The sequence below is a fragment of the Photorhabdus sp. RM322S genome, assembly GCF_042879395.1.
Lineage (GTDB): Bacteria > Pseudomonadota > Gammaproteobacteria > Enterobacterales > Enterobacteriaceae > Photorhabdus > Photorhabdus khanii.
Genome location: NZ_JBHFKW010000001.1, coordinates 1 through 56,486, shown reverse-complemented (window position 1 = coordinate 56,486; position 56,486 = coordinate 1). Strand labels below are relative to the sequence as shown.

The following is a 56,486-nucleotide window of genomic DNA, read 5'->3' as shown; positions in this document are numbered from 1 at the left end:
TCTTTGCTATGGTGATCAATATATTGATTGCCCGTTTTACCCCGTGGAAATTCATCTTCCTGACAGGGCATCATACGCTGTTTATGTCCATGATGGTCGCGGTCATTCTGGCAACTGCGGGGATAAACGGCACTATGCTGGTGGTTATTGGTTCGGTGGTTGTTGGGGTTGCTATGGTTTTCTTCCCGGCGATTGCCCATCCATATATGAAAAAAGTGACCGGTTCTGACGACGTTGCCATTGGGCATTTTTCCACGCTCTCCTATGTTTTGTCCGGTTTTATTGGCAGCAAATTGGGTAACAAAGAACACTCAACGGAAGAGATGAATGTACCGAAAAGCTTGCTGTTTCTGCGTGATACACCGGTTGCCATCTCTTTCACGATGGCAATTATTTTCATGATCACTTGTTTGTTTGCCGGTGGTGATTTCGTCAGAGGAGTCAGTGGTGGAAAAAATGGGTTTATGTTTTCGTTAATGCAATCCATTACCTTTGCCGCAGGTGTATATATCATACTGCAAGGTGTGAGAATGGTGATTGCAGAAATCGTCCCTGCGTTTAAAGGAATTTCTGACAAATTAGTTCCGAATGCTAAACCTGCTTTGGATTGTCCGGTTGTATTCCCTTACGCGCCTAATGCGGTATTAGTGGGTTTCCTGAGTAGTTTTATTGCCGGTATCATCGGTATGTTTATATTATATGCATTGGGTATGACGGTAATTATTCCCGGTGTCGTGCCACATTTCTTCGTTGGCGCTGCGGCTGGGGTATTCGGTAATGCGACAGGTGGTCGCAGAGGCGCTATTCTCGGTGCTTTTGCTCAGGGCTTGCTGATAACTTTTCTGCCTGTATTCCTGTTACCTGTTCTGGGGGATATTGGTATTGCTAACACGACATTCAGTGACGCTGACTTTGGTGCATTGGGCATTCTGTTAGGCATTATTGTTCGTTGATTGGAATATCTGGAGTTTGAAACAGGGTTATAAATACCCTGTCTCGATCTCTTTTACCAAAATATTAATGCAAACCATTCGACCATAATAAGCTTCAATCAGTGCTCATGCTGGTCTCGTGGTTTCTTAATTTTCTAAAAGTCTTTAACAAAAGAAACGAGTGAATAAATATTCAGAAAAATGATAATTTAGCCTCGTATTAAGCCCTTTATTTTTATTTATCAAATTGTTTTCCATATATCAGCTTAGGGGGGAGTTTAATCGAAAAGTAGATTAATTAAACAGGTCAGAGAGAAATACGTAATAATGAAATCGTGATTATTTATAGCAAAATGTGGCCTATAGACTGAAGGTATTTTGGGGGGATATAAAGATCATAACCATTCTCTTTGCAAAATGTTCTTAATTCAATAGCTGAGTTAACTGATAGTTTCTCATAGATACTTTCGAAATATTTTTCCACAGTGCGATATGAAATTTTCATTTCTTCAGAAATATATTTATTGCTGACGCCACGGCAGAATAAAAAAATTATTACCCATTCTTTCTCTTTTAAGATAGCATTTGGTGGCTGAAATATAATCGATATAGGAATATCATTCTCCATATAATGAGACACGGTAAAGTTATGTATTTCTCTGGCGTGAGCAATTACGCCAATACACTGATTATTTTCATCCATTAATGGGTATTTATTACAAAAATAGGATGTAAATTGTTCGTTTTTGTTTAGAGCATAAGAGGTAAGAGATGATATTCGCTGCATATACTGTAAGACCTTACGATCATGTTTCTCAAAAAGGTGAGTAAATTTATTAACTGGTGTTAGTAATTCTTTATCGGTATATCCAATAACATTAAAGTTTTCAGGTAACTTATTGACTTTAATAAACATTGCATTTGCATAAATAAAGCGGAATTCCTTATCTTTTACAAACCACGGTTCTGAGCTTTTATCCCACATATTAGTTAGCTGAGGAGTAATAAAAGGGACTTTTTTACATCCTGATTGACTCATATTTGACCTTTATAACATTATTACCTTATAAAAATTTGAGTAAATAGACGACATTTATAAGTAAGACAATAAAAATCTTTTTGGTGCATAGAGATCAAAGCTATTTAGTCGGCAATATTCCTCCAATTGTGAATCTGAACTAATGTTCAACTTATTGTAAATCTTTCTTATGTATACATCTATGGTTTTATCAGCAATATTAAGTAATTGGCTGATTTTTTTCCTGCTGTATTTTTGCAGAAAAAGGAAGACTACCTCCCATTCTCGCTCAGTAAGGAGGTGAGTCGGTGATTGAAATATAATAGAATTGGGTAGTTTGCTATGGAATAGCCGAGTGAGTGAGTTATCCTGAATTTTCCAGGCATGGAACAGGATGCCGATACATTTTTTTTCATCATCATAGAGTGGAAACTTTTCCTGGAAATAAGATGATAAAACTTTATCTCGTCCAAATACATGCGTTTCTAACGATAAAACACTCTCTTCATTTGCTATTACTTTTAAATCATGTTTAATAAAGTCTTCAGAAAATTCATTGCCTTTCCAGGGAATGTCGCTATCATATTTACCTTCATAATCATAAGTGGTATTGATATTTTGAAGTTTAATTAATGCATCATTACCATAGAGAAAACAGGAGGATTTATCTTTTACTCCCCACGGTTCGTTGCTGGTTTCCAGGGTGTTTATTATTTGTGACGAAATAGTCGAATTTTTTATAGTCATATTTATTGTTATATAATATCCTGATTTAGGAAAACATGATGCTCTCTTGTTGCAAAAATCTTTCTGGTACATAGAGATGAAAACCATTAAGTCGACAATATTCTTCCAGTTGTCGGTCGGAATTAACTCCAATTTTGCAATAAATCCTTGATATATGAATTTCAAGGGTATGATAGGATATATTCAGTATTTTCCCGATTTGTTTACGGGGGGATTTTTGTAGAATCAAGAAAATAATATCACACTCATGTTGAGTAAAAATTTCAGATGGCGCTTGGAACATAATGGATTCGGGTAATTTTCCATAAAACAGATGTGTTAGAGAAAAATCTTTTACTTTACCTGCATGAAATAGAGTTCCGATACAATTTCCTGAGTCATTATAGAAAGGGTATAATTCAAATAAGTATGAACAAAGAATTTGATTTTTACCAAAAGGATGGGTTTCCAGTGAATATGTTTTTTGCTCCAGTTCTTCTGCTTTACGATCATGTGATTGAAAGTCTGCTTCAAATTCTGCTGTTGGGGCAGGAAGCTCTCTATCATATTTTCCTTCAATATTATAATTATGAGGTAGATTAAGGAGATCACAATAGGCTTTATTGGCATATATAAAACATGATTTTTTATCTCTGATACCCCATGGATCGTTGCTTGTCTCCATCGTATTGATTATTTGTTGGGGAATAACTATTTTATTGATATTTTTCATTATTAAGTCCTATTTATATATTTAATAAATTTATAATTCTCTGCTTCCGAGAGATATAAATCTCTCAGGAACATAAAGATCAAATTTATTCTCTTTACAGAAGTTTTTTAATTCTATCTGTTGTGATAGATTAAATTTTTGGTAAATTGATTGAATGCAGTTAACAATATGTTCTGTACTCAGCATTAATTCTTCACTGATGCTTTCTTCATCCAATGAGCGAAGAACGAGAAAAAGAACTTCCCATTCAATTTGTGTCAATAAATCATTAGGTGGCGTGAATTCCAGTTCTGCCGGAGGGGTTTTTTCATAATAATAAGAAATAGAGAAATTTTGAGTTTTGTACATATGAAAAGTGATACCGATACAACGGCCATGATCATCACAAAGTGGATATTTGTCACAAATATAGGTTTGCTTAGTTTTATTTTCTCCAAATGGATGAGTTTCCATTGAAGTTACTTTTTGCATAGTTTGAATAACTTTTTGATCCTGACGGTAATATTCTTCTTCATATTCTGCAATAGGCGAGGGTAATTCATCTGTGGAAAGCCCGGTAATATCAAAATCTTCAGGCAAGTCGAGTAGTTGGTAAAAGGCAGGGTTGGCATAGATAAATTTTGACTGGCAATCTTTAGCCCCCCAAGGTTCATTACTTTTTTCCCACATGTAAATTAATTGCGGGGTGATATTGTTTGGTTTGTTTCTTATATTTGACATGGCAACTCCTTAATTATCATTTAAGTAATTGTCTGAAGAGTTTTTTAATGATTCTACTTAAAATAACCTGATCATATAATATATTGCAACAGTTAATTCGTCAAAAAATAATATTTTTTATTTTTACCTATATGTGTTAATTAAATAATTTATTATTTGATGTATAAATATCTCTATATGGGAAATATAACTTCTGGTACGATTTTGCATTGGAATTATTTAAATGTTTTTATGTGAATTTAATCTAATACTTAACATCCCTTGTCTATTTTCCTATTTTTCTTATTTGTCGAGATCATATTCCTTGTCATGAATATTATTTGAGACAGATTAAGCATAGCATCACAGGAAGATGAAATGATATCTATCCCATTGTTTTAAATAATAAATAATTGAAAAGGCAACATGTGACTTTTAAACGTATAAGTACCCTCGAAAATCATATTTTTGCGCAAATAATTAGCTGAAAAGGGTAATAATGAGTCATAATGTCTGGGTTTTTGAAGATACCACTAAGTAGTAAAGGGCATTATTATGGCGACATGGATAAAATTGGGCGGTGATTTTGAAAAATCGAACGTCGTATCTGGCTGTTGTACAGCATTGTTTTGTGCAAAGGAACCTATGCTAATGTTACCAGCCCAGCCAGTCATTTTGTTGCCTGCTGGATTTCTCCGGCAGAAGAATAGAGAGATGGAACGTTTATCGACAGCCGGCAAGTATTAGCACATCAACATCCTTCCTTGTGATTTGAACCAAAAATCAATCTGGCTGACAGGTCCTTTTGTTAAAATGGTTGTTGGGCCTATCACAGTGATTTTTGTTGATATTTTCAGTCAACATGACTCATTTGATGAGGGATGATTAATTGAATCACTATTTTTCTTTTTATTGTGTGATGGTAAGAATAGAGGAGGGTTACCGGAGAGCAGACATTGAAAACCTATCTATTACACAGCTTGAACATGGATCAGGCACAGCAAAAGCAATTTCGTTCAGTCATCTGCCGCTATTTTGGTGCAGATTTAGTTACTATGGGGGATTTAGGGTTGGTTCAGGGTCTTAATCAGTTACAGATAACGCAGTGTGTTCAATGCGTTAAAGCAAAGAATATTTGGGATAGACCATAATGGGTCAACGAAAACATCTGACGCAACACGAAGTGGAAAGTATGCTGGAAGTGGCAAAAGAGAGCTCTAATCGGGAGCGCGACTATTGCCTGGTATATATGAGTTTTGTTCATGGCTTACGTGTTAGCGAAGCTAGGCATCTACGATTATCCGATCTGGATTTGGACGATGGAAGTTTGTACATCCGGCGTTTAAAAGGCGGATTTTGTACCAATCATCCTCTCTTAGGTTATGAGATTCGGGCGATCAAGGCGTGGCTCAAAGTGCGTAAAACCTTTCAGGGTGCAGATAGTGATTGGTTATTTTTGTCACGTTACGGGAAGCCGTTGACCCGTCAGCGCATTTATCAAATTATTAGCCAGCTAGGGCAACGGGCTAATATTTCTATAGGTTCGCATCCGCACATGTTGCGGCATGCCTGCGGTTTTGCTCTAGCAGATAGGGGAGTGGATACCCGGTTGATACAAGATTATCTTGGACACAGCAACATTCGCCACACAGTGCGGTATACCGCCAGTAATGCAGAGCGTTTTCACGGTGTTTGGAGTGTAAAAAGGAACCGACATCGGGAATTACACTTCGATTATGTCCCAAGGGCTTCTGCTTGTTCAGTTGAATAAGCAATTCTGATGTATGCGCCTGTTAAGGCGCATACATAAAAACGATATTAATGAATATTGCCGACAATACAGGTAAGTATGTTTTCATATTTATCATGGTCAGTTTTCCTCAATTCCTACCGCGTTATCCGTATAGCGTAATAAGGCCAACGGACCTTGTTTATCCTGTTGAGTGCAAATTAGTGCTTGCTTCAACTGATGATCCATCTGTAAAAATAATGCATCGCGCTGCCGAATATCCGCCACAATATCGGTCCTTTCATTTAGTGTTTTTCAAATAATTGTTCTTGATCCCGGAAAAAATGGTATTTCTCCGGCGCAACCAGTTCGGCAAGCTGTTTTGGCTCCGGGTCCGGGAAATGATAGGGAGGTGGAAGATTGTTAGGATCATGCCAATGCTTAATCACCGGCAACCTATCGCTGATCTGCCCGATAGTTACATAGCGATATTGATGGCCTTCGGCTTCACCATCGACGCTGCTTCACCGCGTATTTCCCGCAACGGGCGCTGTTCCATTTCATCCGCCAACGATTGGGCGTGGATATACAAGGTCACCGGATAAGCTGACAGGTCTTCTTCCCTGAGCACCCCGAAACCATCGGTTACCCCCTGACGCACATAACCTGGGGTTCCGCGATTGATCAGGCGATAAGGCTGGTTGACCAGCGGCTTATCCTGTTCATCCACCAACTGAAATTCTACCCAGTGTCTCAAATACTTCTTACAATCTAAACCCAGAAGCGGATCTAATATACCCATGGGTTTAACCTCCTTCTTTTAACATTATATAGGCACGCAGACCAAACATCAGTCATTGAAAATCCCACAAGATTTCTCCTGTTTGATCGTCAATCACCTTCATCAAAAATAACATAATAAAAATCCCATTGCTGTCGACAAGAAAGAGTGCTTATGTCGGGTGTAATGGTTATTTGACGACAGGAATACAAAAATGCATTCCAAATCGATTAATCCCTTTGAATAAGGGGAACAGGGGCTGAGATTTCCATCATATTGCCAATATGATGGAATTTAAGTAATAATTATTAAACTTTCATCAGATAGCAAGCATTTTTTATAAATTTACAAAAATATAAATTTGTAAGAAATTGTTACAAACTGTAAGAAAGTATGACAAGTTCAGCACGGATTCAATTATTTTCAATCTAATAAACTATAAAACGGATAGTCATGATCATTACGACAGAATAATACTATCTGTTTGCTAATTCCTTCAATTGGAGATATTTAAAGAACGATATCGGAAAAAGTGTGCGTAATCTCAAAAAATCGCAATATTATACAGTGCAAATATTGAATAATAATTAATCATACTCCACACTGGTTGAAACGTTTCAGTTTTATCTCATTTTCCTTTGTGGTGGGTTTTAACGCTTTTTTTCTCAGCATAACTGAGACGATTCTATCTTCAGTAAGAGAGGAAAACCATGTTCCAGTTGGCTCTGCAAAATATCCACACTGGTGCAACTGCAACCAGTAAAGAGGATGCTATTCGCCAGGTGGCGGCCATGCTAGCCGCTAATGGTAACGTCAGTGATGACTATGTTGACGGCATGCTGCAACGTGAAAGGCAAATTTCTACTTACCTTGGCAACGGTATCGCTATTCCGCATGGCACGATCAATACCCGTGATTTGGTGCTGAAAACCGACGTACAGGTATTTCACTTCCCACAGGGTGTGGAATGGGATAAAGGCGCTATGTGTTATGTGGTCATTGGTATCGCTGCATGTTCCGATGAACATTTGTCACTATTGCGTCAGTTAGCACACCTGTTGAGCGACGATCGCATTGCCGGGCAGCTAAAAACTGTCGATTCAGCTCAGGCACTGCGTAGCTTGCTAATGGGAGAAGGCCAGCAAGCCGAGTTTAAATTCGATACCAGCCTGATTTCTCTGGATATTAATGCTGGCGATCTGATGACACTACAAGCGCTGAATGCCGGGCGGTTACAACAAGCGGGTGCGGTGGATACGACTTTTATCAGTAAAGTGATTAACAGTAAGCCGCTGGATCTCGGACAAGGTATTTGGTTGAGCGACAGCCCCGACGGTAACTTAGCTAGCGCGGTAGCCGTCAGCCGGTTATGCACGCAGGACAACGAGGTAGTGGTGATGCTGTTGACCGTTGCGGTTACCGACGACCAACCGCTGAATGTGTTGCATCACCTGAGCAATTTGCTATTAACACAAAAAGCGGAATGTTTGCTGAAGGCTGATGCGCCGACAGTGCTGGCATTGCTGACCCGTGGCGCACCAGAGCAAAGTGAAATATTCAGCGGGGAGTTCGTCGTGTGTAATGACCACGGTTTGCATGCCCGTCCAGGTGCGGTGTTGGTCAACGTTATCCGGCAATTTTCCAGTGAAATTACCATGCTCAACCTTGATGGTACCGGTCGACCGGTAAATGGCCGCAGCCTGATGAAAATCATGGCGCTGGGCGTTAAAAAAGGTCATCGGCTTCACGTCGTTGCCAACGGTGATGATGCACAGCAGGCGATAACTGCCATTGGTGAAGCGATTGCTTCCGGTTTGGGTGAGGGGGAGATGTAATGAAAACGTTGCTTATCATTGATCCTTTGTTAGGACTGGCCGGAAGTTATCTGGTGAAAACTGTCCTCAGTGCTGCTGCGGCGGAAAATGGTCTGATACTGACAGAAAATCCGGTTGAAGCCGATTTGGTGGTAGTGACTGGCGATACCATACCTGCCGATAACACCCTGAATGGCAAGCGAGTTTATCTTGGCAACACGGAACAGGCATTGCATGCGCCGGAAGATTTCTTTCGGCAAGCAAAAGCTGACGCACAGCCATATCAGATGCCGGCAACTGACCTGAGTTGTGACACAAAACGTATTGTTGCGGTTACCGCCTGTCCTACGGGGGTGGCGCATACCTTTATGGCAGCCGAAGCTATCGAAACCGAAGCCAAAAAACGTGGCTGGTGGGTGAAGGTGGAAACCCGCGGTTCAGTGGGGGCGGGTAATGTCATTACGCCGGAAGAGGTGGCAGAAGCGGATCTGGTGCTGGTAGTCGCGGATATTGACGTGGATCTGGCGAAATTTGCCGGAAAGCCCATGTACCGTACCTCAACCAGTCTGGCGTTGAAGAAAACGGCTCAGGAGTTTGATAAAGCATTGGTTGAAGCAAAGCCTTTCGAGCCGGAAAGGCAAGATGCTAAAACCGGGCAAGGGGAAGAGAGCACTGGCATCTATCGCCATCTGTTAACCGGTGTCTCTTATATGCTGCCGATGGTGGTGGCGGGTGGGCTGTGTATCGCGCTGTCATTTGCCTTTGGTATCACCGCATTTAAAGAACCGGGCACATTGGCGGCGGCGCTGATGCAGATCGGTGGTGGTTCGGCTTTCGCCTTGATGGTGCCCGTGCTGGCAGGTTATATCGCTTTCTCAATCGCTGATCGCCCCGGTCTGACGCCTGGACTGATTGGCGGCATGTTGGCCGCCAGCACTAACGCGGGCTTTATCGGCGGCATTATTGCCGGTTTCCTTGCCGGTTACACAGCGAAGCTGATCAGTGCCAAAGTGAAGTTGCCGCAGAGTATGTCAGCATTAAAACCGATCTTGATTATTCCGCTGTTCGCCAGCCTGATTACCGGTCTGATTATGATCTACGTTGTCGGTAAACCGGTCGCCGGTATTATGGCGGGTCTAACGCATTGGCTTTCAAATATGGGCACAACCAACGCGCTCCTGTTAGGTGCCATTTTGGGTGGGATGATGTGTGCCGATATGGGGGGAGCGGTAAACAAAGCCGCCTATGCGTTTGGTGTCGGTCTGCTCAGTTCACAAACCTACGCGCCAATGGCTGCCATTATGGCGGCGGGAATGGTTCCACCGTTGGCAATGGGCGTGGCGACACTGATTGCCCGGAAGAAATTCGATAGCGTTCAGCGGGAAAGCGGCAAAGCCGCATTGGTGTTGGGTTTATGCTTTATTTCCGAAGGGGCGATCCCTTTTGCTGTCCGTGATCCGATGCGTGTACTCCCATGTTGTATCGTCGGTGGTGCGGTGACCGGGGCTCTCTCTATGGCCGTGAGCGCACAACTGATGGCACCGCATGGTGGCTTGTTTGTACTGTTGATCCCAGGGGCTATCACACCAGTACTGGGTTATTTGATGTCGATTATTGTCGGTACACTGTTGGGAGGATTAACTTACGCAGTGCTGAAACGTCCGGAGCCAACCACAATCAAAGCGTAAAAATAGTTTAATGAAGAGACGAATTTTGCGGCAATTGCAAAAAAACACTCATTTAATCGTGACCTCATTCGCATTTTTACTATTTTCCGATTGTTATTTGTCTCCTTAAATCGGATATAAATACATTCAAAAAAATGAAGAATAATTATGAGTCATGGTCTGCTTAAAAAAGAGGGGGTCGCTCAGGCATGTTTGGCGCGTTATCTGCTAGGTGAGTGCAATGGTAACCGCTTGAAGACCATTGAAGAGCTGTCATCTGACTATGCGTTGTCGGTTGGGTTGGTACAGTTTGCATTAAAAAAACTGGAGAATTCCGGTGCAATTTGTGTGGATCGACGGGGGCGTAACGGTAGTTACCTGGTCAGTCTGGATCACAAGGCGCTGTTAGCACATGCCGATATCGGTAACGTGGTTTGTGTGATGCCGTTGCCTTATACCCGATTGTACGAAGGGCTGGCGAGTGGTCTGAAAGCGCAATTTGATGGTATTCCGTTTTACTTCGCTCATATGAGGGGTTCAGACGCCAGGGTGGAATGTCTGCGTAACGGCATTTATGACCTGGCAGTGGTCTCTCATCTGGCGGCGCAAACTTATCTGGAACAGCGTGATGTATGCTCTGTACTTGAATTAGGCCCACATACCTATGTTGGCGCACATCAACTGATTTATCGCAAGGGAGGTGAACATAACATCCGTCGTGTTGGGTTGGATAATCGTTCTGCTGACCAGAAGATCATGACTGAGGTGTACTTTGCCGGGCAGGATATCACGCTGGTGAATATCTCTTACCACGAGAGCCTGTACAAAGTGGCGAAAGGTGACATTGACGCAGTGATCTGGAACGTTAGCAGAGAGGATGAACTGAGTTCCCGGGAGCTTATTGCGGTACCGCTCCATGGAAATCCGTTCTTTATACAAGCTTCTGAGGCGGTGATTTTAACCAGAGTTGATGACATTCCGACTCAACAACTTTTACGTACTACAGTGAATAAAACAGAGTTGTTAGCTCATCAACAACGTGTACTGACAGGTCAACAGGATCCAAGTTATTAGTTTGAAATGGACGGAGTAAATGAAATGGAAAATCGACTGAATCTGCTCTGTCAGGGAAATGTCATCGATCAGGATATCTGTGATGGCATGCTGCAAGTTGTGACTCAGCTTGAGAATGATTGGGAAATCCCTGTCAGGAACGGGCTGGGAGAAATGGTAATAACACATATGGCAAATGCGTTGATGCGCTCGCGCCGGGGAGAACAAATCGGTTCAATGGATGCTGAACTGCTGATGGAAGTACGTCAATCTGATGCTTTTGCGCATTTGCAGGCGATTAACGCTTCGTTGCTGGCACAATTTGACGTGCAATTACATCCCTGTGAAGAGGGTTATCTGCTGGCGAACTTGTTTAGCCTTTGGGCGGCAAAAGATCAGGAGTAGCACGGCAACAGAGGTGAAGGAATTTTTTTTCCATCAAATATTCAAAAAAATAATTATTTAAACATTTATTTCTTGCTTTGGCATTGACCGCTGTCAGGCGTACAAGGAGGTACAGCATGTTTATTAACGCACTAAAAAAACAAAATCCTGCACTGATTGAGGCCGCCCATACATTATGGATGCAAGGAGCTTTACTGCCTGATACTTATGTCATTGACGTTGATCAGGTTTTGGAAAATGCCAAACGGTTGCTTGCGGTAGCGGAGTACCATGATATTGCGCTGTACCTGATGACTAAACAGGTTGGGCGCAACCCCTGGTTGGCACATAAGCTGATAATACTGGGTTATCAGGGTGTCACTGCGGTGGATTTTAAAGAAGCCAGGATATTAATGAGCAGGAAGATTCCGGTTATCCATGCCGGTCATCTGGTGCAGATCCCCCGTAACATGATGCTCTCTGTGATACAGCAACATCCGGAAGTTATCACGGTATTTTCTTTGGAAAAAGCGGAGGATATTTCCTGTCTGGCACAGCATGAGGGAAATGTGCAATGCATTATGCTGAAAATCTATGATGATCATGATCATTTATATCCTGGACAGGAAGCGGGTTTTCATTTGTCGGAATTGAACACCGTTGTTCAACGCATTATGGCAATGCCCGGCGTAAAACTGATGGGATTAACGCATTTTCCCTGTTTGTTGTGGCAGGAGGCTTTGCAACAGACACTGCCTGCATCAAACTTATTTACCTTATTAAAAGCAAAAGACATTTTACAGCGGGCAGGGGTTGAGGTAACACAGATAAATGCCCCGTCGGCGTCAAGCTGTACCACCTTGCCGTTACTGGCAAAATATGGTGTTACCCATACAGAACCCGGACACGCACTAACCGGAACAATCCTTGCCAATTTTCAGGGAGAGCAGCCCGAACGTATTGCCATGCTGTATCTGACAGAAGTATCCCATCGGTTTAATGGCAACAGCTATTGCTATGGAGGCGGTTATTATCGTCGTGGGCGAGCTCATAACGCGCTGATATTCATGCCAAACGGCCAGATCATATCCACTCACCTGTTACCGATGGATAACAGCAGTATTGATTACCACTTTTCCCTTAGCGGTGAATTTCCGGTCGGCTGTGCTGTCGTGTTGTGCTTTCGCACTCAGATATTTGCTACCCGCAGTGATGTGGCGTTGGTTAGCGGCATCCAATCAGGGCATCCGGTATTGGAAGGGCTTTACGACAGCCAGGGAAATCGTATCCCTGCTAATGGGGAATAAATTCATTTGCATCATCCTCACATTTGGGCAGCATTCTCATGACTCAGCAAGATAGATTTGATGCATCCGGCTATACCTATGCGCATGAGCATCTGCATATTGATTTATCGTCATTTAAAAACAACCTTGACTGCCGGCTGGATCAATACGAGCTGATTTGTGATGAGATGAAAACATTGGTCAGCCTGGGTGTACGCAATATTGTAGAAATGACCAATCGCTACATGGGGCGTAACCCACAGTTTATGCTGGATTTAATGCGGGATTCCGGCATTAACGTAATCGCCTCAACCGGTTATTACCAGTCTGCTTTTTTTCCTCAGCATGTGGCACACACCACAGCCCGACAACTGGCAGATGAAATGATCGCTGAGATTGAGCAGGGTATTGATGCTACAACGCTGAAAGCTGGGGTCATTGGGGAAATTGGTTCCAGCAAAGGGGTGATTACGCCAGATGAAGAGAAAATATTTCACGCTGCGGCTATCGCGCATTTGGAAACCGGGCGTCCTGTCTCTACCCATACGTCATTAGGCACGATGGGGCTTGAGCAATTAACGTTACTGAAAAAGCAGGGCGTAGATGCTGAACGGGTGGTGATTGGTCATTGTGATCTCAGAGACAATCTGGACAACATACTACGCATGATTGAACAGGGAGCTTACATACAGTTCGACACGATTGGCAAAAACGATTACTACCCGGATGAAAAACGGATCGCCATGTTACAGACATTGGCCCAACGCGGCCTGCTTAACCGCGTCATGTTATCGATGGATATTACCCGCCGTTCCCATTTGAAGGCCAATGGTGGCAATGGGTTTGAATATTTAATCAGCACCTTTGTGCCGATGTTAAGCCATGCCGGATTGACACAGATAGAAATTGATTTGATGTTACGTGATAACCCTGCTGTATTTTTCAAATAAAGGAAAAACATATGAGATTTGTTATTGGAGGACAAATTGAGAAGGAAAAAATTGCTGAAACCTTACGCCGCCTGGCCGGGGATAAAGTCTCATCCATTACTGTAATGGGCGACATTGATGCCGCTATGGCCCTCAAGAGCGGTAATGCGGATTACTACTTGGGGGCTTGTAATACCGGTGGAGGCGCTTTGGCAATGGCGATTGCTATCGTGGGTATTGATAAATGCGTCACGATTAGCATGCCGGGGAAAATCCTGCCTGATGAAGAAATTATTACCCATATTAACGCGGGGAAAACGGCATTTGGTTTTACCGGTCAGGATATAGAAGCCGTTATTCCGGTGGTCATCAGGGCTATTTTTTCTTCATGAGGACAGGAAGATGGAATATGAGTTTTTCACACGTTTAATGGAAATTGATCCGTTTAAAGCGGGTTTATTGGCCGTTATTGGTGGAATATCCACCATGATGGCTAACCGTGGCATCGCGGTGTTTCATGATGGTTTGCGCCCTTTAATCCCGGAACATCTTGAAGGGCGGATGAATCGTAAAACCCTGGCTGCGACCAGTTTTGCCTTAAGTTTTGGCTTGGTTATCGGTTTTGGTATCCCGTTTTCGCTGACGGCGCCAATTATTCTGGTGCATAGCCTGTTGCTGGGAACCGACGTCATTGGCACTTGGTGTGCAAACAGTAAAAAAGGTTTCATATTTTCCGGGATCCTGGGGGCACTGTATGCCGTCGCTTTGATGACGGGTTTACGATCGGTTGTCGATATCTTTGCCCATTTGCCGGTGAATTTCATGAACAACCTGAGCAAAGTTGGCGATCCCATTGTTGCCTGCTTCGCGTTGTTTCCTGCCATTGTTGTGGCCTATCAATACGGATATGGCAAAGGGATATGGGTACTGATTGCGACATTGGTGGGGTATGTCGCGACCAAAGCGATAGGCTCACTGAGTTTTGGCGGTTCCCTGGATAAACCGGTACAACTGGATCCTAACGGGATAGCGCTGCTGATTTCGATGATTGTGATGTTCTACTTTGCCATGAAAGAGCGTGCGCCCAAAGCAGGGGATGGGCCGGCCACGGCGAAAGGCGCGAATGAGATGCTGGTCGGCTTGTTTTCCACGCGGATCCAACGTATTCAAAACAACCTCTGGTTACTAGTGCTCAGTGGGGGTCTAACTGCGGTAGCGGCCTCGATGTCACTCAGTTTATTGGCGGAAGGTCCTGTATCACTGCAACTGATGGCTCAGGGTGAAGGGGCTAATGCCATGTTGGTTGCGCTTGCCAGGGCGATTAGTTTTGTTCCGTTAGTGGGGATGACGGCGATTGCCACCGGAGTTTATAGCCCGGTCGGCATGAAGTTCGTGTTTGTCGCTGGATTAGTCACGAATAACCCGTGGATCGCCTTCATTGCCGGCAGTGTGATTATGTTTATGGAAATCAAACTACTGGCAAGAATTGCTATCTGGCTGGATAAATATCCTGGCGTAAAAGCATGTGGCGACCATATTCGTACTGTCATTACCCGTATGTTAGAAGTTGCGCTATTGGTAGGGGGAATGATTGCTGCCAATGCTATCCTGCCGGGCATGGGATTTATGGTGGTAGCGGGCATTTACCTGCTCAACCGTACATCTAAGCGTCCTTTGGTTGAAATGGCTATTGGGCCTATTGCAACGATTATTGTTGGGGTTTTAGCCAACATTATCCATTTGATAGGCATCGGTTAATCGAATCAACTTCCCCCTTTATTTTACGATGAAAAAAATAAAGGGGGAGAGCAGGGGAGCAGATATTGAACACTTATCCATTACATAGTCTGAATATGGAGCAGGCACAGCAAAAACAGTTTCGTTTGGTTGATATTATCTGCCGTCATTTTCCCGGCGCAGACTTTCTTACCACGGGAGATTTAGGGTTGGTACCGGGGTTGAACCAGCCACAGATGACACAGCGAGTTGAGCGGATCATTGCTGATTTCTTTTCGGCTGAGGCTGCTGTGTTGGTGCAAGGGGCGGGAACTGGTGCAATACGTTGTGGTTTAGCGGCATTGCTCAAGGCAGGCGATACCTTGCTGATTCATGATGCGCCGTTATATCCCACGACAGCGATGATTGCTGAACAGATGGGATTACATCTTGTTCGGGCGGATTTTAATCAACCAGAACAAATACGGGTTGCGATTTTGCAACATTGGCCGATGGGGGGATTGGTACAGCATACGCGGCAGAAAATTGATGATTCTTATGAGCTGGCGGCTGTCATATCACTGCTGAATGCGGCGTCACTACCGGTTCTGGTTGACGATAATTATGCTGCTATGAAAGTGGAACATATTGGTTGTGAATGTGGTGCGGCGTTATCGACTTTTTCCAGCTTTAAACTGTTCGGTCCGCAAGGTGTCGGTGTTGTGGCAGGTCAACAAACGCTAATAGACCGCATCCGGCGTAATATGTATTCCGGCGGAAGCCAGATACAAGGATTTCAGGCATTAGAAGTATTGCGTGGACTGGTATTTGCGCCAGTGATGCATGCGATACAGGCTCAGGTTAATGAAACGCTGGTTATCTGGCTTAATCAGGGCGTTATACCGCAGGTAAAACAGGCGGTTGTCGCAAATGCACAATCGAAAGTATTGCTGGTGGAATTTTATGAAGAGATTGCAGAGCAGGTACTTTGTTTTGCCCATCAACTCGGTGCATTGCCTTATCCGGTGGGGGCCGAATCAAAATTTGAAATACCGCCGCTGTTTTACCGGGTGTCCGGTACATTCCGTCAGTCTGATCCCACATTAGAAAAACGAATGATAAGGATAAATCCCAATCGAAGTGGGGCGGAGACGATAATGAGGATTCTGAATCAAAGTTGTGCGCAGGCCGTCGCCTTGCTGTAAGTAAGAGGCTAAAGTAAACAGAAGATTATTCTGGACACGGTAACATCCGCCGCAATGGGCGGTATATAGTCAGTCATCCAAAACGTTTTCAATATATTATTTTGATTATAAAAAATTCAGCATAAAGCCTGATCATTTGAGGGAGTAGAAAAATTTGTGATGCCATTATTGTATTCCTGATTATTACTTCAATGATCAATAGTTTAGTAAGAAACGGCTAATAGTAAAATCGATTATTTATAATAAGAAATGACCTATGGACCGAGAATATCTTGGTGGGATATAGAGGTCATAGCCCTTTTCTTTGCAAAGTAACCTTAACTCCAAAACCGATCCGACGGAGAGTTTCTCATAAATATTTTCAAAATGTTTTTCCACAGTACGGCATGAGATATTCATTTCCGTGGCTATATCTTTATTGCTAATACCACAGCAAAATAAAAAAATAATTATCCACTCTTTATCTTTCAATAAATTATTGGGTGGCCTGGGGCAGATAGATATTGGCATGTTATTCTTAACATAATGAGTTATGGTAAAATAATCTATTTCTTTGGCATGAGAAATGATTCCTATGCATTGATTATTCTCACACATCAGTGGATATTTTTCGCAAAAATAGGATTTAGGTAGCTGACCACTACCTTGAGGATAAGTACCAATAGATGATATTCGTTGCATACACGCTAAGACTCTGCGCTCATGTTCTTTAAAATGGTGAGCGAAACCACTAACTGGTGTTGGTAATTCTTCATCAGTGTACCCTATAATATTAAAGTTTTCAGGTAACTTATTGGCTTTAATAAACATGCTATTTGCGTAAATAAAACGAGATTCTTTATCTTTTACAAACCAAGGGTCAGAACCTTTGTCCCACATATGTGTTAACTGAGGGGTAATAAAGGGGACTTTTTTAAATTCTGATTGACTCATATATATCCTTTAAGGCAATTATTGTTTTTTAAAATTATTGAACATAAATACTTATTAACAACAAGGAAAAAATCCCATAGAGCTGTCTATTTTATCAATAAATAATGAACAAAGGTAGTATATATAAACCGGGAAGTAATACGTAATCTAAGACAATAGGAATTTTTCTGGGATATAATGATTGAAATTATTGGCCAGACAGTATTCTTCCAGTTGCCGACTAGAGTTTATGCCTATTTTACGATATATTTTGGTCATATGTGTTTCAACCGTATGATAGGCGATATTCAGTATTTTCCCAATCTGTTTCCTTGAGTGCTTCTGTAAAAAGAGAAAGATGATATCCCATTCGCGTTGAGTAAAAAGATCCGTCGGTGGTTGGAGTATAATGGATGATGGTAGTTTTTCATAAAATTGACATAATTGGGTCAAAGAGTATTCTTTTGCTTTCCACATATGGTACATAATTCCCACACAATTACCATTGTCATGATAAAGCGGTAATTTTTCGCAAAAATAGGATGACAGAGTTTGCTCTTGTCCGAATACATGAGTTTCAATTGAACATACTCTTTGTCTTTTTATCATTGTATTTTTATCGTGAGTAATAAATTCTTTTGAAAAAACAGCACCGTCCCAGGGAAGTTCATGATCATAAAGCCCTTCATAATCAAATGATTCTTTAAAATTGTGAATAAATTTTTTTGTTGCTGAATTACCATAAATAAAATTTGAAGAACTATCTTTTATCCCCCATGGTTCATTACTCATTTCCATTGTATTAATAATTTGCGGTGATATTGTATAGTTCTTCTTCATGTTATTAAAAACTCCTTTTTAATCTAGAGGTTAAAGAAACATTTTACTTTCCGGATTCACAAATCTTTCTGGTACATAGAGATCGTAATCATTCAGTCGGCAATAATCTTCCAATTGATAACTGGAATTAACACCAATTCTTTTATATATCCGTGAAATATGAGTTTCAACAGTGCGATAGGAAATATTCAAAATCTTGCCCATTTGTTTACTGGTATATTTTTGTAAAAGAAGGAAAATAACATCCCATTCCCGCTGGGTGAATAAATCAGTCGGTGGTTGGAACATAATAGAGGCAGGGAGTTTTCCATGGTATAGACGGGTTAATGAGAAATCTTGAGCTTGCCAACCGTGATATATAACGCCTATGCAGCTTCCGTTTTCATGATAAAGAGGATATTTTTCAAAAAAATAAGATGACAATATTTTTTCTTTTCCAAAAATATGTGTTTCAAGTGAACATATTCTGTCTTCTTTTTCCATCACTTTTTTATCATGGAGCATGTATTCTTTGGAAAATTCAGCACCATCCCAGGGAAGCTCATCTTCATAAAGTCCTTCAAAATCGAATGAACTTGAAAAATTTTTAAGAGATTTTAATGCTAAATTACCATAAATAAAACATGAATTTTCATCTTTTATTCCCCAAGGGTCATCACTTTGCTCTAATGTATTAATTACTTGGGATGAAATGGTTAATTTACTATTCATATTATCATTCCTCTTTTTCTAGTCTTAAAATTTGACTATTAATATTTAAGTTTATAGTCAATTTAATTCTATACTACCAATAGTGACAAATCTTTCTGGAATATAAAGATCTAATTTGTTTTCTTTGCAGAAATCGTTTAATTCTGCATGCAGTGGCAAATCAAATTTTTTGTAAATTGACTGAGTATGGTTAATCACATCTTCCGTACTTATCATTAATTCTTCACTGATACTCTCTTCATCTAATGAACGAAGGATCAGAAAGAGAACTTCCCATTCAGTTTGCGTCAATACGTCATTAGGTGGTATGAATTGCAGTGCTGACGGAGATGTTTTTTCATAATAATAAGCAACAGAAAAATTTTCAGTTTTATACATATGAAAAGTAATACCAATACAATTACCCTCTTCATCACAAAGTGGATATTTATTACAAAAATAGATTTGCTTAATCTTATGTTCTTCAAATGGATGAGTTTCCAATGAAGTAACCCGTTGCATGGTTTGAATAACTTTTTGATCCTGACGGTAGAATTCCTTTTCATATTCCGCAATAGGAGAGGGTAATTCAGCTGTTGAAAGCCCGATAATATCGAAATCTTCTGGTAAATTGAGTAGTTGATAAAAAGCGGAATTGGCGTAGATAAACCTTGATTGGCGATCTTTAGCTCCCCAAGGCTCACTACTTCTTTCCCACGTATGAATTAATTGTGGGGTGATACTATTGGATTTGTTTTTTATATGTTGCATTTTGACTCCTGAATGATTATTTCAGCCGTTATCTACGAGGTCTGCCTGCGAGTTATACCTTATTTATACCTAAAATATCTTGGTCCCATAATAGAATATAATAACTCGCGCGTCAAAATACATATATTTATTAATTAAACCTTTTATTGTTTTATGTAGGGAATTTAATTGTGAGTAAATATAACAATTAATACTATTAAATATAAAAACATTTTAGAGTGATTACTAAGTAATTAAATTAATGAATTAGATTATTAAGTCATTGGCAATTAAGTGACATATGTCAAGAATTTTCTGTCATGAGCTGAAGATGGAGCGAGCTATTGCTGTGACAATGATTTGTAACAGGATGAAAGAAAAGGTGTTATCTCTGAGCCAGAATAATGCGAATAAAATAGTACTTAATTGAAATAATGTGCGATCAATTAAAGAATGCTTCTTAAATAGAGCAGGCGAGATATTGTAATTCGGTAATATATATTTTGGAAATGTAAGCATAATCAACTATATGAGCTTTTCAGCCAAAAATATGGGTTTAAATTTACCTACTGTTGGAATAGCTATTCTTAAATAAAATTAAGGTTAGTCAAGTTCTGCTTAATTTAGTTTTTGAAGAATAATGGGATAAAAAACTTACTTAAAATGGTATAGCTACGAGATATAAAGTTGTATTTTAAGTTCAACTTAGATATTTGTAACAATCCGGTGCTGGATAAGCCGTGGGATAAAAAATTGCCATGGTATAAACGGTGGAAGTGGCAGGATGACAGTTCAGGGGTATCATGTCGGCCGCGGAAAGCGGTCTGGGTAAAGTGCCGGTTTGCAAGATGAAACTGAATCGGACCATCGGTAATTATGCATTCTGGGAGTCGGGAGAAAAGGATTTCTGCGATTATATTCTGATCTTCCCCATTCTGAATATGCCGCCAGTGCATGTGTATTTAAGTAAACTGCCGGTGAAACCGCTAGCAGTGGGGGAATATCATGATCTGGCTGGACGCAGTTGTCATGATGAGATGAATAAGGGGGGATGAGTAATGCTAACAGTGATTAAAAATTTAGGGCTAACGGCCGATTTTTTAGTTGAAAAACAACTTATCCGAACCGGAAGGTTTGAATATATGTTTGAAGGGGATGAAGCGTTTTTTTGCAAACCTGAGTCAGGTCTGAGGTTGGTTTCGTTTTGGATGAAGAACTATCTTTTATTCCCCACGGCTCATTGCTCATTTCCATTGTGTTAATAATCTGTGGTGGTATTGTCTAGTTCTTCTTCATGTTAATAAAAACGTCTTTTTAATCTAGAGGCTAAAGAAACATTCTACTTTCCGGATGCACAAATCTTTCTGGTACATAGAGATCATAATCATTTATTCGGCAATAATCTTCCAATTGGTAACTGGAATTAACGCCAATTTTTTTATATATCCGTGAAATATGAGTTTCAACAGTGCGATAAGAGATATCCAACATTTTGCCCATTTGCTTACTGGTATACTTTTGTAAAAGAAGGAAAATAATATCCCATTCCCGCTGAGTAAATAAATCAGTTGGTGGCTGGAACAGAATAGATGCAGGGAGTTTCCCATGATATAGACGGGTTAATGAATAGTCCTGAGCTTGCCAACCATGATATAGAACGCCCATACAACTCCCATCTTCATGATAAAGAGGGTATTTTTCAAAAAAATAAGATGACAGAATTTGATCTTTCCCATGTACATGTGTTTCAAGTGAACATATTCTTTCTTCTCTTTCCATCACTTTTTTATCATGGAGCATGTATTCGTTGGCAAAATCGGCACCATCCCAGGGAAGTTCATGTTCATACAGCCCTTCGTAGTCAAAAGAACTTGGAATATTTTGAAGTTGTTTAACTGCTTGATTGACATAAATAAAACATGCGTTTTTATCCTTTATTCCCCAAGGCTCATTACTTTGCTCTAATGTATTAATTACTTGGGATGAAATGGTTAATTTACTATTCATATTATCATTCCTCTTTTTCTAGTCTTAAAATTTGATTATTGATATTTAAATGTATAGTCGATCTAAATCTATTCTACCAATAGTGACAAATCTTTCTATAATATAAAGATCAAATTTATTTTCTTTGCAGCAAATCGTTTAATTCTGCATGCAGTGGCAAATCAAATTTTCGGTAAATTGACTGAATATGATTAACCACATCGTCTGTACTTATCATTAATTCCTCACTGATACTCTCCAACAGGAGAGAGTAATTCAGCTGTTGAAAGCCCGATAATATCGAAATCTTCTGGTAAATTGAGTAGTTGATAAAAAGCGGAATTGGCGTAGATAAACCTTGATTGGCGATCTTTAGCTCCCCAAGGCTCACTACTTCTTTCCCACGTATGAATTAATTGTGGGGTGATACTATTGGATTTGTTTTTTATATGTTGCATTTTGACTCCTGAATGATTATTTCAGCCGTTATCTACGAGGTCTGCCTGCGAGTTATACCTTATTTATACCTAAAATATCTTGGTCACATAATAGAATATAATAACTCGCGCGTCAAAATACATATATTTATTAATTAAACCTTTTATTGTTTTATGTAGGGAATTTAATTGTGAGTAAATATAACAATTAATACTATTAAATATAAAAACATTTTAGAATGATTACTAAGTAATTAAATTAATGAATTAGATTATTAAGTCATTGGCAATTAAGTGACATATATCAAGAATTTTCTGTCATGAGCTAAAGATGGAGCGAGCTATTGTTATGACAATGATTTGTAACAGGATGAAAGAAAAGGTGTTATCTCTGAGTCAGAATAATGCGAATAAAATAGTACTTAATTGAAATAATGTGCGATCAATTAAAGAATGCTTTTTAAATAGAGCAGGCGAGATATTGTAATTCGGTAATATATATTTTGGAAATGTAAGCATAATCAACTATATGAGCTTTGCAGCCAAAAATATGGGTTTAAATTTGCCTGTTGTTGGAATAGCTATTCTTAAATAAAATTAAGGTTAGTCAAGTTCTGCTTAATTTAGTTTTTGAAGAATAATGGGATAAAAAACTTACTTAAAATGGTATAGCTACGAGATATAAAGTTGTATTTTAAGTTCAACTTAGATATTTGTAACAGTCCAGTGCCTTACTTCACTTCTGAAGATTCTGTATCAATGGATTATAGGTTTTATGAAAATAAATAAGAATTCGTTGGTATTTTGGTATTAATTATTTCAATAGATCCAGTGAATATTATTTCGGAAAATTTCATAAAGCAATAAAAGGAGGAACTTAATGAGATAAATATAAATGGTTTGGGTATATTTTCGGTTGAAAATTGTTAGGTTATTTATTTGTGCTGATTATATAAAAATAGTTACCCTTCTAAGTCATAAGAGTATTTCATTATTATTGCCTAGGGCTAGACTGTGATTGGCGTAAGTTTCCGGGGATTATTTTTACAATAATTCAATATGTTGATTATAAAATAGTATTATTTAATTTGAGGAAAGTATATGAGTCTCAAGAATGATTTTAAAGCTTTTTCTATGAGTAATAATGCTAATGTAGTGAGTCAAGAAAGATATGAAGAAAGCCCGTCTTTAAAAACGGGTTTTCCACCAGAAAATATTACCACTCTTTTGCTCAATAAGGTGTTACGTCAGTCGTCAACGATATCATCTGTACTGGCTAATTTTATTGCTACCCAGTGTGGCGATGATGTTCTGGATGATGGGGACGTAGCCAAGCTCATCACACAATTAAACCGAGCTTTAGAACAAAAAATCACAACAACAGTTCCAAATGCCTCATTAACCCAAAAAGGAATAGTTCAACTCACAGATAAAACAGGCGATAGTTATTCACTTGCAGCAACTCAGAAACTTGTTTCTGATATCAATAATAATGCTAATAATAGATTAGCAAAAAACCAAAATGGTGCAGATATTGCTGATAAAAATGCGTTTGTGAAAAATCTCGGTTTGTCAGAAACAGTCAATTTGGCTAAAGATGCAGTGCCGAACAGCAGGAAAATTAATGGGAAGTTGTTGAACGGAGATGTCGTTCTGAATGCCGGGGATATAAGAGCATTTAGGCTCGGATTGACAGGAAAATATTCTGTTGATAATCAAGTCCCTTGGAACGCAGATACAGGGTTATATGATTTGTTGAACCCTGGGGTAGATTCTGCACATGTTGCTCATTTCAATAATGGCGTTGGAAGCTGCCCAGCTTTTCAGCTGAAAGTGCAGTACAAAAATAGAGGGATTGCTTATCGTTCAGCCCGTGATGGTTATGGCTTTGAGGAGGGGTGGGTTGATATTTATACAACAAAAAATAAACCGACTGCGGCGGATATTGGTGTATATGCAAAATCTGAAGGATCTGAATTTATCCAGGCAAAGTATGTTACTCAAGCAAATATAAGTGATTTTACCGCCTGGATAAGATTATTGCCGCAGGGCGGTCATGCATTCAGATTTAGTGAAAATCATGGTGGTATTGGATATCCATGGTCAGGCGGCTATGTAACAAGAATGCATGATATATGGGCTGGATTTATCGCACATTATGACAATGCGGGTATCAGCTTTATCCACGGAAATGATGGGGGTGGAGATACAAAAGTTAGCCGACTTTGGACAGATAAAAATGCGCGTCCTGATGCTAATGGTAATCTTAGAGTATCCAGCCCGGTTGTAGATATTCATCCAGACGGAACTTATGAGCTAACTAGCGAAGCTGAAGGTGTTACTGTTAAACGCGTAGATACAGGAAAATATCGTATCAGTGGCTGCAATGGTTTTGCTAAAGATGGTGCGTGGGGAATTCGCCGAGGTACTATCGTTCCGGCAGACAGCAACGGGTTAAATCTTATTTGGGTTTATGAATCGGTGAACACATCCAGCGGTGATATAACAATTGAATGTTACCATCGTCAAAATGCAGAGGCTCCGAAATTTGCTCAAAATAAGCGTGTCAAAAGCGTAACGGCAATAGGGGAAGCAGTTTATTACAATGATGGTGACCCATGCGATATTCCAGACGGAAGAGTAATCAATGTTCGCGTGCAACTACCTGAAAAAGAATAATAAATAATGTAATCAGGGCTATGTAGCCCTGTATTACTACAACTCATTATGAATAATGGTAACTGATGTTAAAGTGCTAATTATAATAGCTTGTTTATCACAGGGAGTTTGATACTAAAATCTGCGAAAAAATATACATTTGGATATTTAAATGTTAACTATTACGATGAATCTAATATACGCTTAGTAAAACACGATGGTTTATACATTATGAATGATATTTGTTGATGTGAAATTATTTTAGAAAATTTACATTCATCTCCTTAGCTAATTAGATTAATTAAATAAAGCAGAGAAAGAAATACATAATGATAAAATCGATTGTTTATAATAAAAAGTGACTTGTAGGTTGAAAATATCTTGATGGAATATATATATCATAGCCATTTTCTTTGCAAAATAATCTTAATTCAATTGATGATCCGATTGATAGTTTATCATAGATACTTTCAAAATATTTTTCCACGGTATGGCATGAGATTCTCATTTCATCAGCAATACATTTATTGCTGATGCCGCGACAGAATAAAAATATTATTATCCATTCTTTCTGCGTTAATATATTGTTAGGTGGTCTAAATCTAATGGATATAGATGTATTATTCATTATGTAATGAGATACTGCGAAATGATCTATTTCTTTGGCGTGAGAAATGATGCCAATACATTGATTATTTTCATCCATTAATGGATATTTATTACAAAAATAGGATTTAGGCTGTTGACCATTGCCTTGAGGGTAAGTGCCTATAGATGATATTCGTTGCATACATTCTAAGACCTTGCGGTCATGTTCTTCAAAAAGGTCAGCAAAATGATTGAATGGTGTAGGTAATTCTTTATCAGTATATCCAATAATATTAAAGTTTTTAGGTAACTTATTGGCTTTAATAGAAGCTGTATTTGCATAAATAAAGTGGAATTCCTTATCTTTTACGAACCATGATTCTGTGCTTCTATCCCATGTATTTGTTAACTGGGTGGTAATGAAAGGAACTTTTTTACATCCAAATTTTTTCATAAATAACCTTTAAAAAATTATTGAATATAATTATGATATTTGCAAATAAAAATATATTTCAGAAAAATTGGCTATTTTTCCATTAATTATGGACAAGGGCAGCATATAGAAACCGGCAGTAAATACGTAATTTAAGATAATAAAAATCTTTCCGGTATATAGTGATTAAAGTTATTAACCTGACAATATTCTTCCAGTTGTTGACTGGAGTGAATACCTATTTTTTTATATATCCGGGTCATATAAGATTCAACAGTACGGTAGGCAATATTCAATATCCGTCCAATTTGTCTTCTGGTATTTCTTTGTAGAAAGAGGAAAATGATATCCCATTCACGTTGAGTAAAAAGATCAATTGGTGGTTGGAGCATAATGGAGGCGGGGAGTTTATTATGATATTGATGCAGATGAGTTAATGAATAACTTTGGGCTTCCCAACCATGATATATAACGCCTATGCAACTTTCATCTTCATGATAAAAAGGAAATTTTTCGAAAAAGTAAGAGGACAGAACTTTTTCTCTGCCAAACATATGTGTTTCAACTGAGCATATTCTTTGCTGTTTTTCTATCACTTTTTTATCATTTTTAATAAATTCTTCTGCAAATTTAGCACTATCCCAAGGAAGTTCATTCTCATAAAACCCCTCAAATTCAAATGAATTTGAAAAATTCTGAAGAGATTTTAATGCCGGATTGCCGTAAATAAAGCATGAATTTTTATCTTTGATTCCCCAAGGTTCATTACTTGCTGCGAGTGTGTTGATAATTTGAGGTGATATTGTGATGTGATGAGTCATATCATAATTCCTTTTTCCACAGTTTTCGGACATCAATCTTGGTATGTTTGAGTTGTGTTAGTCAGTTTAATACTTTATTACCAGCAAAGACAAATTTTTTGAGAAAATAATAATTATGGCTATCTTTGTTACGAGAATTGTTTAATTATATATGCCATTGTAGATTGGATTTATATTAAAATTAGTTTCTGAGTGATATTTTTTTGGTCTTTTTTTATATTCCATATAGTAAATCCTCGGTTATTACTTAAGTCATTATCTAAATGATTTGTTTAATACATAAACTTTAAATGAAAATCAATATAACTATCATCATCAACCCTTTACAACCGTTCACTGCCGCACAGGTAGTCATTTTACGTCCAATACATAGGATCGAGTCGGTACCCTCAGATAAACAGCGTAGGGAAACTAGCGAGCCGGAGATGTTTACCGAATTTACGTATATTGACAAATGTTACATAAGGCGCTTACATTGATTACATAAATATAACAATAGTTTCACAGGTTAACTAAAACGCTTACGTTTAAGTCAGATTATCCTGAGAAAGGTTAATCTCGTGGTTAACTGTTTTTCCATGCCATGCAGCATGGATGTTTATTTTGCACTGGTTTGTGGCGGAGCCAAATCGACTTGGCGTCTCAAGATGGATCCTGAAAAAGGAAATTTTTTCATAAACGGTTTCCAGGCTGGTTTTGTAAAGAAAAGATCAATGAAATTAAGCTCACAGAGGAAAGTAAGTAATGGACGTATCCGCGCGTAACAAGTTAGTGTCTGAATACCTGTGCAAACTTGCTGGTAAGCAGGATTTAGACGATTCAGTCAACATCTTCGAAACCGGCTTGGTTAACTCCCTGGCCGCTATTCAGTTAATCTCCTTTCTTGAAAAAAACTTCAAAATTAAGGTTGAAATCGATGACCTTGATAATGCCAATTTTTCCAGCATTCAGGCGGTCTGCAACTTCTTAGACAGAAAGGTGGCAGTAAATGCTTAATCGCTTTTTGTCACCTTCGCAAAATGCATGGTTACAGGCATTTGAGCAATTTTCAGTTACTGAAGTCGCTCCTTATGCCGATGAATGGGATTTGGAGGAAGCGACGCCAGTAACTGTTGTGCAAAAACTTGCGCATAACGGTTGGCTGGGTGGTTTAGCGAAAACTGAGAGCGGCGGTCTGGGGTTTGACGTCACGACTTTTGGATTGCTGAACATGGCCATCGGTGCTGGGAGTGGCTCGCTCACCGGTTTGCTGAATGTTCACTCAATGGTGCTGAAAACCATTGAGGATTGGGGTTCTCAAGATCAGAAACAGCGCTTTCTGGTGCCGCTGGTGAAGGGCGAAATCATTGGCGCATTTGCGCAAACTGAAGTTTCCGCTGGTGGAGACTCTAAAAATCTGTCGACAAAGTTTGAAGAAGACGGGAATTATCTGAGCGTTAATGGGCAAAAAACCTGGATTACTTTCGCCCAGATCGCGGATCTGTTTCTGGTATTCGGTAAATATCAGGGGTTGGATACCGCGGTGTTGGTCCCCAAAAATACCCCAGGATTAAAAGTGACCGCCAAGAAAAATATGCTGGGCTTCAAGAGCGCATATCTGGCTGTGTTGGATTTCACCGATTGCCGGGTTCCTAAGACGAATATCGTAGGAAAGCCTGGATTTGGACAAAACCTCATCTCTAACAACGCGTTGGACTATGGCCGCATCAGCGTGGCCTGGGCGGCACTGGGAATACAACAGGCGGCATTGGCAGCGTCCGCACGCAGGGCCAACTCCCGCGCCACCTTTGGTTCGTTACTTGCGGACCAAGGCATCATTCGCGGTTACCTGGCGGAAATGTCCGGTAGTCTGCTAGCCTCTCAACTCGTTTGTTTATCAGCGACAAAAGCGAAAGAAGCAAGGGAGGAAGAGGCTCTTGAGCAGATTCTTCAAGCCAAGCTTTTCGCCTCGCAGGAAGCCGGCGTTGCCGCAGCGAAAGCCGTGCAGATTCACGGTGGTCACGGTTGCGATGAGAGCAATGGCGTCAGCCGGCTCTATCGGGATGCGAAAATATTGCAAGTTGTCGAAGGTAGCAATGAGCTGCAAAAAATGTTGATCGGCAAGGAGGTATGTAATCGGTACAACTGCAACCTTGCACAGACTATCTCATAAACCGCGCCTTAAATTTATGCACCCTGAAAAGACAGACTACTTAGTCTGGCTGACGGGTTTCTATTTCCTGGCGTTCGTCTGTAACGCCGGATTGTAATGAAGTTTGGGAGCAACAAAGCCAGCAATCAGAGGACTTAGGCATCATGGAAACTGGTCAACTTATTACTGATTATTTCGAAAACACGGCGAGAGATAACCAGAACCCGGCGATACGGTGGGGAAAAGGCAACTCTTTATCCTGGAGTGAGTTATACGAAAGAGCGCAGCGGCTGGCGCATTATCTGGTTAATGATCGCGGCGTATGCCAGGGCGATTGCGTCGCCATTGGTCTTGAGCGTAGCCCGGAATTTCTGGTGGCGGCATATGCGGTACTGCTTGCTGGCGGCGTTTATTTTCCTGTTGATGTAAAAACCCCTGTTGCCCGGTTGGCATCCATGTTTGCGACGGCTCGATGTCGTATCGCTTTTTGCAATGTGGCGCAGGAGAGTCTGTTTATTGAGGCTAATTCCGAATTGGAGTTGATCAGGCGTGAACTTCTGACAGAAATATCCACTTTTCATCGTTTAGAAAGCGCGGGCAAAAAGTACCTCAACTACGGGCCACCGATCCCGCCTACTTAATCTTTACTTCCGGTACGACCGGCACGCCAAAAGGCGTTCTGGTAAATCATAGCGCTTTCATAAACCGGCTGGAGTGGCATCAGGCTCATAGTGAAATGACGGATTCGGACATTATCCTACAGAGAACTGCGCTGACTTTTGACGTCTCTTTATGGGAGCTATTTTTACCCGCCTTGAACGGTGCGAGCAATTATCTGCTGCAACCGGGATTGGAGTCATTTCCCAGAGGCATAGTGGCTGCGCTGGAAAACGAGAATGTTACCGTTGTCCACTTTGTTCCCAGTTTGTTGAAACCGGTTCTGCTAGAGCTTCAGGAAGGCAATGTGGATACCTTGCCGTTGCCGGCGCTGCGCAGGGTATATGTGAGCGGGGAGTCGCTGTCTGCCTCTCTGGTTGATCAATTTCAGAAAGTGTTTGCTTCGCGCTGCCTGTTGACTAATTTATACGGCCCCACGGAAGCGGCCATTGATGTCAGTTTTTATGATTGTGTGGAAACCTTGTCGGGCGTTATCCCCATTGGGCAGGCTCTCACCGGGTGTCAGTTGTACGTACTGAACCCGGATAATCTGGCGTTAAAAGCAGACTCAGAAGAAGGTGAGATAGCCATTGGCGGGATATGTCTGGCCGAAGGTTACTACAACCGGCAGGATTTAACTGATAAAGCATTTATCTTCCATCCGGAACTTCAACAACGGATATACCTGACCGGTGATCTTGGATGGTATGAGGAAGGAAGCGGCTTTTTCTGCGCAAGTGCCGGCCTACATGTTGCCCACCCGTTATTGGCAGACCCTAAGTTTGCCGAGGTCCAGCTCAGGGAAACTTGATAGAAAAGCGATTGCTAGGAATATACGGGATCTGTTTTTCACCAAAGTGGTAGCTTAAGCCATGAATCAGTCGACTTTTGAGCTATCCCGGTCACAACAGACCGTTTTTAAAATGGAAGCGTTTCATCTGTCCGGCCATCGGTTTTATCTGGGTGGCGTTGCACGCCTGAGTGGAGACATTTCTCTGGATCGGCTTGCGCGGGCGGCTGAAATTGTCCGGGATTCTCAGGATGTATTCCATATTGGATTTGTCACCGATCATTTAGAAACCGGACAGTTGGAAATACAGTGGCGTGGAGTCCGGCGCGATGCACCTCAGGTTGAAGTGGAGAAGGTGGATTTCAGCAGGCATCTGGAGCCTGGGCAGGCTTTCGAGAGCTGGGCAGAGCGTCAACTGTTGGTGGAGGAGGCGTTGTCACTCACGCCGATACGAATTTTCGCTGTGCGTTTCCGACAAGAACAGTCGGGATGGTTTGTGAAGGCGCATCATGCAGCGGCAGACAGTGCAGCGTTGGCGATACTGATGGAACATTTGGCGGAGGCGTTGGAGCAGGAAGCGCCGGCCATGGGAAAGGTGGCGTCCCCCTTGTTTTCTGTTATTGCCGAGGGAGAGCGGGACTACGATGGCTCCCGGCGTATGGAAAGGGACGCTGCGTATTGGCGGAGTGTCTTTGGCGACACGGAGTCAGCAAGTGCCACCAAAATATCCTGTCGCTATCCGATTGGCGACTATCGCGGATTGGAGCCTCGCTCTATGCGTGTACGGGTCACTTTGAGCGAAGTGCAAAACGACATGCTACGCAGATTCAAGAGCGGCGGCGGTTCTGTTTTCAGGCTGTTTTTCGCCGCTGTTGCGTACACGCAAATGGTGATTGAAGACGGCAATGGCGCTTTATTGCAGGCGCCTATGCTGAATCGCTGGAGCGAGGATGAAAAGCGATCAGTTGTTATGGCGGTGGCACCAGTCTTGGTTCCGGTGTTTCGTGAGGCGGGGGAGACGGTGGCGGATTGTTACCGCATCCTTAAAAACCGTCTGCAAAAAGCTATTGTGCATTCACGCTATGCCCCTGGTGCCCGTTGGGGGGATTTTGTATCGCAAGACTGGAAGCGGATTATTCCGGCCTTCGGCGTTTCCTATCAAACAGGGGTGTTTCAGCATACTGTCTCAGGCGCTGAAGTAGAGATTAATCACATTCAGGCGGTGGAGGCGCTGTTTGCCACTGTTCATATCCACGACCGCTTCGAGGGCGGCTGCTTCAAGCTTGAAGCGGACTTTCGCAAGGTGTGGTCATCCGACCAATGTCGTGCGTTCCTGCAAACTGTCATTGACTATGCAATGGAAGCGGCCGCTGAGGTTATGGGGCAAACAGAAGAAGTCAACGCTCGTTTAGATTGTTGCGCAGAACCGATAGGTGTTCATTTACGCGACGCTTTTGAACGCTATACCGACAATGTGTTGTTCAGACAAGGTACGGACGTAGCGCTGGGCGACCTGACTTACCGGCAGGGCTTGCAATGGGTTAGCAAGTTCAGCGTGCAGTTGCGGGGCCAGCATTTCGGGCGCAGTCCGGTGTTGATCTTGGGAAGACGCTCCCCTGAAACGATACTCGCCTATCTGACCTGTCTTATTGAGAATGTGACGGTGGTTCCTGTTTGTCCCACTACGCCTCTGGTCAGGTTATCGACTATTGTCCGTAACTCGGGGGCTTCTCTTTGCATTTACACAGTTGCTGATCAGGACCTGGCGGAGGCGTTGGATTTGCCACGGTTGCGCGTTTCGCTGGATAAGACGTTATGTGACGCAATGTCGCATCCAGAAGAACGACCGGGAGCAACGTGGTCAAAACAGGCAGACAGCAACCCTGCTTATATCCTGTATACCTCCGGGTCGACCGGAGAGCCTAAAGGCGTTGCGATTTCTTCCATTGCGCTGGCGAACTATGCGCTGGCGGCCAAAGAGGCTTACGCTGCCGGGGTGCCGTTTAATACGCCTTTGTTCACCTCCTTTGGATTCGATTTGACGCAGACTGCTATTTTGGTCCCTGTTTTATCGGGCGGTTTTATACAAGCTTACGAACAGGACATTCGTGATAATCCGGCACTGCTGCGGACTCTTCTCGCCGATGAGTCATTGACGGGCGTTAAATGTACGCCGTCCCATCTTTCATTACTGATTGAACATAGCCCCAAGAGACGCAATCCGTTGACTTTTGTCGTCGGTGGAGAAAATTTATCAGCCGGCGATTGCTCCCGTCACTTTGGCGCTGTCAATTTCTGGCGATAGCTTAGGGTTTATGGCGCAATGCTGCAAAGCTGAACGTTCGCAATTGATCGCGGCCGCTTTGATGGAGGTTATGCAGGATAACGGAATGCTGTCGGAGCGGCCCGCGGTGCTGTTTGAAAATCACGGACGCTTATTCTCCGAGGCGGAAATGCCCGCTGTCTGGAATGTGGCAATGGCGAACGCTGTGGGTTGGTTTACCGGCTTCAATCAACTGAATCTTCATGTTTCCTTAGGTCATCCGAGTAACTTTTTGCGTGTTTTAAAGTCGCGCCTGTATGAAAGCAGTCTGAACTGGCAAGACCAACTGGGGCTGAATGGCACGGGTGTGCGGCCACTAATCTGCGTCAACGACATTGGTTTAGGACTGGGTAGCCGCGGAACATGGGGTCATTTCAATCTGGTCTACTCCCTATCAGGCGGTTTTCGACATCCCGACGAAAAGAGCGTGGCCGATTTTGACATGCTTATTCGTGACTGTCGCGAGTCTGGTTCTGTTTTCGTTGAGTTGAGATTAGGTATTCCCGGCGCTGACGGCAATGATGCCCGGCGCTACCTGACGCAATTGAATGAAAGGTTATCGGCCTGGAACGATGTCTGGAACAAGGCATTTCATGACGGACAGTATGACGGACAGGCTGATCATCGTCCGGAACGGGCGTTGATCCCTTCGGATTTTCCTCTTTGTCAGCTCTCGCAATCGGAGCTCGATCTCATTATTAATGGAGCCTCAGCATGAGAACTGCTATCGACTCAGCGAAGACAGTATTTTTATTTCCCGGTGTGGGGGCGCAGAAACCGGACATGTTTGCCGAATTCAGAAAGTATCCCGAGTATCGGGCCTGTCTGGAAGAAGTGTCGGAGCTGTCTCAGGTCGATCTATACGATGTTATCCACGGCGACCAGCGCGATACCTTAAAACAAGTGCGTATCGCCCAACTGGCACTCACGGCGACGACGGTCGCCATTGCCGACATATTACGAAAGTATTGCGGACTGGTTCCCGAATTTGTGATGGGACACAGTCTGGGGCAGTATCCAGCACTGTGCTCCGCCGGCTATCTTGATCTGGCGACGCTGACCAAAGTGGTGAACATCCGTTCGGAAGTGGTGGAGACCTGCGCCCGCAATTACGATCAGGGCGAAATGTGTTGGGTATTGCACATCCCTGCCGAAGTTGTAGTTCAGGAAGTTGAGAAAGCCAGAAAAGACGACGGCGTGGAGGTGTACATATCCGCCATCGATGCGTTTGATCAGGCGACAGTTTCCGGTGTGATGGCTGACATTAGACGCTTTGCGCCTCGTATGGAGGCGTTGGGAGGGTTGCTTTATCCGTTGAAAATCGGTGGCCCGTTTCATTCGCCTTTAATGGCGGAGGCGAAAGCGGAATTAGAGGCGCTGCTTGACTTTTTGCCTGATACAGGCAAGCCAGATGCGCGTATTTCCAGACTTGTTTGCAACGTCAGTGGCGCTGAATTGTCTGCGGAGAACCTGAAATCATCAATTTTGCAGCACCTGACTTCCCCGGTGCAATGGCTGCAAAGTTTGCAGTATGTCGCGCAGAACGGCGTCACCCGCTATTTGGAAATTTCACCGAAAACTGTATTGAGTTATCTGTCTGAACGCGCCGGATTGCCTATGCTGCCTCTGTGTGAACCGGGTGAAATTTTCACTTTTGCCGAGAAATTAAGCTCCACGGAGAGTCGGTTAGAGCAGTTTTTCAGGTGTTGCTATTTCCATCTTTACAGCTCAAAACTGCCTGACATAGCGGATTTGGTGGCGATAGAACGACTGCGTCGAATCAGGGATGAGGTAAAACAAAGGGTAAAAGAAACATATCTGAACCCTGAGGAATGCGACTTTCTTCACCAGCGCACACAGCAGTGGCTGGGGATTATTGAACAGAGTGGAGATCTCCCTTTGTCTATGGAGAAGATGAAGTTGCAAAGCCTGTTTGATGCGGTGGGGCGTTGAGTATGATGCAGTCCAGCTATACCAACTATATTGAAGAATTGCTGCAAATGACGCCGCAAGCGAACGGGTTGCTGTTTCATGCATTAAAAGATGGAAATAGCGCCTATCACATCGGCGTGGCATTCAGCCTGAAAGCTGACGCCGGTGAAGAAGAGGTTCTCGATGTATGGCGTCAGATACAGCAGTCACAGCCTGCTCTGCGGTCGGTTTTTGTCTGGAAAGGAATTCGTGTTCCCCATCAGGTCATATACGCATTGCCGCGGATCTCGCTTGAATATGTCCGCGTGGATCCGGCTGACCCGCAGCCGTCGATAAAGCAACGCTGCCTCGATTGGCTGGCGCAGTCGAGAGCGACGCCGTTTGAGTTGGACACTGCGGTATTCCGGATCGTTTGTTTCCACGATGTTCATGCGGGAACCTTAAGCATCACCTTCTCCTTTCACCATATTCTGATGGATGGCTAGAGTAGTTCGCTGCTGATTTCCCTTTGGCTACAGGGATTGCGTAAACAAAAGATCGTCTCTCTAACCTCACGACTGTATGCGCAACAACTCTGGAAAGGGTTAAGTAAAGAAGATCTGGGGCTCAGTCGCGAACACTGGCGAAGCGTTTTCCAACGCCTGCCTGACGGAGAAGCCTCTGCGACGACAAAACTGCTGGTTGAGCCACTGTTCCGTTCCTCCGATCATTCCGCGACCAAGCGAAAAACAGGCGAAAAAGTGGTGGTGAACAGCATGTGGGACGAAGAGCGTAAAGCAGCGATAGAGTTGCTTTGTCGCCACGCTGGCGTTACTCCGGCAAGCTTCGTTTATTTGTGTTGGGCGTTGGTGCTGACCAAGTTTACCTTCCAAAAAACAGTCGCTTTCGGCTGCACATTTTCCGGAAGGGGAGCGGCTTTAACGCAAAACGCCGACTGCCAACCTCTGGGGCTGTTCATTAATACTGTGCCGCTGATTCTTACGCTCGACGGCAAATGGAACCTGGATACGGCGTTGCGTGCCGTTTTTCAGGCACTGCAACAGGCGCAGAAACATGAAAAAACACCGCCCCTGGCGATAAGAGAAGAGTCGGGGATACGTGACGAACTCTATGACTCTATCGTCGTCTTCGATAACTATCCCATCGATGCCACGTTGCAGGACGCCGGTTATGGTGCGTTTCTGACGGATTTACATAGCGAAGAGACGACGCATTTTGGCCTAACTCTGACGGTTTCCGGCGTGGATCGATGGCAAGTCGGGTTAAGCACGGGGGAGGCTTTTGAAGGTGATCCTGCCGCGATAAAAACGGCGTTTAACGCTTTTGAATCTTTGGCGGCGGATTTGGTTAAGCGTTCCTCGGATGTGTTGGTTGAAGATCTGGCTTTAAAACTCAGTCCGAACGGCGCAGAGGCGCGCGCTCTGGTGATGGGGGAGCAAAATGCGCAAACGCTGGATATCAATGCATTGCTGCTAGGTATTTATCAGCGCCTTAGTGAGTCTCCCCAAGAGATAAGTTTGATCGACGGACAGCATCGTATCAGCAATCGCGAGCTGTTGCGGGGCGTTTGTGCCTTGCAGGAACGGCTACGGGTGTCGGGTTTCGTCCCTGGCGACAGAGTGGCCGTCCACCTTGAAAAGGGGCTGTTATCCACCCAGGCGATACTGGCGATATTGTTCAGTGGCGGTAGTTACTTCTACGTAAATCCGAAAGATCCGCTGCAACGTAAAAAAAACATGTTAGCTTTGGCGAATTGCAGCATTGTCTTATGTGGCGCTTCTCTGAACAGGGAGATCGGTGCCGATATTGGGCATCACTTGTTGTTAGATGTTGAGTCGGAAATGACGTCGTCGCCGTCCTCTGACGAACCGACGCTATGGCGCAACCGGCGGCCTGAAGGCGAGTTTTACTTCATTTTCACCTCAGGAACCACCGGCACGCCTAAAGGCATCTCCATCCGTAATGAATCGGTGGCGAACTTGCTGGACTGGTTTGTCAGGGAAACCGGCCTTGCGCCTGCTGACCGGGTGCTCGGGCTAACCGATTTGAATTTTGACCCCAGCGTGGAAGATCTGTTTGCCAGCTTCGTCGTTGGCGCCACGCTGATATATCCATCGCCCAATGTATTGCTGGAGCGACAGATGTTCATCGATCTGCTGCGGGATGAATCAATCACGCTAATCAACTTTATTCCAGGGGCTATCGCGCAGTTCATTCACGGTGCGCCATTCTTCCCTGCCATGCGATTGTGGATATTCGGGGGCGAAGAGTTACCTAAACGGCTTAGGGATGACCTGTTGAAACAGGGCTACGCCGTCAGCAACCACTATGGTCCCAGTGAGACGACTGTGGATTGCCTCAGCGCCAAACAATCTCTTACCACGGAAATATCCTTAGGCTGGCCAATTCAAAACGTCACTGCCTACTGCGCGGACGTATTCGGCAAGCCGCTGCCCGCAGGTGTCCGCGGTGAGCTTTGGGTGGGAGGCACGGCGGTTGCTCACGGCTACGCTACCAATCCGCTTGAATCCGATAAATATTTCATCAAATACAATGAGCAATCTTTTTATCGCACTGGTGACGCGGTCACTTTTTCTCGTGAGTCAGGTTTTAAGTACTTGGGACGGATTGACGATCAGGTGAAAGTGAACGGCGTTCGCATTGAACCCCGTGAACTGGAGCGCACCGTTGAAGTGTTAGAGGCGGTTAAAGCCTGTTGTTTGCTGCCGGCGACGATACGGGAAGGGAAGCGACAATGGCATCTTTTCGTCGATAGCGGCGAACAGCCTGCGATGCTGGAATTCCGTGTGCGAGAACACATTCGCCAGCATTTTCCGGAGTCGTGGATACCCGCGCTCATTGTGGTTGCAGACGGTTTTGAACGCACCATTACCGGCAAGGTCGATCGTAAACGACTACAGGAGTACGCGGTTCAACGACTGCAAACGCAGGCCTCCGTGAATCATGTGCCGTTGACAGATGCGGTAGAAGCGAAAGTGCAGGCTATCTGGAGCGCGGTTCTGGAAAACCAGGTCGTTGCTGCAAACATTAATTTCTTCGATGCAGGCGGCGACTCGATAAAGATAATCGCGCTGCAATCTCAGATGCAGCAGGCGTTCAAGCAGGAAATCGGCGTTGCCGTCTTATTTGAATACCCGACCATTGCCTCCTTCGCAGACTGGATCAAGCAGAGCAATTTGTCTGCCGAAAATGCGGACGACGAAGTCGTTCGATCAGATTCCGGCAAGCAGCTATCCCAAGAATATACTCTCTCGTCGGCCCGGTCAGGTAAAAGCAGACTGGCGGACAGGCGGCGTAAAGTAAAAGGAAGTTTAGTATCATGAAGCGTGAATATACCGGTAATATTCAGGGACAGGCGGAGGTCATCTCGCAGGTATATCGGGTGGCGGACATGCCATTTTCGAGCCTGGGCATGATCGAGGCGCACGGTACCGCCACCGTACTTGGCGACCCTATCGAAATTCAGGCGCTGAATAAGGTCGCCCGGGAACTGCTCTCTCCAGACGAATTCAGTCAATTCCGCTGCGCGGTGGGCAGTGTCAAGTCCAACATGGGGCATTTGGATTCTGCCGCCGGTATCGCCGGACTGATAAAGGCGGCCTTGAGTGTCCGTTTTGGTAAAATTCCGCCTTCGTTGCACTTCAATAAACCGAATCCGCATTTGGCGCTGGACAAGACGCCGTTTTGGGTGCCGACTCAAGCCGCCGACTGGCCGGCGCAGCAGGCGATTCGGCGCGCTGGCGTCAGCTCATTCGGCATAGGTGGAACTAATGTTCATATGTTGCTTGAACAGCCGCCGGAAACAGCCGGTAAAGACAAAGTTCTTTACTCGGAAAGCAATACTGGCTCTGTAGAGAGTAAGGAACCCGCGCAAATACTGCCGCTCTCGGCCAAATCTCCTTGGGCGCTGGCGCGATTGGTGGAGGCTTATTCGACTCACCTTAGCGTAGTCAAAGAGGGATCTTCAAACCTTGAAGTCATTGCCCGGCAGTTGCAGGAAAACCGGACCGAATACCCAAGGCGTGCCGCCTTTGTCGCTAACAATAACGACGATTGGAAACGACAGCTTGATAACTGGGCTCTAATGGATGGTGCTTATAAAGCAATGGAAGGGCTCGTTTGGCTGTTTCCAGGGCAGGGTTCGCAATCGCCGGAAATGGGCTTGCGCCTTGCGGCAGAATATCCGGCGTTCGGCGAAATCTATCTGGAGCTGTTGGATAAAGCCGCGGCACTATTATCTGTTGATAAAGAAACCTTAATCGAATGCGTTAAGCGGCCTGAACAACTATCAACCTATTACCTCCAGCCCATTTTATATGCGGCTCAGGTGTCGTTGGGCGTTTGGTTGCAGAGGCTTGGCTGCAAGCCCACAGCTTTGTCCGGGTTTAGCCTGGGAGAATTCGCGGCGGCGGCTATTGCCGGCGTATTCAGCCCTGAAAAGGGGATGGAGTTGGTGGTTGCCCGGGCGGGGCTGATGGATTCCATGCCAAAAGGTGCCATCTTTGCCGTTAGCTGTAAGAAAGGTTTTGACGGCGATTTTCCGGCGACGCTTTGGCGCATATCGGAACTCAGCCCGGGAACTTGGACGTTGGCTACGGAAGAGAGAATGGCCGCAGACGCGGAGAATTGGTTAACGCAGCAAGGCATGACTTTTAAGAGGGTGGCGGTATCCCACGCCTTCCATACACCTTTGATTGAACCGGCGGCGAAAGCGTTTGGCGACTTGCTGAAAAACTATAATCTGCAACCGGCACAGTGTGCTGTCTATTCAACCGCTTTGGGCCGGAAAATCGAAGCGGACGAGATGTGTGACTCGCAATATTGGATGAAGCGCGCTTCACGGGGAAAACCTATGTTATAACCGGTGCCGGCGGCAGAATGGCCGGGGCGATGGCGAAGGTGATTGCACGGCGTTTTCAGGGACGGCTGGCGTTAATCAGCCGCCAGTCTGCTGATTCTCCTGCCATGAAGCGCTTGCAGGAGGAGCTGAAGGAAGCGGGTGCTGGGGCGGTGGAGATTTTCCCGTATGCCCTGGAGTCAGAAGCCGATGCATTGGCGTCGTTTGAGTCCATTCGTCATCGTTTGGGCGATATTAGTGTGGTCATTCACGCTGCCGGCGTCACGGATGGGGACTCTTTTTCTCCGTTGGTTCAGCTCAATGCCGACCATTACCGCGCACAACTTGAGCCAAAAGCCCGGGTGGCGGAAGTTCTGGCCAAAGTATTCGAAAGTATTCCTGTCGAATATTGCTTCGTAACTTCTTCTATGTCGACGTTTTTCGGCGGTATTGCACATGCGGCATATGCTACGGCCAACCTGTTCCTGGACAGTTGGGGACAGATTCAAAACAGAAGACCATCAGGGCCTCGTTGGGTCGTTGTGAACTGGGAAACCGTCCACTTTGAAGCGGATCCTCGAGGCGATACGTTTGTTTGGGGCGTCAACGAAGTCGCTTTCGCCGGCGCTGAGTTTCCTGCCTTGTTCGAGCGTAGCCTGCGTGAATACGACCACGAAAACCAGAAAATATTCTCTGCCGGCCAGTTTATGGACAGGTTGTACGCCTGGGGAGGAAGGCGCACCTCCAGTGGCGATCGCAGAGCGCAGTTAGCAGGTGGCGTCAAACTAAAGCCCAGGCCGGAAACGTTGACCTCTGTTTATCAACTTCCCGCTAATGATATACAGAAGGAAATCGTTGCTATATGGAGCGGCATTCTCGGCGTTGATGGCATCAGCATCGATGATAGATTTATGGAGCTGGGTGGCGATAGTCTGAAAACCATTGTAATGGCGGAAAAAGTGTATAAAAAACTCGGTAAACGAGTTTCCATTCAGGATTTTTTCGTGCAACCCACCATCCGCGAGATTGAACGGCAGTTTCTCAACGACCAAGAGGCTTCCCATCCGGTCTTGCTGGCTGTCGATCTGTCTGAACCGATTGTCGCCAGTGCAGATCAGGAGTTGCTGTACATACATCAGACAACTTTTACCGACGCCAGTTATAACATGCCTGTGGCTTTTCAATGTCCGAGTTCGGTCAGTGCGATCTCTATCGCCGCAGCGATAGAGCAGGTTGCCGACAGGCATCCGGTGTTGAAATGTCTGTTTAAAAGACAGAACGCCAATCTGATGATGTTGCCTCAGCTTGACGCTAAAGTCAGCTTGACCGTGTTTGAGGCTGGACCGACTCAGGAGGAAAACCTTGCTCGCCTCGAACAGTTTGCCAGAACGCCTTTTGATCTGCATGCTGAACTTCCAATTCGCGCCATGGTGATAAAAGACGCAGACGCAGGCCGGTTTCATCAGGTGCTGATCGTCGTTCACCACATTGTATGCGACGCTGTTTCTCTGGGCATCCTCGCCCATGATTTTCAAAGCAGGCTTGAGGGACGGCGGTTACCTGCACCGGAGTATAGTTTCGCCGCATATCGACGCCACCAGTTAGAGTCCGGAAATGAGGATCAGGTACGGAAAAATAAAGCCTATTGGCTTGCCAACCTGTTGCCTTTGCCAGCGCCGCTGGCGCTGCCGACAGTGGATGATTATGACGGGCATGTCGGTACTGAAAGTCACCGGGGTGTAACGCTGGTCAAAAGTCTTTCGCCACAAACTAGTGAAGAAATTAGGTGCTTTTGTAGTGAGCTTGGTCTGCCCACGTTTACCTTTTTCCTCGGGACGTTCGGCGTGTTGATGACGAAAATCGCCCGTGCCGAGTCCTTTCTGCTTGGTGTTCCGGTCACGGGACGCACACAGCCGGAAGAACTGACTCTGGTCGGCTATCTTGTCAACATGTTGGCTTTGAAAATTGAGCCGGATGCGGACTTTCTCATAGCGGATTATCTCCTGGAGCTTAACGCGCAGTGGTCTGAAAGCGCGCCTTATCAAACTTATCCGATGAGCACACTGCTGGAAGATCTGAGTGCTGAACGCTATTGCCAAAGCCGTCAAGGTAAGCATCCGCTGTTTGACGTGGTTTTCGGATATCTGCCCCTGAGTTTGAACGGTGCCGATGAAGCGGCCTGGCGGTCTGGATTTTCCCGACTTGAACTGGCGTCGGATACAGCCAAGTTTGATTTGTTGATGGAAGTGTCTGAAACCGGAGAAGTCTTTGATTGCACTATACAGTTTCGTGAACGCATGTTTAGCGAAGCAACCATTGCGGCGGTGTTTGAGTACTTCTTCACTTTGATAGATGAGGTGCTTACTGATCCTGACGTGGAAATACAGGCACTGCTCAAGAGCCTCGGCTATGAGCATACGCTGGATGAGTCTGCTCAGGCGATCGACCGGGATGTGGATTTAGAGTTTAATTTTTAGGGAGGGTGAAACATGAGTTTTTTCGGCAATACATGGAATGCGCTCGGCGATATCGCGATGTGGACGTTCGAAGAAGTGAGCATTTATCGGCGCAGACAGGGGGGGCAACGGGAAACTGGAAGCAACGACGCGCTGGCACGCCTTGAGGCGGCCGAATACCGCAACGTGGAGAAAGTCTCGGATATTTCCATCACCGAGTTCAGCGAACGCTACTTGATGAAAAACGAGCCGGTTATTATCGCCGATGGTTTAAGAGACTGGCGAGCGCAGCAGATTTGGAGTTTTGACTACTTTTGCCAGCAGTTTGGCGATATGTCCGTGCAGTTGCAGGATGCCGGATTCAAACCGAAAAAGTGTGTCGAGCTGCGAACCTACCTGCGGGAGATCGCTTCATTGCCTGCCGTTGAACTGGGTGAGATGGGGAATGACCATGATTATTTGCGATACACCTACGACTCGTTTTTTAAACACCTGCTGCTCACTTGGGGATTTGGCAATTGGGTGAATACTAACTCGTTCAGTTTCCTGGCATTTCAACATATTCAGGAACATTGGCGCAGACCTTATTTCCTGCCGGATGGCGGTTATAAGATCCCTTGGGTTCAGGTGGGGTCTCTGCATCCCAACAAACGGATGTGCCAGGATTGGGGACTCTACTTTTCCGCACCGGGAGCTTGCACCCGTTTACACGTCGATGGTATGCGGACCAATGCGGTGTTGTGCCAAGTAGAGGGCAAAAAAGCGGGCTGGATCTTTTCCGCCTCGCTTGAAGATGCGGTCAGAAACGCTGCCGAGGGCCGTGCTGCTTCATCACAACCCGCTGGTGGGGAAAATCAGAGAGGCCAACCTCACAGTGAAGATCGAATATGGCGATTCGATTTGTTGCCGGGTGAGATCATGCTGATACCCAAAGGACTCGCTCATGAGGTGCATACCTTATCGCCCAGCATTTCTTTGACTTATAACTTTGTCACCAACCCGGAATACCGGGATTACTTCAATTTCAAAAGCGAGCGCGGCTCTGGATGGATAGCCAGCGCGCCAATTGCTGCCGTTCCGGAGTTCGCTCTCATTCACCAGCGCAACCCATTCCCCATCAACACAACTAAAGGGCTTAACCTTGTCTAATTCAGTTTTATTTCCTGCGATTAAAAGACCGGAGGCCGAAGTTCAGCTGGTGTTTTTACACCATGCAGGTGGTTCCAGTTACCCTTATCTGCAATTGGCTCACAAGCTATCCGGATTGATTGAAGCCTATTGTCTGGAACTGGCGGGCAGAGGCGCACGCATTTCCGAGCCTTTCCAGTCGGACGTTGAAACTGTGCTGTCCGATATCCTTGCTGCGATAAAACATTTGGGATTAGGAGAGGATAAACCCTTGCTGTTGTGCGGACACAGTTTGGGCGCGGAGCTTGCCTATCAGACTGCGTATAGACTTGAGCGCGAAGCGCCTGGAAAGAAGCTCAGCCTCATTATTTCCGCGCGTAGCTTTGTCGAGCCTGACGTCTTGGGGAGTGAGCTGCATGACGCGTTGTCGGATGCCGATATATTGCACCTGCTTGAACAGTATGAGGGAACGCCCTCAGAGATTCTGGCTGATCCTGAGTGGCGAAAATATGTGATTAGCGTAATGCGAAATGATTTGCGTTTGCTGGCGTCTCTGTCCAGGTTGCCTAAGCCGGCGTTAAATGTCCAGGCTCATTTGGTGGGAGGTGATCAGGACCGTCGTGTTCCTGTTTCCCGGCTGGCGGAATGGAATCGGGTATTTACTGTGCCGGTGACGCAAAAAATTTTCACAGGAGGACATTTTTACCTGTTTACCCATGATGAAGTGATCCCATGGATCGAAGAACGAGCCAGAGAGTTGGCAGAACAAACTTCCGTTCGTCTTTCCCACGGTTCTTTAACTGAGCGCGATTGTGTGCTTAATGATTCTAACCAAGCCGAGTAAGAAATATGTCTTTATTTTCACAAACGATAACTGACTTCTGGCGGACACCATTTTTGAACGGAGACGTTCTTTATCGTGATGAAGTCTTTACTGTTGTTATCAACCCTGAACTGAGCGAAGACCGTCGGGTCATGGTGCTGGAAACTTCCGATGGCCGGATTATGGCGGTCCTGACACCGGCGCTGGCCGATAAGTTAAGCCTATATCAGCGACAAGATCTGTCTGAGTCGATGTTTCGCCGGAAATTGAATGAAGCGGGAGTCACTCTGCATGGTGCAGACTATCTTTTTTATTTTTCAGAAGCGGATAAGAACGTATTGCTGCAAGAAAACCTAGAAGGTGTCTTGCGTCGGTTAACAGAGCAAGATGATGCGGTTTTCTCCGAGTTCCAGTCCTCCGCTTCGGAACAAGACTTGGACGACGCTTATGTGGAATTGGATCACTGGGCAGTGTTCGGTTCTTTTGAGCAAAAACGTCTGGTCAGCGCCGCCAGCATGTATCCTTGGGAGAATGCGCCAATTGCAGATCTCGGCGTACTGACTCTAACGCCCTTTAGAGGAAAAGGTCACGCTCGCAAAGTAGTACGTTCAATCAGCAAGTACGCCTGTGATCAGGGATATGAACCTCAGTACCGATGTCAGCTTGATAATCAGACGTCTGTGTCGCTGGCTAAAGCGGCGGGTTTAACGCTATTTGGCAAGTGGGAAGTGATCTCTCCCGATTCCACTGATTGAGCGATGGTTGTAATCCAAGAAGTGAACCTGAAATAGAAACCTGTTAAAACTCAATAAGAAAGTAGTCACTATGTCAAAACTTAAAATAGCCGTGGTTGGCGGCGGAAATATTGGTTCCAGTCTTGCTTTCGATTGTGCTCTGAAGGGGCATGATGTGGTTGTTATTGAAAAAGACGCGCTCTCTTGCGAACAGAGCAGGGCGCGCATCACGGAAACTGCCGGCTACGCCCCCTTATTCAGCCCGCTCGCCAAAGGAAAAACACCTGAGGAGATACTGTCCAACATCATCTGGTCGCAGGATTTGCAAGCCGTGTCCGATTGCGCATTTGTGGTGGAAAACATCACGGAAAATATAGCGCTTAAACAGTCGTTATATGCGCGAATGTCTGAGTTTATCGCGTTCGATGCAGTGCTGGCGGCGAACACTTCCTGCATTCCTATCACTAAACTGGGTTCGTTCCATAAAACGCCCTCTCAGGTGATTGGCGTGCATTTTATGAATCCGGTTTATCTTAAGCATACCGTAGAGGTTATCGTCGGCCTTAACACTTCCGAACAAACCAAAGATCGATGCCTGGAGATCCTGGGTATGTTGGCTAAAAAAGCTGTTGTGGTGAAAGACGGCCCCGGTTTTGTCTCCAACCGGATTTCCCATTTATTTATGAATGAAGCCGCTTTCACCATACAGGACGGCGTAGCTCAACCCGCGGACGTGGACGCCATATTTAAAGAATGCTTCGGCCATAAAATGGGGCCGCTCGAAACGGCAGACTTGATTGGCATTGACACGGTGGTAAATTCCCTCGATGTGCTCTACCAGATGTTTCAGGATTCAAAATACCGGGTTTGCCCACTGATGCGGACAATGGTCGATGCAGGTCATTTGGGACGTAAATCCGGCAGGGGCTTTTACACTTATTAAATATTAGATCCTTTGCGGATCAGATAATCACTTTAAATACGTAGTGTATATGTTAATAACAACAAGCCACCTGATTTGGTGGCTTTTTTGTCGCATCTCACATTAACCGCCTCTGTGAAGTGAACTCTTATGTATGGGTTGGTGTCTAACATTATTTAAATAGTTTTGAATGGTTAGAAATAAAAAAATTGGAGTGTAAATGTATTATGAGGAAATTAATATTATTGATTTTACTGCCATTTTTTGCATTTGCTAATAATGGTGCCAAAAGAGATAAGAATATGAACATCTCTATTGTAGATGGTGAATATTCTTGCAAGGTAAGAAGTGCTCCTGACGGCGGGGGGGCATTTAATGAGTTAAATAATCAGCCAATTATAGGGAATGCAATATTAAATATATTCGGAGACGGCGCTCAGAAAAAAATAAAAATTGATATTCCAGATGTAAATAATACCTTTGAGTTCTCTGCTCCGTTAAAAGAAAAGAATTCCCTGATGATCAGTTATGTTATGGCTGGTAAGAAATCAATGTCTGTAGTAATGGCGACTGAGCAATACGGAATCAATGTACTTCTGATGAGAAAATCTCTGGATGATGGAGTTAATATAGTTTTGACAAATTGCCTGTTGAATAAATCCGGTGATTCGGCTAAATCCCGTTAGATCTTCGTGTATCTTGTCAGAAAAGCATCGCAAGCGGAAAGACAAATAGCAATGCTGAAAGAAATAGTAGATAAGCAAGATAAAATGATTAGTGAATTATAAGAAATTAAGCGTAATTGATTAAGGAGTAAAGGATGTTGAAGAAGGTTGCTGTTGTTTTGTTTCTGGTGTCTTTTGCTGCCAATTCTGCCAGCTTTGACTGTACAAAAGCGGCCAGTCAGGCTGAAAAGCTAATCTGTTCGACCACCACATTATCCCAAGCTGACGATAGCCTGTATATTGATTACCTTCAGGCGAAATTGGCTACAGCCAACAATGCAGACTTTAAAGCGTTGGCAAAACAAAATTGGAAACTTCGTGAGAAATGCACAACGGTTGAATGTCTTCAGAATTGGTATCAACGGTCATCTGAAATGTACAGAAGAATTGCAGCGAGTAAAACAACAGAGAACTGCCATGAAGAAGGGCAAAAAATAACACTTGATGGCACGTTACTAAGGATCACCTATCCTGGCCCACCAAATTACGAAAGCGTGGAAAACGGGGATGACCCAGAGACTTATTGGGTGCTGCAACCGGATAAGGCGATAGGATGCGCTAAGGGTGCACCAGAATGGGGGGATCGTAACTTTATGCAACTGGTAGTCCAGTCTGAATTTTATAACGAGTATCGAAGCCTTGTCGGGCGCCGTGTGAGCGTAACTGGAACTATTATGTATGCGATTTCCGGACATCACCATACACCAATCATGCTCGAAACCCAGCGGATTGAAGCTGCTAAATAATCTAGAGGTAGTAACGCAGGAAGTTTTGTTGAATAATATTAAATAAAGCCTCTATGGGGCTTATTTTTTACCCATTGAAGTTGATGATAGATATTTATTGAATTGCGGGAAAGGATGAAAGGAAAAATATTTTCAGATGTTAAATGTAAATTTTGAATATATTTTCGATCCCGAAATATTGAAATACTTATTTCTGTTAATTATATAAAACAGTTAACCTTATAATAAATAGGAATGCCGCATTATTATTTTTCTGAACTAGACTTTGATTGGTGTGAATTGAATAGGGAGTGTTTTTATAATAACTTAATATGTTTATTACATGATAAAATCATTTAATTTAAGAGGAGTATATGAGCAGGAAAATAATTTTAAGGCTTTATATATTAATGATAATGCTAATGTCGTGAGTCAAGGAAAATATGAAGATAGCCAAACTCATTGATCAATTAAATTTGGGCAATAACGACACATTGGCGGTTACACAAAAGCTTGTTCAAAAAATAATAAATTCATTACGTGAAGAAATTAATATACTTGTGGGTTCTCCTATTCCGTGGTCATTGCCCGATCTTTCAGTAAACGCTGTAAATTATCCAACTGGAACAGAATGGTCAGCGGATTCTAATTTTATAGGAGTGTCAAGACCACGAAACATGGCATTTAACTATATTGTAAGGGTAGCATAATGAACATATCTGTACTTGAAGAGATCCCGGTAGGAATACCACTTCCTTGGCCGACTAACATACCACCAAATGGGTGGGCGAAATGTAATGGAGCGATCTTTGATAAATTTTTATATCCAAAATTAGCGGAAGCTTATCCTAGTGGCATATTACCCGATTTACGGGGTGAATTTATTCGTGGCTGGGATGATGGGCGTGGGGTGGACGTTAATCGATATCTACTTTCCAATCAATTGGCAGATATTGCTCCACATAGTCACAGGATTGGCCGGATGTGGTCCAACTCAAATGCTGGAGCCGAGGGTTTGGGTACACCAAGCCGTATTCTCAATAGTGTCTACCAAGGCGTTAACTACGGAATTGATTCTCGCGGACTGGGCATTGCTATTGGAATGGGATCGGGTGGTTTCGGTTATATGGATAATGCGGTTGCTGCTTCAACAGGAACAGAAACACGTCCGCGAAACGTAGCATTTAATTACATTGTGAGGATTGCCTGATGAATAAGGCTGTACTGGATAAAAATAATATTGCTATCAGTACCGGAAGTATCATTGTGTTTAATTACGATGCGATTACGCTAGAGTATTTAAACAGTACTGATGAGTATCTTCCTGTTGGTGTCGGTCTTCCTGCTAATTCTTGCACAGATGCACCACCTGATACCCAAGAGGGATATGTTGCCTGCCGTTCATCTGATTTAAGTAATTGGATGATTGTACCCGATTACCGTGGAAAAGCAGCTTATAACATGGAGACACGTTTACCGCAGGAAGTTACTGAAATCGGTGAGCTACCCGAAACCCTGACTTTCAAAAAACCCGTCACCGATTACGATAAGTGGGATGGTCAAGAGTGGGTAGTTGATAAAGACCTACTGAAATCCCATCAAATCGAAGAGGACAAACAGCAGAAAGCAACACTGTTACGACAAGCGAATGAAACACTATCGTTACTTCAAGACTCTGTTGACCTGGAAATCGCGACAGAGGCCGAAGAAATCGCTTTATTGGCATGGAAGAAATACCGGGTATTACTGAGCAGGGTAGATATTTCACAGGCTCCCGATGTTGAGTGGCCGGAGGTGCCGGAGTAAGGAAAGGTAAATAGGATGAGGTAGAATTATAGTGAAATGTGATTTGTGCCATAAAAAGCTACCTAAAGGTAGCTTTTCTCTAATCCTTGGATAGAGCGCTTATATTCAATTTTCCTGTGCTCGATAATTTCTTTATTTGAATAGCCAATTTTATTATAGAGTTCCGTTTCTTTATTTTCCCCCTGATGTTGATGAATATTCATTTTATAAGTCCTCGATTTTATATCCCCGGATATCGAAATATTTCTTTATTTCATTGAAGCAAGAGGTTGTTGAATTAAATACATCTTCTGTATTTTCCTGTATAATAACATCCTTGTTTGATGTTATCTATTTCAATTATGTTCCCGTCTTTAGTTGAGATAGTTATAAAAGAATCACAATGAATCTTAAACATAATTACCTCATGAAGATTAGCGTTAATGTCCTAAAAATAATACATTGCTATTAACTAATCACTTTCGCTAATCGTTTTTTTTCATATTGAGCTAACTCGAAAAGTTGCATATTGCAGCATTAGAGTTGCTAATTAAATTAACATTTAATGCTAATGATTTATCTTGGTTAAATTCAAGAATTATTTTTTCTTGATTCTTATATAGTGTCGTCATAAATAAATTCATGTCATAATAACCCCATATTACATGAATGGATGACTTAACCATGAACACACCAGCACACCGCCGTCACGATATTTCTGATCATGTTTGGTGTTTACTTGAGCCTCACCTGCCAGGACGTAAAGGTGCCTGGGGACGCATCGCTTATGATAATCGGTTATTTATTAATGCCGTGTTCTGGATTTTACGGACAGGTGCACCCTGGCGAGATTTACCGCCCGATTATGGTGACTGGAAAAATACGCATCGCCGTTTTTGTCGGTGGCGTGACAAAGGAATATGGGAAGGATTGCTTGAGCAGCTCATCTCTGAACCGGATTTCGAATGGTTGATGATTGATGCCAGTCACATTAAGGTTCATCCCCATGCCGCAGGCGCAGAAGGTGGCAATCAGGATATGGGGCGGACAAAAGGGGGCTCAATACCAAGAATACCGTGCGAATCAGATCTTACTTTAAATGTAATGCAATCATTTTCCCTTGTTTGTCTGATGATAATTTGATGATTTTTGGAGAAATATTTGTCGTAGGGAGATTATCATAATAAAAAACATCCTTTCCACACTTTTGACATGTTGCATTAGGGATTAGGAAGGATGATTTTGTGCTTAACTTTCTATCTTTGGATTGATGTTTTGGTGTAACTACATGAGATTGGATATTATAATTAGCAGCAATTTCGTCATCTACTAGCATGGGTACAACTCGGCCGTTAATTGTTCTGAAAATCGTTTTACCCATTTAATAACCCCCCCACTAATCCTTTTAAATTAAGCTCTCGCCGTTTTTTCACCTGATTCCAAAATCTTAGCATGATTTCTATGTTTTGCTGAATAAAGAGCTACTTTACTTATACAGCAATTATTGAAACTTGGTGTTGGTTCTTGTTGCTCTTCGTTGCCTTTAACTTGAGTGATTAGACCGAATATGACATTTGCACTGTCGTTTTCTGGCGTGTGCTTGAGAGTTAATACCTTGCGCGGCTCGGTTTCTACACCAAAAGCTTTATCAATAATGTTTTCCAGAACTTTTGTTTCGGACTGGCGAATATGTTTACTTCCAGATTAACGATGTTGCACTTATTATGTGAATCTACCTAATACTTTATATAAAACAAGAATTACTTGTTTAAAACAAAGGAATGCTCATGGAAATTTATATTTACTTGTTTTTAAAATGGATTTATTTTTGTGAATAGTTTGAAATGTGACCGATTAGGCGTTTTAGGTTGGTAGTAAGAAGCGAGTGAGGGAAAGCCACCGCTTGGCAGTGGCTGATATAACTATTGCGCTTTCTTTCTAAAGTTATTGTCGTTTTTAACGAACTCGAAAGCATCAAGGATAATACCTGTAATCCTCAATATATCTTCTGGGGATTCGATAAATATTCTTGAGTTATTAACAGATAACCCAGCTCTATTAACTTCGTTAGTTAGGATGTCAGTGATTTCAATAGGTATCAGGATGTAAGGTTTATTCTTTTTGTCAAAGTACCTTATAATCCATCTGTTTGATTTTCCTTGATAAAGAATGCCAAAGTAAGATTCTGTATCCTTATATTGCAAATCAACAGAATCGCCAACTATTGATTTTGCTTTTTCATATAGAGTCAATTCGTTCTTAGTGGTAACAATATTAGGATTGTCTGGATCTGCTATTTCTTCTAATTCTTGCAGGCTCTCTTGAGATTCTATTTCGTCTGGAGTGCCATCAATCGGAACATGTTTATTTGAGAGACCAGAAACAACCATTGCGCTAACAGATTTCTCAACGGCTTGCTTTACCAGTGGAGTGATTGATTCAATAAAACGCTGATTTAATTGGCGTTCGACGTTAGACCTACTGGCAACATACCTTACAAACTCACTATCAACATCCCTCAGGCTGGTGCTAATGGTTTTAGTGAAGGTGGATAGGTAAACGCTTTCTTCTGCGAGCGTTCTTAGTGCTTCTGGTTTGAATTTATCGTGTCTAAATCGATAGAGTTGGCTTACGTCTGCATCGCTAACTTCATCCATTTTGATACGTAGGAATGGCGTAGGGTCCATTACGTTTTTTTGCTTTAAATCGGTAAAGAAACGCCACTCTATTCCATTTGTAATGGCCGAAATAGTTACTTCTGGAGTGGAATTAAAATATCTAGATAACTGAGGACAGTGATTATCCAGCTTTTCGCTGTATCCTTTTGCCTCAATAAACATTACTGGAACACTTTGGCAGAACAAGGCGTAATCAACTCGTTCATTTGCTTTTACGCCGGGGAAATCTGCCCCATACTCAGCTTTAACCTTTTGAGGATCATACGGGTTAAACCCCAGAATATCTAAAAAAGGCAATATTAATGCCTGCTTAGTTGTTTCTTCGGTGGTGCAGTGTTGCCCGACGTTATTAACGTGGTTAACATGATGTTTTATTTTTATCTTAAAATTTTCCATTCCATAACCTTAGTAATCTAAAACGGAATACCAGAACATTCTTCCGATGATAAGCACTTGATCCTCATCTGTAACCTCATCTTCGTATTCATCACGGTTGTAGCTTCTGATAAGAATTTTTCCTTTCGGGCGTCTATAAAGACATTTCAGGCGTTTTAATCCATCCTGTTCAATTGCATACACTTTTCCATCAATAATTTTTTTATTAGAGATATCAATTGCTATTGCTGTTCCATCTGGAATAACTGGCTCCATGCTATCGCCTTTAGCTGGAAAACAAGCAATTGTAGAGCCATCTGTTGGGGCACCTATTCGCCGTAATGTTGATTTGGAAAATCGTAATCTATATTCGCTATAATCCACATCAATACACCGATCAGTACCGCATGCGAATTCAATATCTTTTAAAAATGGCACCTCCACCTCGTCGTTGTCTAATCGTGTGCTACTATCCCATGGTGCAACGGTTGTCCACTTGCTCTCTGGCGGAACTTGACCTATATCCTTTTTTAATGCTTCGCCAAAAAAAAGCCAATTCACGTCAGCATCAAGAATAGATGCTAATGCTGTTAATCTTGACTTTCTTGGTTCTGTGCTTGATTCCCACTGTTGTACAGACTGTGGCGTGACACCAAGCATATCTGCCAGTTCAGCTTGAGTTAATTTTTTTGCAAGTCGAGCTTGCTTGATTCTTTCATGCATCGTTTTCATATCTCAAATATACAAGCGACACTTTTATTTTTATAGCAAGTAAAACTTTATTTTTTTAAAGTATATCTTGTATTTTATTTAGTAACCATTAGTGAAAAAGGGAAATTCATATGAGTGTACTGGAAACAACGATTAGAAAAGCTGGAGGTGTTCCAGCGTTAGCTAAAATGCTAAATGTTAAGGATCAAGACATTCGGCAATGGATTAAAAAGGGTACATTCCTCCTGCGAGATATGCGCAAATCTATGAGCAGCTTGGTATCCCTTTAATTGAATTAGTCAGAAATAAGTAATCTCCCACTTCTTTACAATGAATGCTCAGCCCGTGTGGAGAATCCCTACCCAACCCACAATTAGTGGGTAAGCCCATCAATTTGCGAACCTCTTAATGAGTTGTATAAATCTGCATCGATCTTTTGGTGCCAAAATATAACCATCACTTATCCTGAGATAGGTGATATTTTAGACTACTTATTAAGCAAAATTAATTTAAGGAAAGTATGACATATGGATAGGGCAATGGAACGCAAAACTATGGAAATCGAATCACGAATACGAAAGGGAATTGTCATTACCGGGCCGAAGCATGTTGCAAATGCGGTCGGTGTACATCAATCACAGATAAGTCGCTGGCAGACAGAGCAGACGGGCTTTGTTACAAAAGCCGCTAAATTGCTTGCTGCAATCGGTTTTGATGCTCCAGTGAGTGAAGTTGTTATTCACGGAGAAGAAACAGCACAGATAGCTAAAGCGTTGCAAGAAATGCTATCTCACTTAAAACAAACCCCATCTGATGATGACAGACGGGGTTTATAAAATATCAATATGAATCAACAGGGGAGCTCTCATTTCCCCTATATACCACTAATAGCGAGGTAATTATGAATGGGAAGCCAGTTATTTTCAATGCTGAAATTTAGGCTTAAGACAATAGAGACGGGGTTAAACAATGAGTATGAACTTAATGGCTCATGTAATGAGCGTCAAAGTGGGCAACCCGCTCCGCAAATTGATATTACTGAAACTGGCAGATAATGCTAATGACCAGGGAGAGTGCTGGCCGTCTGTGCCTTACATTGCTGAACAATGTGAAATGTCAGAACGTTCAGTACAGAATCACATTAAGCAGCTTGTTAAAGATGGCTTTCTTTGGATTGAGGAAAGAAAGTCAGAAAATGGGTTAAACAAGTCAAATGTATATCACTTAACACTGGGTCATGGTGTAAGAAATAGTGGTGCAAATGCTGCACCCTATGATGAATTTCCTGCACCACCTGGTGCAAATGCTGCACCGGTTAGTGGTGCAGGAGCTGCACCCAGAACCAGTCACTCTTTAGAACCAGTCAAAGAACCTGTTACCCCTATAGTCCCCAAAGGGGGCGATGTTGAAAAGGTTTTTTCCTTCTGGCAACAAACAATGGATCACAAATCAGCAAAGCTTGATGCAAAGCGGAGAAAGCGTATCGCGGCAAGACTGGCTGAAAAATTCACTTATGAGCAACTCTGTAAGGTGATAACGGGAGCAACATATGATCCCTGGTTGATGGGCAAGAATCCGCAGAATCGCCGATATGATGGGATAGATACTCTTCTCAGGGATGCCGCGCAAGTGGAGCGATTGATTGCTTTGTCTGACAATGAACATGCGATAGCAGTTTCATGTGGTAAATATTCTGGCGTAACTGCCCGGAATATACAGAACATGCAAAGCTGGATACAGAATACAGGAACAACAGGAGCACCGTTTTGAACGATATAGAAAAATCCCAGTTTGCAAAATCAATGGCAGCAGTGGGTGAAATTTACGGGCGTGAAATTTCAGAAATCATGATTGGTATCTACTGGAATGCTCTCAAAAATTACGCTATGGCTGATGTACAGCGTGCATTTCAGAGACATACACGGGACACAGACAATGGGCAATTCTTCCCAAAACCGGCAGATCTGATACGCCATATTGAAGGTAACAAAGATGGTAAAGCGTTACAGGCGTGGTCTAAAGTTTATCGGGCCATTGGTAGCTACGGACGCAGAAACAGCGTAGTTTTTGATGATCCAATTATTCACTCTGTAATTACTGAAATGGGTGGGTTGAACTGGCCGGCATTGCAGAAGGCGACGTTCCGTTTCGCGCGAAAGAATTCGAAAAACGTTATCGGTCTGCGCTGATAACAGGAGTGGATCACTATGAGCAGATCCTGATTGGAATGGATGATGCTCATAACATCCTTTCGGGACATCAGGATAAGCCACAGCCATTTTATATCGGAAATAAAGAGCAATGTCGTTTGATTAGAAGGGGCGAAATTGCATTGGAGCATAAAGAGGTGGCCTGATGCTTGAAAATTTCTGTCTGCATGAATCAACAAAGAAGGTATTTTACGAAAACCTGAAACAGTTACTCGCCACTCATCAAAAACTCAGCATTTCAGCAAAACCCTATAAGCACAAACGAAGCCTTTCTCAAAATAGCCTTTCACACGTCTGGTACAAAGAAATCAGTGATTATCTGATTAAAGCAGGTCGTACTTGGTGTACTCCTGGATGGGTGAAAAAGAGCCTCAAGGCAACATATTTAGGGTTTGAAGAAACAGAGTTCGTCGATTTTGTTACTGGCGATAAGTACACGAAACAGGAGTTAAGGCATACGTCAGATTTAGATACTGGTGATATGCATGAATATCTGCAAAAGGTTGAAGCTTGGTGTGCTCAATTTGGATTGATCCTGACAACGCCAGCCGATTGTGAATATATGAAATTAAAACAGGAGCAAGATAGATGATGGAAATTAGAAAAGGAAATTATTTGAAAATTAACGGCACACAATACGACAAAATATTTGTTGTTGGTGATATTCACGGTTGCTATCAGCTATTAATGAATAAGCTACAGCAGGTTGATTTTGATTATGAAAACGATTTATTAATATCGGTAGGTGACATTATTGATAGGGGTGATCGAAATGTTGAGTGTCTCGACCTGATAACACAAAAATGGTTCAGGGCTGTTCGTGGTAATCATGAGCAAATGGCAATAGATACGCTATTTAATGATAGCGATGGCTATATGTGGTTTAGCAATGGCGGCGAATGGTTCCTCAATCTTGATTATGAACAATATATATTAGCAAAGGTGTTATTGGCGAAAGCCGAACAATTGCCACTTGTTATCGAAGTGAACACGGCTGGTAAGAAAATCGTCATTTCTCACGCTGATTATCCAGATAATGAATATGAATTCGGTAAAGATGTTAACTGGCTGGATGTTATTTGGAATCGCGAAAGAGTCGATAATGGTGTTTGTCATGAAATTGAAGGTGCTGACTTGTTTATATTCGGGCATACACCGGTATCAAAACCGATGAAGATCTGTAATCAAGAATATATCGATACTGGCGCGGTGTTTGGCAATGAGTTGACGATAAAACAGATTCAGTAAGATTAAAGTGGGAGCAAGATAGATGATAGCGGGTAATAAACATTGGTGTAACTTTTGTGGTAAATCGCAAGATGAAGTAAACGCGATAGTGGCAGGCAACAACGTTGATATTTGTGACGGTTGCGTTCTTCGCTGTGTTGCGACGCTAGTATTGAGAAATGGAAATAAATTAAATGAGTCAACAAACATCACAGACTCAACGAGTCATCAATAATCTAATCTATAAAGTCCCGTCTAATAATAAATCAAAGAAAGTCCCAGCAGAGTCCGAAGTTAAGACGTTTGATTACGTTTATAAACTATTGCGTGCGAAGTGGGATCGAAGGAGAAATAGAAATGAAAAAACCAGCGAGGCGGAAATGTAAGATATGCTGCGAATGGTTTATGCCAAAATACCCTAATATATATTGGTGTAATCCTGAGCACGGTGCGGAATTAGCAATCAGAAAAAGAAACAGAGACAGGGAAAAAGCCAGGGCAAGATCTCA

The 56,486-nt window shown here is 43.1% G+C and carries 60 protein-coding genes and 4 pseudogenes (1 of these 64 running past the window's edge); 46 read left to right on the top strand and 18 right to left on the bottom strand.

Annotated features, from left to right (window positions below):
* Window positions 1-953, top strand: partial view of a PTS ascorbate transporter subunit IIC gene (locus tag ACGF63_RS00320; RefSeq protein WP_152962223.1) — the 3' portion only. Its footprint begins 304 nt before the window's first position; 953 of the gene's 1,257 nt are visible here — the last part of the coding sequence; its start codon lies off the left edge, out of view; the stop codon is at window positions 951-953.
* Window positions 954-1,275: 322 nt separating this feature from the next.
* Here ACGF63_RS00320 and ACGF63_RS00315 read toward each other — a convergent pair whose 3' ends face one another.
* Genes ACGF63_RS00315 through ACGF63_RS00300 form a run of 4 tightly spaced genes read right to left on the bottom strand, consistent with a single transcriptional unit; the run spans window position 1,276 to window position 4,129 of the window.
* The gene (locus ACGF63_RS00315) at window positions 1,276-1,971 is read right to left on the bottom strand and encodes a helix-turn-helix transcriptional regulator (RefSeq protein ID WP_387628091.1); all 696 of its coding nucleotides are present in this window, start codon (window positions 1,969-1,971) and stop codon (window positions 1,276-1,278) included.
* A 54-nt stretch (window positions 1,972-2,025) separates the two neighbouring features.
* Window positions 2,026-2,769 (bottom strand): helix-turn-helix transcriptional regulator, encoded by a 744-nt coding sequence (locus ACGF63_RS00310; RefSeq protein ID WP_387628088.1) that lies wholly within the window; start codon window positions 2,767-2,769, stop codon window positions 2,026-2,028.
* A complete protein-coding gene (locus ACGF63_RS00305; protein WP_152962220.1) occupies window positions 2,723-3,409 on the bottom strand; it encodes a helix-turn-helix transcriptional regulator in 687 nt (228 codons plus the stop codon). The genes ACGF63_RS00310 and ACGF63_RS00305 overlap by 47 nt, the downstream gene beginning before the upstream one ends.
* A 30-nt stretch (window positions 3,410-3,439) precedes the next feature.
* Complete coding sequence (locus ACGF63_RS00300) at window positions 3,440-4,129, bottom strand: PAS domain-containing protein (RefSeq protein WP_152962219.1); 690 nt, start codon at window positions 4,127-4,129, stop codon at window positions 3,440-3,442.
* Window positions 4,130-4,663: 534 nt separating this feature from the next.
* On the opposite strand from ACGF63_RS00300, the gene ACGF63_RS00295 reads away from it, so the two are divergent.
* The 3 genes from ACGF63_RS00295 (at window position 4,664) to ACGF63_RS00285 (ending at window position 5,879) form a co-directional block, all read left to right on the top strand.
* Window positions 4,664-4,855: a hypothetical protein gene (locus ACGF63_RS00295; RefSeq protein ID WP_036849127.1), complete on the top strand. Its 192-nt coding sequence runs from the start codon at window positions 4,664-4,666 to the stop codon at window positions 4,853-4,855.
* 209 nt (window positions 4,856-5,064) lie between these two features.
* Window positions 5,065-5,259, top strand: a complete 195-nt coding sequence (locus tag ACGF63_RS00290; protein ID WP_036849129.1) for a hypothetical protein — start codon at window positions 5,065-5,067, stop codon at window positions 5,257-5,259.
* Complete coding sequence (locus tag ACGF63_RS00285) at window positions 5,259-5,879, top strand: tyrosine-type DNA invertase (protein ID WP_036849131.1); 621 nt, start codon at window positions 5,259-5,261, stop codon at window positions 5,877-5,879. Before ACGF63_RS00290 ends, ACGF63_RS00285 begins: the two co-directional genes overlap by 1 nt.
* Window positions 5,880-5,978: 99 nt before the next feature.
* On the opposite strand, the gene ACGF63_RS00280 is transcribed toward ACGF63_RS00285, so the two are convergent.
* Genes ACGF63_RS00280 through ACGF63_RS00270 form a run of 3 tightly spaced genes read right to left on the bottom strand, consistent with a single transcriptional unit; the run spans window position 5,979 to window position 6,639 of the window.
* Window positions 5,979-6,125 carry a hypothetical protein gene (locus ACGF63_RS00280; RefSeq protein WP_152962218.1) on the bottom strand — a complete coding sequence of 49 codons (147 nt, stop codon included), beginning with the start codon at window positions 6,123-6,125 and terminating at the stop codon, window positions 5,979-5,981.
* Between the two features lie 17 nt (window positions 6,126-6,142).
* Window positions 6,143-6,286 carry a hypothetical protein gene (locus ACGF63_RS00275; protein ID WP_331251330.1) on the bottom strand — a complete coding sequence of 48 codons (144 nt, stop codon included), beginning with the start codon at window positions 6,284-6,286 and terminating at the stop codon, window positions 6,143-6,145.
* Between the two features lie 29 nt (window positions 6,287-6,315).
* Window positions 6,316-6,639 (bottom strand): hypothetical protein, encoded by a 324-nt coding sequence (locus tag ACGF63_RS00270; RefSeq protein ID WP_331251329.1) that lies wholly within the window; start codon window positions 6,637-6,639, stop codon window positions 6,316-6,318.
* A 689-nt stretch (window positions 6,640-7,328) separates the two neighbouring features.
* Here ACGF63_RS00270 and fruB point away from each other — a divergent pair.
* The 9 genes from fruB (at window position 7,329) to ACGF63_RS00225 (ending at window position 16,672) form a co-directional block, all read left to right on the top strand.
* The gene (fruB, locus tag ACGF63_RS00265) at window positions 7,329-8,453 is read left to right on the top strand and encodes a fused PTS fructose transporter subunit IIA/HPr protein (protein WP_387628079.1); all 1,125 of its coding nucleotides are present in this window, start codon (window positions 7,329-7,331) and stop codon (window positions 8,451-8,453) included.
* Complete coding sequence (fruA, locus tag ACGF63_RS00260) at window positions 8,453-10,120, top strand: PTS fructose transporter subunit IIBC (RefSeq protein ID WP_152962216.1); 1,668 nt, start codon at window positions 8,453-8,455, stop codon at window positions 10,118-10,120. The genes fruB and fruA overlap by 1 nt, the downstream gene beginning before the upstream one ends.
* A gap of 147 nt (window positions 10,121-10,267) precedes the next feature.
* Window positions 10,268-11,173 (top strand): GntR family transcriptional regulator YhfZ, encoded by a 906-nt coding sequence (yhfZ, locus tag ACGF63_RS00255; protein ID WP_036849140.1) that lies wholly within the window; start codon window positions 10,268-10,270, stop codon window positions 11,171-11,173.
* Between the two features lie 24 nt (window positions 11,174-11,197).
* A complete protein-coding gene (locus tag ACGF63_RS00250) occupies window positions 11,198-11,557 on the top strand; it encodes a hypothetical protein (protein ID WP_036849144.1) in 360 nt (119 codons plus the stop codon).
* Between the two features lie 116 nt (window positions 11,558-11,673).
* Complete coding sequence (locus ACGF63_RS00245) at window positions 11,674-12,843, top strand: YhfX family PLP-dependent enzyme (RefSeq protein ID WP_152962214.1); 1,170 nt, start codon at window positions 11,674-11,676, stop codon at window positions 12,841-12,843.
* 38 nt (window positions 12,844-12,881) lie between these two features.
* Window positions 12,882-13,772 (top strand): phosphotriesterase-related protein, encoded by an 891-nt coding sequence (locus ACGF63_RS00240; protein ID WP_152962213.1) that lies wholly within the window; start codon window positions 12,882-12,884, stop codon window positions 13,770-13,772.
* 11 nt (window positions 13,773-13,783) lie between these two features.
* The gene (locus ACGF63_RS00235) at window positions 13,784-14,143 is read left to right on the top strand and encodes a DUF2620 domain-containing protein (protein ID WP_036849150.1); all 360 of its coding nucleotides are present in this window, start codon (window positions 13,784-13,786) and stop codon (window positions 14,141-14,143) included.
* A 10-nt stretch (window positions 14,144-14,153) separates the two neighbouring features.
* Entirely contained in the window at window positions 14,154-15,509 is a 1,356-nt protein-coding gene (locus tag ACGF63_RS00230) for a YhfT family protein (RefSeq protein ID WP_152962212.1), read from the top strand.
* Between the two features lie 65 nt (window positions 15,510-15,574).
* Window positions 15,575-16,672, top strand: a complete 1,098-nt coding sequence (locus ACGF63_RS00225) for an aminotransferase class V-fold PLP-dependent enzyme (RefSeq protein ID WP_387628072.1) — start codon at window positions 15,575-15,577, stop codon at window positions 16,670-16,672.
* A gap of 237 nt (window positions 16,673-16,909) precedes the next feature.
* Here the strand turns inward: ACGF63_RS00225 and ACGF63_RS00220 are convergent, their stop codons facing one another.
* The 4 genes from ACGF63_RS00220 to ACGF63_RS00205 form a co-directional block, all read right to left on the bottom strand.
* Entirely contained in the window at window positions 16,910-17,605 is a 696-nt protein-coding gene (locus ACGF63_RS00220) for a LuxR C-terminal-related transcriptional regulator (protein WP_036849155.1), read from the bottom strand.
* Between the two features lie 147 nt (window positions 17,606-17,752).
* Window positions 17,753-18,424, bottom strand: coding sequence for a PAS and helix-turn-helix domain-containing protein (locus ACGF63_RS00215; protein ID WP_036849160.1), 672 nt, complete (start codon window positions 18,422-18,424; stop codon window positions 17,753-17,755).
* A gap of 30 nt (window positions 18,425-18,454) precedes the next feature.
* On the bottom strand, window positions 18,455-19,135 hold the full coding sequence (locus ACGF63_RS00210) for a helix-turn-helix transcriptional regulator (protein WP_387628068.1): 681 nt from the start codon (window positions 19,133-19,135) through the stop codon (window positions 18,455-18,457).
* A 57-nt stretch (window positions 19,136-19,192) separates the two neighbouring features.
* A complete protein-coding gene (locus ACGF63_RS00205) occupies window positions 19,193-19,885 on the bottom strand; it encodes a PAS domain-containing protein (RefSeq protein ID WP_387628064.1) in 693 nt (230 codons plus the stop codon).
* Window positions 19,886-20,639: 754 nt separating this feature from the next.
* On the opposite strand from ACGF63_RS00205, the pseudogene ACGF63_RS00200 reads away from it, so the two are divergent.
* Window positions 20,640-20,886: pseudogene (locus ACGF63_RS00200) on the top strand (S-type pyocin domain-containing protein); the annotation flags it as partial.
* Window positions 20,887-21,190: 304 nt separating this feature from the next.
* On the opposite strand, the gene ACGF63_RS00195 reads toward ACGF63_RS00200, so the two are convergent.
* The gene (locus ACGF63_RS00195; RefSeq protein ID WP_036849167.1) at window positions 21,191-21,871 is read right to left on the bottom strand and encodes a helix-turn-helix transcriptional regulator; all 681 of its coding nucleotides are present in this window, start codon (window positions 21,869-21,871) and stop codon (window positions 21,191-21,193) included.
* Between the two features lie 224 nt (window positions 21,872-22,095).
* Window positions 22,096-22,308, bottom strand: coding sequence for a PAS domain-containing protein (locus tag ACGF63_RS00190; protein ID WP_070974950.1), 213 nt, complete (start codon window positions 22,306-22,308; stop codon window positions 22,096-22,098).
* Window positions 22,309-23,388: 1,080 nt separating this feature from the next.
* Between ACGF63_RS00190 and ACGF63_RS00185 the strand changes: the two genes are divergently transcribed.
* Window positions 23,389-24,966, top strand: a complete 1,578-nt coding sequence (locus tag ACGF63_RS00185; protein WP_152962209.1) for a phage tail protein — start codon at window positions 23,389-23,391, stop codon at window positions 24,964-24,966.
* 325 nt (window positions 24,967-25,291) lie between these two features.
* On the opposite strand, the gene ACGF63_RS00180 is transcribed toward ACGF63_RS00185, so the two are convergent.
* Window positions 25,292-25,987 (bottom strand): helix-turn-helix transcriptional regulator, encoded by a 696-nt coding sequence (locus ACGF63_RS00180; RefSeq protein WP_036847963.1) that lies wholly within the window; start codon window positions 25,985-25,987, stop codon window positions 25,292-25,294.
* A 131-nt stretch (window positions 25,988-26,118) separates the two neighbouring features.
* Window positions 26,119-26,787, bottom strand: coding sequence for a LuxR C-terminal-related transcriptional regulator (locus ACGF63_RS00175; protein WP_036847960.1), 669 nt, complete (start codon window positions 26,785-26,787; stop codon window positions 26,119-26,121).
* A 744-nt stretch (window positions 26,788-27,531) separates the two neighbouring features.
* On the opposite strand from ACGF63_RS00175, the gene ACGF63_RS00170 reads away from it, so the two are divergent.
* The 20 genes and pseudogenes from ACGF63_RS00170 to ACGF63_RS00075 all read left to right on the top strand — a co-directional run bounded on the left by ACGF63_RS00170 (window position 27,532) and on the right by ACGF63_RS00075 (window position 48,797).
* On the top strand, window positions 27,532-27,783 hold the full coding sequence (locus ACGF63_RS00170; protein ID WP_036847957.1) for an acyl carrier protein: 252 nt from the start codon (window positions 27,532-27,534) through the stop codon (window positions 27,781-27,783).
* Window positions 27,776-28,939, top strand: a complete 1,164-nt coding sequence (locus ACGF63_RS00165) for an acyl-CoA dehydrogenase family protein (RefSeq protein WP_036847955.1) — start codon at window positions 27,776-27,778, stop codon at window positions 28,937-28,939. Before ACGF63_RS00170 ends, ACGF63_RS00165 begins: the two co-directional genes overlap by 8 nt.
* Before the next feature lie 143 nt (window positions 28,940-29,082).
* Entirely contained in the window at window positions 29,083-29,559 is a 477-nt protein-coding gene (locus ACGF63_RS00160) for an AMP-binding protein (protein WP_203448914.1), read from the top strand.
* A complete protein-coding gene (locus ACGF63_RS00155) occupies window positions 29,487-30,386 on the top strand; it encodes an AMP-binding protein (protein ID WP_331251338.1) in 900 nt (299 codons plus the stop codon). Before ACGF63_RS00160 ends, ACGF63_RS00155 begins: the two co-directional genes overlap by 73 nt.
* A gap of 61 nt (window positions 30,387-30,447) precedes the next feature.
* A complete protein-coding gene (locus tag ACGF63_RS00150; RefSeq protein ID WP_387628057.1) occupies window positions 30,448-32,670 on the top strand; it encodes an AMP-binding protein in 2,223 nt (740 codons plus the stop codon).
* A 148-nt stretch (window positions 32,671-32,818) separates the two neighbouring features.
* Window positions 32,819-33,406 carry a hypothetical protein gene (locus tag ACGF63_RS00145; RefSeq protein WP_387628054.1) on the top strand — a complete coding sequence of 196 codons (588 nt, stop codon included), beginning with the start codon at window positions 32,819-32,821 and terminating at the stop codon, window positions 33,404-33,406.
* Window positions 33,403-34,641 carry an ACP S-malonyltransferase gene (locus ACGF63_RS00140; protein WP_387628051.1) on the top strand — a complete coding sequence of 413 codons (1,239 nt, stop codon included), beginning with the start codon at window positions 33,403-33,405 and terminating at the stop codon, window positions 34,639-34,641. The genes ACGF63_RS00145 and ACGF63_RS00140 overlap by 4 nt, the downstream gene beginning before the upstream one ends.
* Window positions 34,642-34,643: 2 nt before the next feature.
* Window positions 34,644-35,846: pseudogene (locus tag ACGF63_RS00135) on the top strand (condensation domain-containing protein); the annotation flags it as partial.
* Between the two features lie 201 nt (window positions 35,847-36,047).
* Window positions 36,048-37,964 (top strand): AMP-binding protein, encoded by a 1,917-nt coding sequence (locus ACGF63_RS00130; RefSeq protein ID WP_387628302.1) that lies wholly within the window; start codon window positions 36,048-36,050, stop codon window positions 37,962-37,964.
* The gene (locus ACGF63_RS00125; RefSeq protein ID WP_387628048.1) at window positions 37,961-39,502 is read left to right on the top strand and encodes an acyltransferase domain-containing protein; all 1,542 of its coding nucleotides are present in this window, start codon (window positions 37,961-37,963) and stop codon (window positions 39,500-39,502) included. Before ACGF63_RS00130 ends, ACGF63_RS00125 begins: the two co-directional genes overlap by 4 nt.
* Window positions 39,463-41,955, top strand: coding sequence for a condensation domain-containing protein (locus ACGF63_RS00120; RefSeq protein WP_239002306.1), 2,493 nt, complete (start codon window positions 39,463-39,465; stop codon window positions 41,953-41,955). The genes ACGF63_RS00125 and ACGF63_RS00120 overlap by 40 nt, the downstream gene beginning before the upstream one ends.
* Before the next feature lie 12 nt (window positions 41,956-41,967).
* A complete protein-coding gene (locus ACGF63_RS00115) occupies window positions 41,968-43,083 on the top strand; it encodes a cupin-like domain-containing protein (protein WP_051477416.1) in 1,116 nt (371 codons plus the stop codon).
* Window positions 43,076-43,906 (top strand): thioesterase II family protein, encoded by an 831-nt coding sequence (locus ACGF63_RS00110; RefSeq protein ID WP_152962206.1) that lies wholly within the window; start codon window positions 43,076-43,078, stop codon window positions 43,904-43,906. The genes ACGF63_RS00115 and ACGF63_RS00110 overlap by 8 nt, the downstream gene beginning before the upstream one ends.
* A gap of 53 nt (window positions 43,907-43,959) precedes the next feature.
* Complete coding sequence (locus ACGF63_RS00105) at window positions 43,960-44,640, top strand: GNAT family N-acetyltransferase (protein ID WP_387628043.1); 681 nt, start codon at window positions 43,960-43,962, stop codon at window positions 44,638-44,640.
* 70 nt (window positions 44,641-44,710) lie between these two features.
* Window positions 44,711-45,562, top strand: a complete 852-nt coding sequence (locus ACGF63_RS00100) for a 3-hydroxyacyl-CoA dehydrogenase family protein (protein WP_036847937.1) — start codon at window positions 44,711-44,713, stop codon at window positions 45,560-45,562.
* A gap of 206 nt (window positions 45,563-45,768) precedes the next feature.
* Complete coding sequence (locus ACGF63_RS00095; RefSeq protein WP_387628041.1) at window positions 45,769-46,227, top strand: hypothetical protein; 459 nt, start codon at window positions 45,769-45,771, stop codon at window positions 46,225-46,227.
* A gap of 134 nt (window positions 46,228-46,361) precedes the next feature.
* On the top strand, window positions 46,362-47,012 hold the full coding sequence (locus ACGF63_RS00090; RefSeq protein ID WP_036847936.1) for a DUF4431 domain-containing protein: 651 nt from the start codon (window positions 46,362-46,364) through the stop codon (window positions 47,010-47,012).
* A gap of 422 nt (window positions 47,013-47,434) precedes the next feature.
* Window positions 47,435-47,701: a hypothetical protein gene (locus ACGF63_RS00085; protein ID WP_036847935.1), complete on the top strand. Its 267-nt coding sequence runs from the start codon at window positions 47,435-47,437 to the stop codon at window positions 47,699-47,701.
* Window positions 47,702-47,724: 23 nt separating this feature from the next.
* Window positions 47,725-48,201, top strand: a pseudogene (locus tag ACGF63_RS00080) (phage tail protein); the annotation flags it as partial.
* Window positions 48,201-48,797, top strand: coding sequence for a tail fiber assembly protein (locus tag ACGF63_RS00075; protein WP_036847931.1), 597 nt, complete (start codon window positions 48,201-48,203; stop codon window positions 48,795-48,797). The pseudogene ACGF63_RS00080 and the gene ACGF63_RS00075, both read left to right, overlap by 1 nt.
* A gap of 62 nt (window positions 48,798-48,859) precedes the next feature.
* Here ACGF63_RS00075 and ACGF63_RS00070 read toward each other — a convergent pair whose 3' ends face one another.
* Entirely contained in the window at window positions 48,860-49,000 is a 141-nt protein-coding gene (locus ACGF63_RS00070) for a hypothetical protein (RefSeq protein WP_157890146.1), read from the bottom strand.
* A 460-nt stretch (window positions 49,001-49,460) separates the two neighbouring features.
* Here ACGF63_RS00070 and ACGF63_RS00065 point away from each other — a divergent pair.
* Window positions 49,461-49,835: pseudogene (locus ACGF63_RS00065) on the top strand (IS5 family transposase); the annotation flags it as partial.
* 863 nt (window positions 49,836-50,698) lie between these two features.
* On the opposite strand, the gene ACGF63_RS00060 reads toward ACGF63_RS00065, so the two are convergent.
* Both ACGF63_RS00060 and ACGF63_RS00055 read right to left on the bottom strand, forming a co-directional pair.
* Complete coding sequence (locus tag ACGF63_RS00060; RefSeq protein WP_036847927.1) at window positions 50,699-51,850, bottom strand: type I restriction endonuclease; 1,152 nt, start codon at window positions 51,848-51,850, stop codon at window positions 50,699-50,701.
* A gap of 9 nt (window positions 51,851-51,859) precedes the next feature.
* Window positions 51,860-52,561: a S24 family peptidase gene (locus ACGF63_RS00055; RefSeq protein ID WP_387628036.1), complete on the bottom strand. Its 702-nt coding sequence runs from the start codon at window positions 52,559-52,561 to the stop codon at window positions 51,860-51,862.
* Between the two features lie 110 nt (window positions 52,562-52,671).
* On the opposite strand from ACGF63_RS00055, the gene ACGF63_RS00050 reads away from it, so the two are divergent.
* The 10 genes from ACGF63_RS00050 to ACGF63_RS00005 form a co-directional block, all read left to right on the top strand.
* Complete coding sequence (locus ACGF63_RS00050; RefSeq protein ID WP_240042332.1) at window positions 52,672-52,830, top strand: helix-turn-helix domain-containing protein; 159 nt, start codon at window positions 52,672-52,674, stop codon at window positions 52,828-52,830.
* 249 nt (window positions 52,831-53,079) lie between these two features.
* Window positions 53,080-53,376 (top strand): CII family transcriptional regulator, encoded by a 297-nt coding sequence (locus tag ACGF63_RS00045; protein WP_387628032.1) that lies wholly within the window; start codon window positions 53,080-53,082, stop codon window positions 53,374-53,376.
* Window positions 53,377-53,509: 133 nt separating this feature from the next.
* On the top strand, window positions 53,510-54,310 hold the full coding sequence (locus tag ACGF63_RS00040) for a helix-turn-helix domain-containing protein (RefSeq protein ID WP_387628030.1): 801 nt from the start codon (window positions 53,510-53,512) through the stop codon (window positions 54,308-54,310).
* A complete protein-coding gene (locus tag ACGF63_RS00035) occupies window positions 54,307-54,729 on the top strand; it encodes a hypothetical protein (RefSeq protein WP_387628027.1) in 423 nt (140 codons plus the stop codon). Before ACGF63_RS00040 ends, ACGF63_RS00035 begins: the two co-directional genes overlap by 4 nt.
* Complete coding sequence (locus tag ACGF63_RS00030) at window positions 54,657-54,896, top strand: DUF6475 domain-containing protein (RefSeq protein WP_387628300.1); 240 nt, start codon at window positions 54,657-54,659, stop codon at window positions 54,894-54,896. The genes ACGF63_RS00035 and ACGF63_RS00030 overlap by 73 nt, the downstream gene beginning before the upstream one ends.
* Entirely contained in the window at window positions 54,896-55,342 is a 447-nt protein-coding gene (locus ACGF63_RS00025) for a hypothetical protein (protein WP_387628025.1), read from the top strand. Before ACGF63_RS00030 ends, ACGF63_RS00025 begins: the two co-directional genes overlap by 1 nt.
* A complete protein-coding gene (locus tag ACGF63_RS00020) occupies window positions 55,339-55,998 on the top strand; it encodes a metallophosphoesterase (RefSeq protein ID WP_139655481.1) in 660 nt (219 codons plus the stop codon). Before ACGF63_RS00025 ends, ACGF63_RS00020 begins: the two co-directional genes overlap by 4 nt.
* Window positions 55,999-56,020: 22 nt before the next feature.
* Window positions 56,021-56,212 (top strand): ClpX C4-type zinc finger protein, encoded by a 192-nt coding sequence (locus tag ACGF63_RS00015; RefSeq protein WP_387628022.1) that lies wholly within the window; start codon window positions 56,021-56,023, stop codon window positions 56,210-56,212.
* On the top strand, window positions 56,172-56,363 hold the full coding sequence (locus ACGF63_RS00010; RefSeq protein WP_387628019.1) for a NinE family protein: 192 nt from the start codon (window positions 56,172-56,174) through the stop codon (window positions 56,361-56,363). The genes ACGF63_RS00015 and ACGF63_RS00010 overlap by 41 nt, the downstream gene beginning before the upstream one ends.
* On the top strand, window positions 56,335-56,486 hold a 152-nt coding region (locus ACGF63_RS00005; RefSeq protein WP_387628297.1), incomplete at its 3' end, for a recombination protein NinG. The genes ACGF63_RS00010 and ACGF63_RS00005, both read left to right, overlap by 29 nt.

Excerpts from the sequence above, each read along its gene's own strand:
- ACGF63_RS00315 (WP_387628091.1), bottom strand. The coding sequence starts at position 1,971 with ATGAGTCAATCAGGATGTAAAAAAGTCCCTTTTATTACTCCTCAGCTA.
- ACGF63_RS00310 (WP_387628088.1), bottom strand. The coding sequence starts at position 2,769 with ATGTACCAGAAAGATTTTTGCAACAAGAGAGCATCATGTTTTCCTAAA.
- ACGF63_RS00305 (WP_152962220.1), bottom strand. The coding sequence starts at position 3,409 with ATGAAAAATATCAATAAAATAGTTATTCCCCAACAAATAATCAATACG.
- ACGF63_RS00300 (WP_152962219.1), bottom strand. The coding sequence starts at position 4,129 with ATGTCAAATATAAGAAACAAACCAAACAATATCACCCCGCAATTAATT.
- ACGF63_RS00295 (WP_036849127.1), top strand. The coding sequence starts at position 4,664 with ATGGCGACATGGATAAAATTGGGCGGTGATTTTGAAAAATCGAACGTC.
- ACGF63_RS00285 (WP_036849131.1), top strand. The coding sequence starts at position 5,259 with ATGGGTCAACGAAAACATCTGACGCAACACGAAGTGGAAAGTATGCTG.
- ACGF63_RS00270 (WP_331251329.1), bottom strand. The coding sequence starts at position 6,639 with ATGGGTATATTAGATCCGCTTCTGGGTTTAGATTGTAAGAAGTATTTG.
- fruB (WP_387628079.1), top strand. The coding sequence starts at position 7,329 with ATGTTCCAGTTGGCTCTGCAAAATATCCACACTGGTGCAACTGCAACC.
- fruA (WP_152962216.1), top strand. The coding sequence starts at position 8,453 with ATGAAAACGTTGCTTATCATTGATCCTTTGTTAGGACTGGCCGGAAGT.
- yhfZ (WP_036849140.1), top strand. The coding sequence starts at position 10,268 with ATGAGTCATGGTCTGCTTAAAAAAGAGGGGGTCGCTCAGGCATGTTTG.
- ACGF63_RS00250 (WP_036849144.1), top strand. The coding sequence starts at position 11,198 with ATGGAAAATCGACTGAATCTGCTCTGTCAGGGAAATGTCATCGATCAG.
- ACGF63_RS00245 (WP_152962214.1), top strand. The coding sequence starts at position 11,674 with ATGTTTATTAACGCACTAAAAAAACAAAATCCTGCACTGATTGAGGCC.
- ACGF63_RS00240 (WP_152962213.1), top strand. The coding sequence starts at position 12,882 with ATGACTCAGCAAGATAGATTTGATGCATCCGGCTATACCTATGCGCAT.
- ACGF63_RS00235 (WP_036849150.1), top strand. The coding sequence starts at position 13,784 with ATGAGATTTGTTATTGGAGGACAAATTGAGAAGGAAAAAATTGCTGAA.
- ACGF63_RS00230 (WP_152962212.1), top strand. The coding sequence starts at position 14,154 with ATGGAATATGAGTTTTTCACACGTTTAATGGAAATTGATCCGTTTAAA.
- ACGF63_RS00220 (WP_036849155.1), bottom strand. The coding sequence starts at position 17,605 with ATGAGTCAATCAGAATTTAAAAAAGTCCCCTTTATTACCCCTCAGTTA.
- ACGF63_RS00215 (WP_036849160.1), bottom strand. The coding sequence starts at position 18,424 with ATGAAGAAGAACTATACAATATCACCGCAAATTATTAATACAATGGAA.
- ACGF63_RS00210 (WP_387628068.1), bottom strand. The coding sequence starts at position 19,135 with ATGAATAGTAAATTAACCATTTCATCCCAAGTAATTAATACATTAGAG.
- ACGF63_RS00205 (WP_387628064.1), bottom strand. The coding sequence starts at position 19,885 with ATGCAACATATAAAAAACAAATCCAATAGTATCACCCCACAATTAATT.
- ACGF63_RS00195 (WP_036849167.1), bottom strand. The coding sequence starts at position 21,871 with ATGAATAGTAAATTAACCATTTCATCCCAAGTAATTAATACATTAGAG.
- ACGF63_RS00190 (WP_070974950.1), bottom strand. The coding sequence starts at position 22,308 with ATGCAACATATAAAAAACAAATCCAATAGTATCACCCCACAATTAATT.
- ACGF63_RS00185 (WP_152962209.1), top strand. The coding sequence starts at position 23,389 with ATGAGTCTCAAGAATGATTTTAAAGCTTTTTCTATGAGTAATAATGCT.
- ACGF63_RS00180 (WP_036847963.1), bottom strand. The coding sequence starts at position 25,987 with ATGAAAAAATTTGGATGTAAAAAAGTTCCTTTCATTACCACCCAGTTA.
- ACGF63_RS00175 (WP_036847960.1), bottom strand. The coding sequence starts at position 26,787 with ATGACTCATCACATCACAATATCACCTCAAATTATCAACACACTCGCA.
- ACGF63_RS00170 (WP_036847957.1), top strand. The coding sequence starts at position 27,532 with ATGGACGTATCCGCGCGTAACAAGTTAGTGTCTGAATACCTGTGCAAA.
- ACGF63_RS00165 (WP_036847955.1), top strand. The coding sequence starts at position 27,776 with ATGCTTAATCGCTTTTTGTCACCTTCGCAAAATGCATGGTTACAGGCA.
- ACGF63_RS00160 (WP_203448914.1), top strand. The coding sequence starts at position 29,083 with ATGGAAACTGGTCAACTTATTACTGATTATTTCGAAAACACGGCGAGA.
- ACGF63_RS00150 (WP_387628057.1), top strand. The coding sequence starts at position 30,448 with ATGAATCAGTCGACTTTTGAGCTATCCCGGTCACAACAGACCGTTTTT.
- ACGF63_RS00145 (WP_387628054.1), top strand. The coding sequence starts at position 32,819 with ATGCCCGCTGTCTGGAATGTGGCAATGGCGAACGCTGTGGGTTGGTTT.
- ACGF63_RS00140 (WP_387628051.1), top strand. The coding sequence starts at position 33,403 with ATGAGAACTGCTATCGACTCAGCGAAGACAGTATTTTTATTTCCCGGT.
- ACGF63_RS00130 (WP_387628302.1), top strand. The coding sequence starts at position 36,048 with ATGGGGGAGCAAAATGCGCAAACGCTGGATATCAATGCATTGCTGCTA.
- ACGF63_RS00125 (WP_387628048.1), top strand. The coding sequence starts at position 37,961 with ATGAAGCGTGAATATACCGGTAATATTCAGGGACAGGCGGAGGTCATC.
- ACGF63_RS00115 (WP_051477416.1), top strand. The coding sequence starts at position 41,968 with ATGAGTTTTTTCGGCAATACATGGAATGCGCTCGGCGATATCGCGATG.
- ACGF63_RS00100 (WP_036847937.1), top strand. The coding sequence starts at position 44,711 with ATGTCAAAACTTAAAATAGCCGTGGTTGGCGGCGGAAATATTGGTTCC.
- ACGF63_RS00095 (WP_387628041.1), top strand. The coding sequence starts at position 45,769 with ATGAGGAAATTAATATTATTGATTTTACTGCCATTTTTTGCATTTGCT.
- ACGF63_RS00090 (WP_036847936.1), top strand. The coding sequence starts at position 46,362 with ATGTTGAAGAAGGTTGCTGTTGTTTTGTTTCTGGTGTCTTTTGCTGCC.
- ACGF63_RS00085 (WP_036847935.1), top strand. The coding sequence starts at position 47,435 with ATGAAGATAGCCAAACTCATTGATCAATTAAATTTGGGCAATAACGAC.
- ACGF63_RS00075 (WP_036847931.1), top strand. The coding sequence starts at position 48,201 with ATGAATAAGGCTGTACTGGATAAAAATAATATTGCTATCAGTACCGGA.
- ACGF63_RS00070 (WP_157890146.1), bottom strand. The coding sequence starts at position 49,000 with ATGAATATTCATCAACATCAGGGGGAAAATAAAGAAACGGAACTCTAT.
- ACGF63_RS00060 (WP_036847927.1), bottom strand. The coding sequence starts at position 51,850 with ATGGAAAATTTTAAGATAAAAATAAAACATCATGTTAACCACGTTAAT.
- ACGF63_RS00055 (WP_387628036.1), bottom strand. The coding sequence starts at position 52,561 with ATGAAAACGATGCATGAAAGAATCAAGCAAGCTCGACTTGCAAAAAAA.
- ACGF63_RS00050 (WP_240042332.1), top strand. The coding sequence starts at position 52,672 with ATGAGTGTACTGGAAACAACGATTAGAAAAGCTGGAGGTGTTCCAGCG.
- ACGF63_RS00045 (WP_387628032.1), top strand. The coding sequence starts at position 53,080 with ATGGAACGCAAAACTATGGAAATCGAATCACGAATACGAAAGGGAATT.
- ACGF63_RS00040 (WP_387628030.1), top strand. The coding sequence starts at position 53,510 with ATGAGTATGAACTTAATGGCTCATGTAATGAGCGTCAAAGTGGGCAAC.
- ACGF63_RS00025 (WP_387628025.1), top strand. The coding sequence starts at position 54,896 with ATGCTTGAAAATTTCTGTCTGCATGAATCAACAAAGAAGGTATTTTAC.
- ACGF63_RS00020 (WP_139655481.1), top strand. The coding sequence starts at position 55,339 with ATGATGGAAATTAGAAAAGGAAATTATTTGAAAATTAACGGCACACAA.
- ACGF63_RS00015 (WP_387628022.1), top strand. The coding sequence starts at position 56,021 with ATGATAGCGGGTAATAAACATTGGTGTAACTTTTGTGGTAAATCGCAA.
- ACGF63_RS00010 (WP_387628019.1), top strand. The coding sequence starts at position 56,172 with ATGAGTCAACAAACATCACAGACTCAACGAGTCATCAATAATCTAATC.